We start from the raw sequence: 57,671 nt of genomic DNA, 5'->3' as shown, positions 1-57,671 counted from the left end.
ACTTCCAAGACGTGGACGGGAACCTAGTCGAGGAGAAGACCCTGGTCCGTGCCTACAGCGCAGGGTCCTCCCGACGATTCCTGAACCACCTGCAGGCCAAGGGCAAGCAGTTCTCTTGATTCCTACGCCCTGCCGGTAATTAACGAGCGGGACAGGTACGAACGCCGCAACGCATAGGTCCCCTGCCGCGCAGCCCCTTCAAGACGAAAGAACAAGCCGTTTTCGGCCAAATAGAATCCGACGCCCCGACCGGCGACACGGCCATCTCATCGTGTCCGAAAGACGCAAGAGCCTCCGATTCCGGGAAAACCACGGAAGCAATGGCCCTCCGGCAGCTTATGAAAAACCCAGCCTAGCGGGGCCCGGCGGCTTCCAACAGTGGATCGGGGTGGTGTTGGGCCGAATGTTCACCCAACGCCCACCGGGTGTTCAGTTGCCGTCGGGGGCCATCGCATCGGGTTCGGGGTCCTGCCCGGGCACCCGCACGGTTCGCTGGGCTTCCACGCCGCGGCGGTCCCCGGCGGCGTCCGGGTTTTCGTGTTGTGTGCCGCGGCGGCCCAGACGGACCAGGATCGCGTGCGAAAGCTTGTCGATCAGGTAGCCCATGACGATGGCCAGGGCCACGGAAAGGCCGATGCCCAGCAGCTGGTTGTCGTGGAACCAGGCCCCGGCCACCACGCCGATGGCCACCGAATAGCTGGCCCAGGTCAGGCAGCCGGCAACGTCCAGCAGGGTGAAGCGCCGGTGCGAGAAGCCGGTGGCGCCGGAGCTCAGGTTCACCACGACCCGGCCGATGGGGACGTAGCGGGCGGTGAAGATCAGCATGGCCCCGCGCACGTTCAGTTCGCGCCTGGCAAAGGCAAAGAGCTTCTGGGTGCGCGGCCTGCGCATCCAGCCGAAGCGTTCGGTGCCGATGCGCCGTCCGAGCAGGTAGGCCATCTGGTCCCCGGTGATCGCCCCGACCGCGCCGGCCAGGATCAGCAGGTAGACGTTGGGTATCCCGGTGCCGGCCGCCACGACGCCCAGTGCCACCAACAGCGTCTCGGACGGAAGGATGGGCAGGAAACCGTCGATGAAGCAAAAGAGGCAAACGACCGGCAGAATCCACCACGCGTTGGCCGCGTGCACGATGGCTTCATTGATCAGATCCACTAAGAAACCGGCTTTCGATTATTTGGTGCGGGCCACCCCAATTACCCCAAGGTGATACGTGTCTTGATTCCAAGCTCCGCGTGGTTCCCATTCTCCCGCATGTTGCGTGCCGTGCGCATCATTCCGCGGGCTGATTCGCGCTGCGTTGCACCTGGTCCTTTCGGACCGGGTGCAGCGCGGGTCCACGGATGGTGCCGCGGCGGGGTCCCGAAGAGGCCGTGGGGTCAGGAAGCGGTGATCCGCTCGTGGATCAGCACCATGTCCGGGCGGCTTCCGGCCGGGGCGATGGTGGCTGCCTGCTCGAGGATTTCCCGGGCCCGGTCGAAGCGTTCGGGGGTGTCGGTGAGCATGGTGGCCAGCGGGGCCCCGCGGCGCACCAGGTCCCCGGGCTTGGCGTGCAGGCGCACGCCGGCACCGGCCTGGACCGGGTCCTGGCGGCGGGCGCGTCCGGCACCCAGGCGCCAGGCGGCAACCCCCACGTCCATGGCATCCAGGGAGGTGAGCACCCCGTCGGCCTGCGCGTAGATGGTCTCCGATTCCTTGGCCACCGGCAGCGGGGCGTCGTTGTCCCCGCCCTGGGCGGCGATCATGGCCCGCCACTTGTCCATGGCCCGGCCGTCCTTCAGTGCGGCGGCAACATCCACGTCCCTGACCCCGGCGCCGGCGAGCATCTCGGTGGCCAGCGCGATGGTCAGCTCCACGACGTCGGCAGGTCCCCCGCCAGCAAGCACCTCGATGGATTCGGCCACCTCGATGGCGTTGCCGGCGGTGAAGCCCAGCGGGGTGTCCATGTTGGTCAGCAGCGCCACGGTGTGCACCGACGCGTCGGTGCCCAGGTTCACCATGGTGCGGGCGAGCTCGCGGGCGTCCTCCAGGGTCTTCATGAACGCCCCGGAGCCGACCTTCACGTCCAGGACCAGTGCGCCGGTGCCCTCGGCGATCTTCTTGCTCATGATCGAGGAGGCGATCAGCGGGATGGCCTCAACCGTGCCGGTGACATCGCGCAGCGCATAGAGCTTCTTGTCCGCCGGGGCCAGGGAGGCGCCGGCGGCGCAGATGACCGCGCCGACCTCGGAGAGCTGGCGCATCATCTGCGCATTGGTCAGATCGGCGCGCCAGCCGGCGATGGCCTCGAGCTTGTCCAGGGTGCCCCCGGTGTGCCCCAGCCCGCGGCCCGAGAGCTGCGGGACGGCCACGCCGAAGACGGCGACCAGCGGGGCCAGCGGCAAGGTGATCTTGTCCCCCACCCCGCCGGTGGAGTGCTTGTCGGTGGTGCGCATGGGCGTGCCGTCCGCGTTGCGCAGCGTGGAGAAGTCCATGCGCTCCCCCGAGTTGATCATGGCGGTGGTCCAGCGGGAGATCTCCGCACGGTCCATGCCGTTGAGCAGGATCGCCATGTTCAGCGCCGCCATCTGCTCCTCGGCAATCACCCCGCGGGTGTAGGCGTCGATGGTCCAGTCGATCTGCTCGCCGGACAGGGTGCCGCGGTCGCGCTTGGTGCGGATGATGTCAACGGCGTCAAAGTTCTCGGTGCTCATGAATGCTCCCTTGTCGGAAAACCTTGCCCCGCCCACCTCCAGGGGGGTGGGCGGGGCAAGTGGTTTAGAGGTTGTGCGGCCCGAACGCGTCGGGCAGCACCTGTTCCATGGTCTGGATCCCGTGCGGCGTCATCAGCACCATGTCGGAGCCGCTGTGCTCGGAGAGCAGCTGCCGGCAGCGCCCGCAGGGCATCAGCGCGGCCCCGGAGGAATCCACGCAGTAGAAGGCGTGCAGTTTCCCGCCGCCGGTGGCAAAGAGCTCGCCGACCATGTTGCATTCGGCGCACAACGTCACCCCGTAGGCGGCGTTCTCCACGTTGCAGCCCGAGACGATCCGTCCGTCCTCGGTCAGCGCCGCGGCGCCGACCTTGAACTTCGAGTACGGCGCGTAGGCCCGTTCCATGGCCGCGACCGCGGCCATGCGCAGGGTTTCCCACTCGGGCTCTCCCACCACCGGCAGGGCGCCGGAGGATTCATTCATGGCTGTTTCCTTCCCTAGCCCTTGACGTACGGTTCGCCGTCGGCGGCGGGCGCCCGGGACTTGCCAACCAACCCGGCCACGGCAAAGACCGTGACGACGTAGGGCAGCATGGCCATGAACTGGCTGGGCACCGGGGTGCCGATGATGGTGAGGATCGACTGCAGGTTGTCGGCGAAGCCGAAGAGCAGTGCGGCGAAGAAGGCACCGATCGGGTTCCAGCGTCCGAAGATCACCGCGGCCAGGGCGATGAATCCGCGGCCGCCGGAGATTTCCTTGGTGAAGGAGTCGATGGCGACCAGGGTGAAGAAGGATCCGCCGATGCCGGCGATGGCCCCGCCGAGGACCACGTTGACGAAGCGGGTGGTGTTGACCTTGATGCCCAGGGTGTCGGCGGCCTTGGGGTGCTCGCCCACGGCGCGCACGCGCAGGCCCCAGCGGGTCTTGAACAGCCCGATCCACACCGCGGCAACCGCGATATACATCAGGTAGCCCACGATGGACTGGCGGAACAGGATCGGGCCGATGATCGGGATGGCCGAGAGCCCCGGGATGTCGATGACCGGCAGGCGGCCCGGGGAGTTGTAGAGCTCCGGGTCTTCCTGCATCACGGTGGTGAAGAGGAATCCGGTGATGCCCGAGACCAGCACGTTGAGCACCACGCCGACGATGATCTGGTTGACCAGGTACTTGATGGAGAAGATCGCCAGCACCACCGAGACCAGGGCACCGGCCACGGCGGCGGCCAGCAGTCCCAGCATCGGGCTGCCGGTGACCGAGGCGATGATCGCGGCGCTGAACGCGCCGCCGAGCAGCTGCCCCTCGATGGCGATGTTGACCACGCCGGCGCGCTCGCACAGCACCCCGGACAGGGAACCGAAGACCAGCGGGACGGCCAGGGTGACCGAGCCGGCGATCAGGCCGGCCAGGGAGATCTGCGGGGTGCGGGCCCCTGAGACGACCCAGACCAGGAACGCGAAGATGAACAGCGCGGCAAAGACCATGGGCACCCATCCCGGGGTCGGGCGGTGCTCGCGGGCCAGGAAGATCGAGTACCCGGCCAGCACGCACATCCCCAGGCCCAGCACGATTCCGGTGGCGATGCCCGGGACCACCAGGTCCGGCAGGGTGAAGACGTCGCCGCCGGTGGAGATGCCGAAGGTCGCGGTCTGCTCGGATCCGGCGAAGCCGAAGAACACCAGTGAAAGCAGGCCGATGACCGAAAGCATGATCGGGGTCTTCCAGCTCACCGGGGCGAGCGGCCGGAGCTTGGCGGGCAGGGTTGGGGCCGGCGCGCTCATGCGCCACCTCCTTGGCTGGCAGGTGCAGCGGGCGCGGGTGCCGCGTGCTTGGGCGTCTTCGGGGGCTTGTTCTTCGACTTGCGGTTCAGCCCGAACATGGCGCGCACCAAGGGAGGCGCGGCAATGAACAGCACGATCAGCGACTGGACGACCAGCACGATGTCGATGGGGGTCCCGGTGGAGATCTGCATGGTCACCGCGCCGGCGCGGAAGGCGCCAAAGAGCAGGCCGGCAAAGAAGGTGCCCCACGGGGTGGAGCGGCCCAGCAGGGCCACGGTGATCGCGTCGAAGCCCAGCGAGGCGGCGATGCCCGCGGTGAGCACCTGTTCGGTGCCCGCCACCTGGGCAACGCCCGCGGCCCCGGCCAGCGCACCGGCGATGGCCATGACCAGGATCGTGGAGCGGGCCACGTTCACCCCCGCGGTGCGTGCGGCTGCCGGGTTGGCGCCCACGGCGCGGAACTCGAAGCCGATGGTGGAGCGGTTCAGGATCCAGGCCACCAGGATGGTCAAGCCGATCGCCATCACGAAGCCCAGGTGCAGGCGGGAGCCCGGCAACGCCGGGAAGACGGCACTGGGATCCAGGATCGGGGAGATCGGGTTGGTCTCCCCCGGGCGCTGGAACGCCTTGGTGTTCAGCAGGAAGTCAAGGAAATACAGGGCCACGTAGTTGAACATGATCGTGAGGATCACTTCGTGGGCGCCGGTGCGGGCCTTGAGCAGGCCGACCAGGCCGCCCCAGACGGCGCCGCCGAGCACACCCATGAAGATGACGACCAGCAGGTGGATGCCGAAGGGCAGGTGCCAGGCGAATCCGGCGTAGGCGGCCATGATGGAGCCGATGATGATCTGCCCCTGGGCACCGATGTTGAACAGCCCGGCGCGGAAGGCCAGGGCGACGCCCAGGCCGGCGCAGATCAGCGGGGTGGAGACCGTCAGGGTCTCCAGGAAGGGTGCGAAGCCCTGCCGGGAGTTGTAGATCGAGCCTTGGAAGAGCGAGACGTAGGAGTCGGTCCCGGCCGCCCACAGCGCGGAGAAGAAGTCCGAGGGGCGGGAGAAGAGGTAGCCGGCGGTCGTGGCGACCTTGGCGTCGGTGGCGGCGATCAGCAGTCCGCCGAGCACCAGGGCGACGAACACGGCCAGCACCGAGACGAGACCGGGGCCCTGGGTGATCCTCACCCAGATGCCGTGCTGCTGCTCGTTGATGGTGTTGGCGTGGGTCGGCGGCGGTGCGCCGGGGGAAAGTTCGCTCTGGCTCACGCGAAGTCTCCTTCCATGTCGTCGGGGTTGTCCTGGTGGGAGCTTTCGGCCTCGCTCGGCGAGACGCCGGCCATCATCAGGCCAAGCACGTCGCGCGGGGTGTCGGCACCCACGATGCCGATCAGCCGGCCCTTGTAGAGCACCGCGATGCGGTCCGCCAGCTGCATGACCTCGTCGAGTTCGGTGGACACGATCATCACCGGGGTGCCGCCGTCGCGTTCATCCACGATGCGCCGGTGCAGGAACTCGATGGAGCCCACGTCCACGCCGCGGGTGGGCTGCGAGGCGATGAACAGGCGCAGCGGGCGGGAAAGCTCGCGGGCCATCACGACCTTTTGCTGGTTGCCGCCCGAAAGGGAGGAGGCGAGGTTTTCGGCCGAAGGGGTGCGCACGTCGAATTCCGCGACCCGGGACTCGGCGTTCTTCCTGACCTCGGCCGGGCGCATGGAGATGCCCTTGGCGAACGGCGCCTTGTCGTAGAGGTCAAGGACGAGGTTTTCGGCGATGGTGAATTCCGGGACGAGCCCGTCGACGGTGCGGTCCTCGGGCACGAACCCGATCCCGGAGCCGAGGACCTGCTTGACGCTGCGGCCCAGCAGTTCCTTGCCCTCGAGGGTGATCGAGCCGGTGACCCGGTCCTGAATGCCCAGGATCGCCTCGGTGAGCTCGGTCTGCCCGTTGCCCTGGACCCCGGCGATGGCCAGGATCTCGCCGCGGTGGATCTCGAAGCTCAAGTCGTCCACCACGCGTTGGCCGGTGGAGGAGATGACAGAAAGGTTCTTGACCTTGAAGGTCGCCTCGCCGGGGTTCGCCGGTTCCTTGTCCATGGTGAGCTTGACCTCGCGGCCAACCATCATGGAGGCCAGCTCGGTGGTCTCCGCCTCGGGCGGGGCGTCCCCCACGACGCGTCCGCGGCGGATCACGGTGATGACGTCGGAGACGGCCTTGACCTCGCGCAGCTTGTGGGAGATGAAGACGATGGAGGTTCCGTTGGACTTGAGCTGGCGCATGATGTCCAGCAGTTCGTCGGTTTCCTGCGGGGTGAGCACGGCGGTGGGCTCGTCGAGGATCAGCACCTCGGCGTTGCGCACCAGGGCCTTGATGATTTCCACGCGCTGTTGCACGCCCACCGGAAGGTCCTCGACAATGGCGTCGGGGTCGACGTCGAAACCGTACTTGTCGGAAATTTCCCGGATCTTCTTCCGGGTGACCTCGAGGTCGAGGATGCCGCCGGCCTTGGTGGCTTCGGCGCCCAGGGCGACGTTTTCGGCCACGGTGAAGACCGGGACCAGCATGAAGTGCTGGTGCACCATGCCGATGCCTGCGGCCATGGCGTCGCCGGGACCGCGGAAGACCACGGGCTTGCCGTCGACGAGGATGCGTCCGGCCGTGGGTTCGTAGAGGCCGTAGAGCACGTTCATCAGCGTTGACTTGCCGGCTCCGTTTTCGCCGAGCAGGCAGTGGATCTGGCCTTCTTCGACGACGAGGTCGATGTCCTCATTGGCGTAGAACGATCCAAACGCCTTTGAGATTCCTTGGAGTTCGAGTTTCACGACACCACCATTCTTGGTTGTCAGATACCGGTTCGCCGCCCTGGCGGGCGTTGAACCGTTGTGCCCGAGCCGGCTGGTTCCCAGACTATGCAGGCCAAAGGCGCACCGCCAGCCCCGCGCCCCGGTCCCTTGGAAGGAGTCGGGGCGCCGGGCCGGCAGCGCGCCGGTTGGTGCCTGGTCCGCGGACCCGCCGAAGCGGGTGCTAGGACTTGGGGCTGGAGTCGGATTCGACCTTGATCGAGCCGTCGATGATCCCGGCCTTCAGGGCCTCGAGCTCGGCCTTGGTCTCGGCGGAGACCTTCGAGTCGAAGTCGTGGAACGGTGCCAGGGCGACACCGGTGTTTTCCAGCGTTCCCACGTAGGCGGTGGCGTCGAACTTGCCGTCCTTGTCCTCGGTGACAACCTTGTCGACAGCGGTGTCCATGGTCTTGATGACCGAGGTCAGCATGATGTCCTTGTAGTCCGGGGCGGTGAGGAAGCCGTCGGAGTCGACCCACACCAGTGCGGCGGACTTGCCTGCGGCGTTGGCTGCCTTGACGGCTGCGCCGGCACCCTTGCCGACCGGTCCGGCCACGGGCATGATGACGTCCGCGCCCTGGTCCAGGAAGTTCTTGGTGACCTGCTTGCCCTTGTCCTGCTTCTCGAAGTCGCCGGTGAAGGTGCCGTCCTGCTTGGCCTTGTCCCAGCCCAGCAGCTTGACGTCCTTGTTCTTGTCGGTGTTGTACTTGTCCACGCCGTCGGCGAAGCCGTCCATGAAGATGGTAACGGTCGGGATCTTGATGCCTCCGAAGGTGGCGACGGTGCCGGTCTTCGACTGGGCTGCCGCGGTGTAGCCGGCCAGGTAGGCTGCCTGGGCCGTGTCGTAGATGATCGGCTTGACGTTGGCGATCGGCTTGTCGTACGCGAAGTCGACGATCGCGAAGTGCTTGTCCGGGTTGGCGGCGGCGGCGGCCTTGGTGGCGTCGCCGAGCAGGAAGCCCACGGTGACGGTCAGGTTGCAGTCCGCTGCCATCATGCCGTTGAGGTTGGTGGCGAAGTCGGAGTTCGCCTTGGACTCGGCGCTCTTGGGGGTGAATCCAAGTTCCTTGCCGGCGTTGGTCAGGCCGCGGTAGGAGGATTCGTTGAAGGACTGGTCATCGAATCCGCCGGAGTCGGACACGATGCACGCCAGGTAGTCGGAGGCGCCGGCCGAGCCGCTCGGGCTGGCCTCGGGGGCCGCGCCGCAGCCGGAAAGAACGAGTGCAGAAATGCCGAGCATGGCTGCGGCCATGCCGGTCTTGCGCGAGATGGTGCGCATGAGGGTTTCCTCCATTGAGTTACGAGCTACAAGTACCGTGGCCTCGAAACCCCCAGGAAGTCCTGTCGATTCCGTGCCCGCGATTAAGGGGTGCACTGCCGCTAGCCACCTGTGGTGCCAGCATGAAACCGGGGACCCAAGCACCCGCTGGGCATCGCTTGCGCGGTGCCGCGGAGATTCGGAAGTGTCGGCTTCACATCCACATAGCCTAACTTGTAAAACGCTTGACGCGGGAAGGAAAATGTTACAACCAGATAACTCTGCGCGTGTCGGCTAGTCGTCCTCGCCGGCCCTGAGTTGGGCAATGGCCCGGATGGCAGCGGCGGCCATGACCGTCACGCCGACCTCGATGGCCGATTCGTCGGGGATGTAGTCCCCGCGGTGCAGGTCGTAGTCCTCGCCGCCGGGGGTGCGGGTGCCCAGGCGCATCATGGCCCCGGGGACCTTGTTGGTCATCCAGGCGAAATCCTCCCCGCCCATGGATTGCGGGGTCAGCACGATCGCGCCCGAGCCGATTTCGGCGCGGGCCGAGTCCTCGATGAGGTCGGTTTCCTCTTCGGTGTTGATCACCGGGGGCACTCCGCGGATGTGCTCGAGCTTGACCTCGACCCCGTAGGGGCTGGCGACCTGGCGGACGACCTCGTCGAGCAGGTCCCCGGCGCCCTTCCAGGCCTCGCCGTCCAGGCAGCGCATGGTGCCGGCCAGGTAGCCGGTGGCCGGGATCGCGTTCGGTGCGCTGCCGGCGTGGATCTGGCCCCAGACCACCGAGACCGCCGAGCGCACGTCGATGCGCCGTCCCAGCACGGCCGGGACGTTGGTGGCGATCTGGCTCATCGCGAAGACCAGGTCCTCGGTCAGGTGCGGGCGGGAGGTGTGCCCGCCGCGGCCGACCAGCTCGATCTTGATGGTGTCGCTCGCGCTGGTGATGGCCCCGATGCGGGTGCCGATCTTCCCGGCGTCGATGCGCGGTTCGCAGTGCAGGGCCAGGATGCGCGGGACCTCGTCCAGCACGCCCGCGGCAATCACGGCCAGGGCTCCCCCGGGCATTTTTTCCTCGGCGGGCTGGAAGATCACCCGGATGCGTGCGCCCAGCGGGGATTCGTCGTCGATGGCCTTGAGCACCTTGGCGACCCCGAGCATCACGGTGGTGTGGATGTCGTGTCCGCAGGAGTGCGCGACCCCGTCCACGACCGAGGCGTAGTCCAGGCCGGTCTCTTCCAGGATCGGCAGCGCGTCGATGTCGGCGCGCAGCCCCAGGGCGATCGGGCCCTGCCCGATATCGACATAGGCGCCGGTCTCTTCCAGGGCGACCGGCTCCAGGCCGGCGTCGCGCAGCCGGTTCAGGATGCGTTCGGTGGTCTGGTATTCCACGAACGAGAGCTCCGGGTTGGCATGGACCTCGCGGCGGAATGCCACCAGCTCGCCAACCAGGGGCTTGACCCATGGCTTGACGGAGGGCAATTTCAGGTCTTGATTCATACTCGTGCGCACCTGACCGACAATACGCGTTGGGACCTGCCCTTGGGCAGTCCGCTTCCATTTGTTGCCTTGGACATCTTGGGGATCCTCCTTTCTTGACAAAGGCCAAGGGGCCCGGTGCCGGCGGCGCGCCTTCAATGCGCACCGCCGGCACCGGGCCCCATCTCAAAGGATCTGGCTAGGCGTTTTCCTTGATCAGTTCGGCGCAGCGTTCGCCGATCATCATCACCGTGATGTTCGGGTTCACCGTCACCAGTGCCGGCATCACCGACGCATCGGCCACGCGCAGCCCACTCACGCCCTTGACCCGCAGCTGCGGATCCAGCGGGGACATCTGGTCGGTTTCCGCGCCCATGCGCACCGACCCGGCCGGGTGGTACACGGTGTTGTGGGTGCGGGTGATGTAGTCGGCGATCTGCTCGTCGGACTGCACCTCAGCCCCCGGATACAGCTCCACGCCTGCCCATGCGGCCATGGCCGGCTGGGCGATGATCTTGCGGGCCTTGCGGATCCCGGCGACCATCACCTTCATGTCGTGGCCCTGCGCATCAGTGAAGTAGCGCGGGTCGACCTTGGGCTTGTCGCGGAAGTCGCGGCTGCGCAGCCGCACCGTGCCGCGGGACTTGGCCCGGGTCACGTTGGGGGTCAGGCAGAAGGCGTTATCCGAGGTCGGGTAGCCCTGGCGCAGGGTGTGCATGTCGAAGGGCACCGAGCCGTAGTGCATCATCAAATCGGGGCGGTCCAGGCCCGCCACGGTGTGGGTGAAGATCCCAATCTCCCACCACTGGGTGGATTCGGTGACCATGGGCTTCTTGGCTTCCCACTGGATCACGCCCTCGGGGTGGTCCTGCAGGTTCGAGCCCACGCCCGGGGAGTCGGCCAGCACCTCGATGCCGTGCTCGGCCAGATGCTGCGCCGGACCGATGCCCGAGAGCATCAGCAGCTTGGGCGTGTCGATCGCACCGGCCGAGACGACGACCTCGCGGCGGGCGCTCAGCTGTGTGGTGCGCCCGAAGGCACCCTCGACCACATCGACGCCGATGCAAGCTTTGGCCTCGTTGAAGCGCAGCTTGCTGGCCTGCAGCCCGGTGAGCAGCGTGAAGTTCTTCCGCTGCGCGATCGGGTGGATGTAGGAGACCGAGGAGGAGGACCTGGTTCCGTCTTCCAACCTGTTGATCTGGAAGAAGTTCGCCCCGTTGAGCACCGTCTGATTGTTGTTGAACGTGGCCCGCGGGATCCCGGCCTGTTCGCAGGCATCGAGCACCGCGACGCCGCAGGGGTCGTTCGGGGGCACGTTCATCAGCCTCACCGGGCCGGCATCCCCGTGGTGCGGGGCCTCCGGGCCGGCGTTCTCGTTGGTTTCCAGCTGCTTGTAGAGCCGGAAGCCCATCTCGGCGTTCCAGCCGGTAGCCCCGTGCTCGTTCTCCCAGGCGTCCAGGTCCTGGGCCGGGGCCCAGAACGCGATGCAGGAATTGTGGCTCGAGCACCCGCCCATGACCTTGGCCCGCGAGTGGCGCATGAACGAGTTGCCGTTTTCCTGCTCCTCGATCGGGTAGTCCCAGTCGTAGCCGGATTCGAGCAGTTCCATCCAGCGGTCCAGCTGCAAGACCTCGTCGATGCCCCGGTCATCCGGTCCGGCCTCGATCAGCGCGACCGTGACGGACGGGTCCTCCGAGAGCCGGGCCGCGACCGCGGCCCCGGCGGAGCCGCCGCCGACGACGAGGTAGTCGAATGCGGTCTGGGGGGTTGGTGCGTTCTCGGTGCCCACGTTCAGGTTCTCCATCCCTAGCTGTCCTTGTCCTGTGCCTGTGCCTGGTCCTCGAACCAGCCGGTGACCTGCGGGTCGAGGTTCTGGTAGATGTGCTTGGCTTCCTGGTACTCGGCCAGGCCCGTAGGACCCAGCTCGCGGCCCACCCCGGATTGGCCGAAGCCGCCCCATTCGGCCTGCGGCAGGTAGGGGTGGAAGTCGTTGATCCACACGGTGCCGTGGCGCAGCGCCCCGGCCACGCGCTGGGCGCGCCCGGCGTCCCGGGTCCATACGGCCCCGGCCAGCCCGTAGTCGGTGTCGTTGCCGATGGCCACGGCCTGGGCCTCGGTGCGGAAGGTTTCCACCGTCAGCGTCGGGCCGAAGGCCTCCTCCCGGGCCACCGACATGCTCCCGGCGACCCGATCCAGGATCGTGGGCAGGTAGAAGTGCCCGGATTCCAGGTCCTTGCCGTCCTGGTTGGTGGCCTTCCGGCCGCCGCAGCGCAGGCGTGCGCCCTCGGCGATGCCGGCCTGCACGTAGGCGTCGACCTTGGCCAGGTGCTCGGCGGAGATCAGCGGACCGGTCTCCGCGTTCTGGTCAAACGGTCCGCCCAGGCGGATCAGCCGGGCGCGGCGGACCAGTTCGTCGACGAAGGCCTCGGCGATGGATTCCTCCACCACCAGCCGGGCACCGGCGGAACAGACCTGCCCGGAGTGCACGAAGGCGCCGTTCAGGGCATTGTCCACCGCGGCGTCGAAGTCGGCGTCGGCGAAGATCACGTTGGGGTTCTTGCCGCCCAGTTCCAGGGCGACCTTTTTCACGGTGCCGGCCGCCGCGGCGGCGATGACCCGCCCGGTGGCCAGTCCCCCGGTGAAGGAGACCATGTCCACGTCGCGGTGCGCGGACAGGGCCGGGCCGACCGCGGACCCGGCGCCGGTGACCAGGTTCGCCACCCCGTCGGGCAGGCCCAGTTCCTGCAGGACGTCCATCATCAAGATGGCCGTGGAGGGGGTCAGCTCGGCGGGCTTGAGGATGAAGGAGCAACCGGCGGCCAGGGCCGGGGCGATCTTCCAGGCGGCCTGCAGCAGCGGGTAGTTCCACGGGGTGATCATGGAGACCACGCCGACCGGTTCGTAGACGATCCGCGAGACCACGTTGGCGTCCCCGGCGTCGACGACCCGGCCCGGTTCCTGGCCGGAGAGCTTGCCGAAGTAGCTGAAGCTCGCGGCGATGTCCTGGATGTCTAGGCGTGCCTCGTACATGCGCTTGCCGGTGTCCAGGGCCTCGGCGCGGGCGAATTCCTCCTGGCGCTCCAGCAGCCGGGCGGCGACCCTCAGCAGGAAGTCCCCGCGCTGGGGGGCCGGGACCGAGGTCCACACCCCGGAGTCGAAGGAGGCCCGGGCCGCGGCGATGGCGCGTTCGGAGTCGGCGCCGGTTCCCTCGGAGACCGTGGCGACGTGCTCGCCGGTGCCCGGGCAGGTGATCTCCCGGGTGCCGCCGTCCGCGGCCGGGGCCCAGGCCCCGTTGATGTAGATGGTGGTGCCCGGGCCGAACCCGTTGGCGCCCGCTGTTGGATCGTTGATGGCCTGGCTCATGCGTTTTCCTCTTCCTTCTCCGCGCCCGCAACGGGCCCGGTCTTGATCATGGGAATCATCCCGGTGTCGAAGTCGCTGTCCCAGTCGGTCTTGGGCAGCGTGGTCTCGGCGATCTGGCTCAGACCGTCGGTGTTGGCCTGCGCACGCAGGAAGGACATGTGCACCTCGTACTGGTCCAGCACGTCGGAAATGATCTGCTCGCGGGTGCAGCCCATGAGGTCGTACCCGTGGGAGCCCTCCTGGGAGAAGACCTCCATGCGGTAGTACTTCTCCCCCGTGGAGGAGTCCCGTGCATAGGAGGGCACGTTGAGCGCGACCGGATACACCTGGTACTTGAAGGGACGCTCGGTCCCGTGCGGGACCACCAGGTCCACGGACTTGATGCCCAACTGGCCCACCGGGGCGACGTGCAGTTCCCCGACGACCCCGGAGCTGGCGAACTCGTTGTTCACTTCCTCCAGTGCCGGGGTCACGATCTCCTCCATGAAGCGCTGGGCCGCACGCTGGCCGGGGTAGGCCAGGGTGCGGGCCAGGCGTTGGCGCCAGCCGCGCCGGTGGTCGATCCCGGTCGATCCGGTGCGCGAACCCAGCACGGTGTGCAGGGTGTTCTTGTAGCTTCCGGCCAGCGCGCGCTCGACGCGCAGCGCCTTGTAGAGCCCCAGCATGATGAAGACCAGCACCACCGAGAATGGCAGGCCCATGATCACCGTGGCGTTCTGCAGCGTGGGCACCCCGCCGACCAGCAGCATCGCCAGGGTCAGCAGGCCGGTGGCCACCGACCAGAAGACACGCACCCACTTGGGGCCGTCGGATTCGGCGTCCTTGAGGTGCGAGGTGAAGTTGGCCATGACCAGGGCGCCGGAGTCGGCGCTGGTGACGTAGAAGAGCAGCCCGGTGAAGGTGGCGACGGCCGCGACCAGCGGGACCGCCGGGTATTGCTCGAGCAGCGAGTAGAAGGCACGCTCGGGCTGGTTCATGGCGACGTCCCCGAACGCATCGTTGCCGTTCATCACCAGGTCCAGGGCGCTGTTGCCGAAGATGGAGATCCACAGCAGGATGAACGCGAACGGGACCACCAGCACTCCGGTGACGAACTGGCGGATGGTGCGGCCGCGGGAGATGCGGGCCAGGAAGAGGCCGACGAACGGCGCCCAGGCGATCCACCAGGCCCAGAAGAACAGGGTCCAGCCGTTGAGCCATGCGTCGGGGCGGTCGTAGGCCATGGTGTCCAGGGCCATGCCTGGGAAGCGCGAGAGCGTGTCCCCGATGTTCAGGATGATCCCGTCAAGCAGGAAGCGGGTCTTGCCGGCGAAGAGCACGAAGAGCATCAGGGCGACGCACAGGATCACGTTGAGTTCCGAGAGCCGGCGGATGCCCTTTTCCACGCCGGTGAGCACCGAGACGGTGGCCATGACCACGGCGATGACGATCAGGGCGATCTGCACCGAGGTGCCCTCGGGGATGCCGAACATGAAGTTCAGGCCGAAGTTCAGTTGGGCCACCCCGATGCCCAGCGAGGTGGCGATGCCGAAGATGGTGCCGAGCACCGCGGCGATGTCCACGCCGTGGCCCAATGGGCCGTGGATGCGCTTGCCCAGGATCGGATAGAGCGCCGAGCGGATCGACAGCGGCAGGTTGTGGCGGTAGGCGAAGTAGCCCAGGGCCAGGCCGATCAGGGCGTAGAGCCCCCAGCCGAGGATGCCGTAGTGGAACAGGGTCCAGGCCAGTGCCTGCCGGGCGGCTTCCACGCTGGAGCCCTCGCCGGTGGGCGGCGCCAGGAACTGGGCGACGGGTTCGGAGACCGAGAAGAACATCAGGTCTATGCCGATCCCGGCGGCGAACAGCATGGCCGTCCAGGTGAAGAGGTTGAACGTGGGGCGGGAGTGGTCCGGGCCCAGCCGGGTCTTGCCGACCTTGGAGACCGCGATGGAGATGACGAATACCAGGACCATCACCACGACCATCGAATACCACCAGCCGAAGGTCGCCCCGACCCAGCCGACCACCGCGGTGATCACGGCGTGGGCGCCGGCCTGGTCAAGCATCGCCCAGAGGGTGAAGGCCAGGATCGCGGCGGCGGAACCGAAGAACACGACCTTGTTGATGCGGTTGGGCCCCGCGTCGGGCGGGATTGCACTTTCCGTGTTGTTTATGGGTATAGCCGGGTCATCTGAATACTTGACGGCACTCATGATTCGAGAGCCTAGCAATGACTTGTGCGCGTGCAGCCGCCCGGGCGCGTCTACCATACACCTGCGGGTGAGATTCCCCACAGCCGGTGATCATCGTTGGGCATCGTGGCAACACCCGGCATTCCGGGGAATTTCGGGCACAAAAATGCCCCGCCGGGACCTGCCGGAAACCGCTTCGCTTTCGCGTTCGGTTCCCGGCGTGTCCCTGTGGGCGGGGCATCGAAGTCCCGGCGGCTGCCGGGGCAAGAACTACAGGACGTCCACGACGCCCTCTTCCTTGAGCTTTTCCACGGTGGCCTTTACCGACTGCGCATGCTCCTTGGTGGTGACCAGCAGCGCGTCGGGGGTGTCGACAACAACCACGTCGTGGATTCCGATCAGGGCGATCACGCGCTTGGAGTCGGTGACCACCACGCCGGTGGCGTTGTCCGAGTACACGCGCGGGTTGCTACCCACCACGGTGACGCCGGTCTTTTCACTGGCGGGGTTCAGCCGACCAATGGCTGCGAAGTCCCCCACGTCGTCCCAGTTGAAGACGCCGGGGATCACTGCCACGTCGCCGGCGGCCGCGGCAGGCTCGGCCACGGCGTAGTCGATGGCGGTCTTGGGAAGGGTCGGCCAGATGCGGTTGATGGTATCCACCCGGTCCCCGGTTTCCCAGGCCTGGGCGATCTCCATCAGGCCCGCGTAGAGCACCGGTTCGCTGCGCTGCAGGTGCTTGAGCATCAGGGCCACCGGCGCGACGAACATGCCGGCGTTCCAGAGGTAGCCGCCGTCGGCCAGGTAGCGGCGGGCCGTGTCCTCGTTCGGCTTCTCCACGAACTCGACTACGTCGCGCGCCGTGGGTGCTCCGGAGACCTGGAGCTTTTCCCCGGCCCGGATGTACCCGAAGCCGGTGGAGGGCGTGGTGGGTCGGATGCCGATGGTGACGATCTTGCCGGTGGCAGCCGTGTGGATGGCCTCGCGGACCGATTCCTGGAAGACCTCGACCGGGACGATGACCTGGTCGGCGGCGAAGGAACCCATGATGGTCTCGGGATTGCGCAAGTAGAGGATGGCGGCGGCCAGGCCGATGGCGGCCGCCGAATCCTTCGGGTCCGGTTCCAGGACCAGGTTCAGGTCGCTGATTTCCGGGAGTTGGGCCAGCACCGCCGCGCGGTGGGCGCGCCCGGTGACCACCATGATGTTCTCACCGGCCAGCGGGATGAGCCGCTCATAGGTGGCGCGAATCAGGGTCGATCCGGAGCCGGTCAGGTCGTGGAGGAATTTCGGGGCCGCGGCACGCGAGAGCGGCCAGAGTCGGGTGCCGACACCACCGGCGGGGATGACCCCGTGGAATCGTGCCAAGAGTTCAGCGTTCATCCGACTAAGGCTAGTTGATGAACCCGAAGATTGCGGTGTTGGCCGATTATGAAATAGGGCATTGGAACCTATTGTATTTCGCGCATTTCCCGGATGTTTAGCCGATCCACCCTTTCATCCGGTGAGCCTACTCACACGGCACACGGAAAGAATGGGCACGCCCGTCCAAGGTGGTCTAAGATCGGGCAAGGAACGCTCGCACTAAGGCGTCAATTTATTGTGTGGAAGATACACATGCGCCCTTGTGAGTCATGGAGGTTAATTCAGTGTCGAAGGCTTCGTCAGGCACCCTCTACCGCGGCCATGAAGGCATGTGGTCTTGGGTAGGGCATCGCGTAACAGGTGTCGTTATTTTCTTATTCCTTTTGGTCCACGTGCTCGACACGTCGCTGGTCCGGGTTTCCCCCGGCGCCTATGACGCGGTCATGTCCACCTACAAGAACCCGCTGATGGCACTGGGCGAAACCGCTCTGGTCGCCGCCATCGTCTTCCACGCATTCAATGGCCTGCGCCTGATCCTGGTGGACTTCTGGAAGTCGGGAACCAAGTACCACCGCCAGATGCTTTGGGGCGTTTTGGCACTGTGGGTCATCACCATGGTGGCATTCTCGATTCGCCACCTGTCTATCGCCTTTGGAGGTCACTAACCCATGTCGGCAGATATCGCTGCACCCCGCAGCCAACGGCTCGACCCGAAGTATGTCCGCGCGCGCAAGTCCCGCGGCAGCTTTGAAATGATCGCATGGCTCTTCATGCGCCTGTCCGGCGTCGCGCTGATCGTGCTGATCTTCGGGCACCTCTTCGCCAACCTGATGCTCGGCGAAGGCATCACGGGCATCGACTTCGGCTTCGTCGCCGGCAAGTGGGCCGACCCGGTCTGGATGTTCTGGGACCTGGCAATGCTCTGGCTTGCCATGCTGCACGGCACCAACGGCGTGCGCACCATCATCAACGACTACGCCGAGAAGCCCGCCACCCGCGTGTGGCTCAAGGGCATCCTCTACGTCGCGACCATCGTCATTGTCGTCCTGGGCACCCTGGTGATCTTCACCTTCGATCCGTGCATCCCCGGCAGCACCCTTTCGGTCTGCCAGTAATCTTCGGTTCCCGTTCACCGAAGTAGAGAATTCAAGAAAAGAGAGCATCAGGTATGCAGGTACACAAGTACGACGTCGTGATCGTCGGAGCTGGCGGCGCAGGCATGCGCGCGGCCATCGAATCCGGCCAGCGCGCACGTACGGCCGTTCTCACCAAGCTTTACCCGACCCGTTCGCACACCGGTGCAGCGCAGGGTGGCATGTGTGCAGCACTGGCCAACGTAGAAGAAGACAACTGGGAATGGCACACCTTTGACACGGTCAAGGGCGGGGACTACCTCGTTGACCAGGATGCGGCGGAGGTCATGGCCAAGGAGGCCATCGACGCCGTGCTCGACCTGGAAAAGATGGGCCTGCCGTTCAACCGCACGCCCGAGGGCAAGATCGACCAGCGTCGCTTCGGCGGCCACACCCGCGACCACGGCAAGGCCGCCGTGCGCCGCGCCTGCTATGCAGCGGACCGCACCGGCCACATGATCCTGCAGACGCTGTACCAAAACTGCGTCAAGCACAACGTCGAGTTCTACAACGAGTACTACGTCCTGGACATGCTCATGGTTGAGGAGGATGCCTTCCGCGAGGACGGCACCGCCTACAAGCAGAAGCGCGTTGCAGGCGTGGTTTCCTACGACCTGGCCACCGGCGAACTCCACGTCTTCCAGGCCAAGTCCGTGATCTTCGCAACCGGCGGCGCCGGCAAGGTCTTCAAGACCACCTCCAACGCCCACACCCTGACCGGTGACGGCATGGGCATCGCGTTCCGCAAGGGCATCCCGCTGGAGGACATGGAATTCGTGCAGTTCCACCCGACCGGCCTGGCCGGCCTGGGCATCCTGCTCTCCGAAGCCGCCCGCGGCGAAGGCGCCATCCTGCGCAACTCCGAGGGCGAGCGCTTCATGGAGCGCTACGCCCCGACCATCAAGGACCTCGCACCGCGTGACATCGTCGCCCGGTCGATGGCCAACGAGGTGCGCGAGGGCCGCGGCTGCGGCCCGAACAAGGACTACGTGCTGCTCGACCTGACGCACCTGGAGCCGGCGCACATCGACGCCAAGCTCCCGGACATCACCGAGTTCGCCCGCACCTACCTGGGTGTGGAGCCGTACACCGATCCGGTGCCGGTCTTCCCGACCGCGCACTACGTCATGGGCGGCATCCCGACCAACATCGACGCCGAGGTCCTCCAGGACAACGACACCGTGATTCCGGGCCTCTTTGCCGCCGGCGAGGTTGCCTGCGTCTCGGTGCACGGCTCCAACCGCCTGGGCACCAACTCGCTGCTGGACATCAACGTGTTCGGCAAGCGCGCCGGCATCTCCGCAGCCAAGTACGCCCTGGGCGCCGAGTTCGTCGAGCTTCCCGAGGATCCGGAGAAGTTCACCACGGACCAGATCGATGCCATGATCAACTCCACCGGAACCGAGCGCGTCGCAGTGCTGCGCAAGGAACTGCAGGACATCATGGACGCCAACGTCCAGGTGTTCCGTGACAAGGACTCGCTGAACCGGGCACTCGAGGTCATCGAGGAACTGCGCGAGCGCTACAAGAACGTATCGGTCCAGGACAAGGGCAAGCGTTTCAACCTTGATCTGCTTGAGGCCATCGAGCTTGGCTTCCTGCTGGACATGGCCGAGGTCATGACCGCAGCCGCCATGCACCGCAAGGAATCCCGCGGCGGTCACTACCGCGAGGACTTCCCGAACCGCGACGACGAGAACTTCATGAAGCACTCGATGTCGTACCGCGATGCAACGGCCACCACCGAGGGCATTCCCGGCATCCGCATGGAAACCAAGCCCGTTATCTTCACCCGTTACCAGCCGATGGAGCGTAAGTACTAATGAGCACGGAACTTCCGGAACCAGCATCGAAGATTGAGCTGAAGCCAGGTGTTGGCGGCGGCGGAGAAATTCCGCAGTTCAACATCACCTTGCGCGTTCGCCGGTACCTGCCGGAGACCACCGCGGACGCCTACTGGGAAGACTTTGAGTTGACCATGTACGGCACCGACCGCGTGCTGGACGCCCTGCACAAGGTCAAGTGGGACCACGACGGTTCGCTTTCCTTCCGCCGTTCCTGCGCCCACGGCGTGTGCGGCTCCGATGCCATGCGCATCAACGGCCGCAACCGCCTGGCCTGCAAGACCCTGCTCAAGGACCTGGACCACTCCAAGCCGATCACCGTTGAAGCCATCAAGGGCCTGCCCCTTGAAAAGGACCTCATCGTCGACATGGAACCGTTCTTCCAGTCCTACCGCGAGATCATGCCGTTCCTCATCAACAAGGGCCACGAGCCCGCTGCGGAGCGCTACCAGTCGGCAGAGGACCACGCCAAGTTCGAGGACACCACCAAGTGCATCCTCTGCGCCGCGTGCACCTCTTCCTGCCCGGTCTTCTGGACCGATGGCCAGTACTTCGGCCCGGCGGCCATCGTGAACGCACACCGCTTCATCTTCGACTCGCGCGACGATGCAGGGGACATGCGCCTCGAGGTCCTGAACGACAAGGAAGGCGTGTGGCGCTGCCGCACCACCTTCAACTGCACCGAAGCATGCCCGCGTGGCATCCAAGTGACCAAGGCCATCGCCGAGGTCAAGCAGGCCATCCTGGCCCGCTCCATCTAGTTTCCAGCTAGACCTGTTGTGGTCCGGTTTCCCTTCGGGGAAGCCGGACCACAGTGCTTTAAGGGCCTCTTTGCGGCCTGGCAGCTTCCGGTGGCCCGCTTCCAAGAGGGTTGGGGATGGGGCCAAGGATCAAGGAAGCACGGGATGGGCTTGGTTGGGCTGGCCGAGGAAGCCATCCACGCGGTCCGCAGGGAACGCGGGCGCCTTTCGGCCCAGGTGGTGGAGCGTCGCGCGTCAGGCGGTTCTGGCCAGCATCCGCTGGATGTCCGCGGAGCGCACCGCGACGATGGACGCCGCCAGCAGGTACACGTTGCTGAGGAGGTTGAACCAGAGGAACAGTCCCAGGATCACCGCGAAGGGCGCCAGCAGCGCGTTGTTGGTCAGCGAGGCCAACAGCATGGCCGAGAGGAAGCGCAGGATCGTCGCTCCGGCCCCTGCCAGCAGCACGCCGGCCCGCAATCCCCCGTCAATGATCTTGGCCCGCGAGGCCACGCGCAGCAGCACCCAGGCCGTGGCGCAGTCCAGGGCGAACATGGCCACGACAAAGCCCACCCGGGTCAGCGCATTGGTCCACCAGCCATTGAGGTTCAGCACCCCGGCCACGGTCTCGATCATGGAGGATGAGGCAATGGCCAAGGCGCTGGAGGCGACCAGGGCTATGGCCAGCACGACCAGCAGCAGCGCGTCGCGCAGCTTGGAGAGCACCGGGTTGGACCGGTCCCGCTTCAGGCCCAGGATCGTGCGGATGCCCTCGCGCAGCCCGGCCAGCCAGCCCAGCGCGGTGAAGACCAGTGCTACCAAGGAGATGGCCAGGGTCAGTCCGTAGCTGTGGAAACCCAACAGCTGGTCCGGCGTGGCCAGTCCCCCGTGCCCGGTGTCGATAAGCCCCGGGGTGGTGGCGGCGACCATGTCGATCACCCCGTCGCGCAGCACCGGGTTGTCGGAGGCAAACAGGCTCAGCAGGGTGAAACCGGCCACGAGCATCGCGGCGATGGAGAAGAACATCCGGTAGGCGCCGCCGGCGGCCAGCAGCGGGCCGCGGCGCCGCACATACAGGTTCCACACCCGCATGGGGTAGTTGCTGTAGAACATGGCGGTGAGCAGGATGCAGAAGGCCTTGAAGCGCAGCCAGGGCGTGCCGGTGGCACGCGCCACGTAGAGTTCCTGGGCCTTCAGCCGGATATGGGCACGCAGCGCGCGCGGATCCAGCGGCGAGGGCGGGGCATTGACGGGTGCGCCGACAAAGCGGCGGGCCACCACTCCGGGCGCGCGGGTTCCGCGTTCCTCGGCCACGGGATCGTAGCCGGCGGGTCCGGGGTCGGCAGGCTCGACGTCGTCGGTGGCGTCCCAGGCCGGCACGCGACCGATCTCAGCCCGTCGGCCCGCCAAGTCCCAGCTCCTCGCGCAGCGACCAAGCCCCGGTGTCGTCAACGCCAAATAGGCCGATGCTGTGAACCATGAATTCCATGGACTCGCCCTTGAGTTCTTCCTGGGCCAGGTCCATGGCGTCGTCGTCGACCTCGTGCGCGATGGTCAGGTGCGGGTGGTAGCCGTAGCTCAGCTCGTGCAGCAGCGGACCGGCGACCAGTGCGTCGTGCAGTTGCCCGCAGGCCTCGGCCCCCTCGAGCACGTTCAGGAACACGACCGGGGAGATGGGCCGGAAGGTGCCGGTGCCGCGCAGGGAAACCTTGAAGGCGGGGCACCGGGCGGCGACCGTGCGCACGTGTTCCACGGCGGTTTTCCAGTTGGTGGTGGAGCCGGAGACCAGGGTGATGTGCGGGGCCACGGCCGCGGCCGCTTCCCCGCCGTAGCGCCGGCGCCATCCGCGCAGCGAGGCCTCAAGCGGGGAAGGGACCTGGATGACGACCCCCAGTGCCGTCGCTTGCGCGACGCCACTTTCGGCCCTCTCCCCCGCTTCGGCAGCCATTGCTAGCGGATCCCGCCCACGGGGGCCATGAAGCCGACGCGCTCGTAGACATCGGCCAGGGTCTTCGAGGCGACCTCGCGGGCCTTGTAGGCACCGGCGGCCAGGATCGAATCCAGTTCCGCCGGGTCCTCGAGCAGCTCAAGGGTCCGGGTGCGCACCGGGGTCAGCGCCTCGACCACGGCGTCGGCCACCGCCACCTTCAGGTGGCCGTACATCTTGCCCTCGAACTCGTTGACCAGGGCCGGGATCGGGGTCCCGGAGACGGCCGAGAGGATCTCCAGCAGGTTGGTCACCCCCGGCTTGTTGGCGCGGTCGTGGGCGATGACGGTGTCGGCATCGGTGACGGCGGACTTGATCCGCTTGGCCACCAGTTTGGGCTCGTCCAGGACGTTGATCAGGCCGTTGGGGCTGGAAGCCGACTTGGACATCTTGGAGGTCGGGTTCTGCAGGTCGTAGATCCGCGCCCCCTCCTTCTGGATGAAGGCCTCCGGCACCACGAAGGTCTCGCCGAAGCGGTGGTTGAAGCGGGTGGCCAGGTCGCGGGCCAGCTCCACGTGCTGGCGCTGGTCGTCACCGACCGGGACGCCCTGCGGCTGGTAGAGCAGGATGTCCGCGGCCATCAGCACGGGGTAGGTGAACAGGCCGACCGAGGAAACATCCGCGCCGCCCTTGGAGCTCTTGTCCTTGAACTGGGTCATCCGGCTGGCCTCGCCGAAGCCGGTGATGCAGTTGAACACCCAGGCCAGCTGCGCATGCTCGGGAACCTGGGACTGGACGAAGAGCGTTGACTTCGCCAGGTCGATGCCCCCGGCGATGTACTGCGCGGCGGTGACGCGGGTGCGTTTGCGCAGCTCGGCCGGGTCCTGCGGCACCGTGATGGCGTGCATGTCCGGGATGAAGAAGAACGCCTCGTAGTCGTCCTGGGCCTTGACCCAGTTGACCAGCGCGCCGAGGTAGTTGCCCAGGTGCAGGGAATCGGCCGAGGGCTGCATGCCCGACAGGACGCGCGGACGGGTGGAAGTGGCGAGTGCTTCGCTCATGGAATGAAGGAGTCCTTTAGAACTGGTAGTCGACGACCAGCGGTGCGTGGTCGGAGAAGCGCAAATCGTAGGCCGAGGCGCGGTCCACGTGGGACTTGACGGCCTTCGCCGTGAGGTCCGGGGTGGCCATGTGGTAGTCGATGCGCCACCCGGCGTCGTTGTCGAATGCCTGCCCGCGGAAGGACCACCAGGTGTAGGGGCCCTGTGCGTCGGGGCCGGCCAGCTCCCGGGCCACGTCCTTGTAGCCGATCTCGGCGCCAAAGAAGCCGTCGAAGTAGGCGATCTCCTCGTCCATGACACCGGCGCGCTTGTTGTGGTTAGGCTTCCAGTTCTTGATGTCCTTCTCGGTGTGCACGACGTTCAAGTCGCCCACCACCAGCACATGGTCCTTTTCGCTTTTCAGCTCGACCAGGCGCACATTCATGCGCTGAAGGAAACGGTATTTGTCTTCCTGCTTCTGGGTGTTCAGCTCGCCGGAATGCACGTAGGCGGAGACCACGCACAGCGTGCTGCCGTCCGCCATGGTGAAGTCCGCTTCCACCCAGCGCCCGGATTCGGCGAAGTATTCCTCGCCGATGTGCCCGCGCACGGCGGTCGGCTCGGCGCGCGAAAGCACCGCGACCCCGGCGCGGCCCTTGTCCTTGGCCTCGGCGTGCAGGATGTGCCAGCCCTCGCCGACCAGCTCGCGCACGATCGCATCCGGCGCGCGCACCTCCTGCAGGCAGAGGATGTCGGTGTCGCGGGCGTCGATCCAGTCGGCCATGTTGCGCTTGTAGGCGGCACGGATGCCGTTGACGTTCACCGAAGCGACGCGCAGCGCGTTCTCGGACTTGGCCAGGATCTCTTCTGAGGTAGGTATCACGCCATCCACCTTATCGATATTTGTTCAAGGGATCGCCCCGGCACCGCCGGGGGTGTCGCCCTGCCGCGGGCGCCAGGGAAAAGCTAGTCGATGACCTCGCCGGTCATGGGCTCCCCGCGGCCGGAGGGCTTCATCATGTCGCGGGCGTTGGAGGCCGTGATTTCGATGGTTTCCAGGGCGCGATCAACCATGCCCTTGGCGTCCTCGCCGGACTGGGGACGGTACTCGTTCACGACACCGACCTGCACCTGGATGATCTTGAAGGAATGGTCAAGCTTCAGGTCGCGGTTCCGGGTGGCCTCGTCCATGACCACGGCGCCGGCGGAGGGGCTCGGCTGGTTGCGTGCCGCCGCGGCCGCGGTGGCGGCCTTGAGCTGGCTGGTCATCTTGGCCGCGCCGCGCTTGAGCCCGAAGACCAGGAATGCCGACAGCAACAGCCAACCGAGCGAGATCACCACGACGATCCAGCCAATGACATCGTTCTGGTTGGCCGCAAAGACGACTGCCACCAGGAAGATCGTGACCATGACGGCCAACGAGAGGGTTGAGGCATTGATGGTGATTTTTTTGCCCTGTGCCGGGGCCGAGCTGCTACCAAGGGGTTCCATGCTCTTATTCTCTCAAACACGCAGGGGCAGGATCGAATCCGAGTATGAATTACGCTTGTTAGCTTAATCGGCAAACTCCTACACTCAAGCCAGATACGTGAGACTGGGGACGTAATGCGGCAAGACCGCATGCGCATAATTCTTGGGGTAAAGAAGATGGCATCGTCAATTGGATTTTTTCGGCCCATCCGTCGCATCTTTGCGGCTCCGAACCATCCACAGGGCAGTACACCGCCCCAAGCCCGAAAATCACGACGATACCTCGCCCTGGCCAGTGCACTGGCCATGGTCGCAGTCACTCTCACGGCTCCCAGCACGGTGGCGGCAGATCCCTGCGCGCCCGGGGCCAACAAGATTGTCTGCGAGAATTCGAAGCCGGGAACCGATCCGGCAATCTGGGACATCGATGGTGCCGGGGATGCCAACATCCAGGGATTCTCGACCGACATCAGCGTCAATGTGGGCTCGCGCATAAATTTCAAGATCGACACCAACGCCAGCGCCTACACCATCGATATCTATCGCACCGGCTGGTACCAGGGTCTGGGCGCACGCAAGATCGCTTCGGTGACCCCGAGCGCCTCGCTACCGCAGAACCAGCCAGCCTGCCGCAACGACGTGGCCACCGAACTGGTGGACTGCGGCAACTGGGCGGTTTCGGCCGGTTGGAATGTTCCGGCCGACGCCGTTTCCGGTGTCTATGTGGCCAAGCTCCACCGGGCCGATGTGGATGGTTCAAGCCACATCACCTTCATTGTCCGTGACGACTCGAGCCACTCGGACATCCTGTTCCAGACTTCGGACCCGACCTGGCAGGCATACAACACCTACGGCGGCTCCGACTTCTACCAGGGCGCGGCGAACGGTCGCGCCTACAAGATCAGCTACAACCGCCCGGTCACCACGCGGGACGGCGTCCAGGAGCGAGACTTCTACTTCGGCAACGAGTACCCCATGGTGCGTTTCCTGGAGCGTAACGGTTACGACGTGAGCTACTTCAGCGGGGTCGACACCGACCGCCGCGGCAACCTGCTGACCAACCACAAGGTCGCACTCTCCGTGGGCCATGACGAGTATTGGTCCGGCAAGCAGTGGGAGAATTTCCAAAAAGCACGCGACGCCGGCGTGAACCTGCAATTCCTCTCGGGCAACGAAGCCTACTGGCGCACCCGTTATGAGGCCTCGGCCACCGATGGCACCGCCTACCGCACCTTGGTCAGCTACAAGGAGACCTGGTCCAACGCCAAGATCGACCCGAGCGCCGAATGGACCGGAACGTTCCGCGATCCGCGCTTCGCTTCCCCGGCCAACGGCGCCGGCGTTCCCGAGAACGCTTTGACCGGAACCATGTACTACGTGAACTTCAGCGACCTGGCCGTGACGGTCAACAGCCAGGAAGGCAAATCGCGTCTCTGGCGAAACACCGCCCTAACGTCCCTGGCCTCCGGCACCAAACGGGTATTGGCCCCGCACACAGTGGGCTATGAATCGGATGAGTCCCCGGACAACGGATTCAGGCCGGCCGGACAGATCTTCCTATCCACCACGACCGGGGACGTGCCGCAATACCTGCAGGACTTCGGCAGCGTGGTCGAGGCCGGGACCACAACACACCACCTGAGCCTGTACAAGGCGGCCAGCGGCGCCCTGGTCTTCTCCGCAGGATCCATCCAATGGACCTGGGGCCTGGACCAGACCCACGACGGGGACGGCGCACCGGCCGACCCGATCATGCAACAGGCCCAGGTCAACCTGCTGGCCGACATGGGAGCCCAGCCCACCACATTGATGGGCACCTTGGCCGCGGCCGCGAAGTCCACCGACACCACCGCCCCGTCGGTGAACATCACTTCGGGTCCGCCCGCGTCCCCGGTCAACGGAAAGAAGTACACGGTGACCGGTACGGCCGCGGATGCAGGCGGCGGGGTCGTTGCCGGCGTGGAGTTCTCCACCGACGGCGGGGCCCATTGGCACCTGGCCCAGGGCACCACCAACTGGACGTTCAGCTATGTCCAGCAAGGCATCAAGGACGAGCAGTTGCTCGTGCGCGGCATTGACGACAGCGCCAACTACCCGCAAACCGCCACGGTCGTGCCGTTGAATGTCACCGGCCCCTACAGCGTCTTTGGCGAGACCCTGCCCAAGACCCCGGATGCCGGGGACGGGGCGGCACTCGAACTGGGCCTGCGTTTCACACCGTCCGCGGACGGTTTTGTCACCGGCGTCCGTTTCTACAAGAGCTCAGCCAACACGGGCACCCACACCGGAACCCTCTGGTCGCTCTCCGGCCAAAAGCTCGCCACGGTCACGTTCACCGGTGAGACGGCCACCGGCTGGCAAACGGCCAAGTTCTCCTCGCCGGTCGAGGCCAACGCGGGCACCGAGTACATCGTTTCGTACTCCACCGCGGCCGGCCACTACGCGGCCGAGAACTACGCGTGGGCCTACACGGGCATCAACGCCGACCCGCTGCGCGTGGCCGGCGGATTCGGGGCCAACCCGGCCGGTGTCTATGACACCAACGGATCGATGCCCACCAGCAGCTACCAGCAGGGCAACTACTACGTGGACGCCCTCTTCGAGTCCCAGGACACCACGGCGTTGCGCGCCTACGACCAGACCCCGACCGACACCGCCAAGAGCGTGGCCCTCGGCACCCCGATCGCCGCGACCTTGTCCAAGGCCGTCACCTCCGGCTCCGTGGCCATCACGTTGAAGAACGCCGCGGGAACCGCGGTCCCGGGCTCCACCAGCTACGTAGCCGCCACGCGGCGGGCCACCTTCACACCCTCGGCTGCCCTGGCCAACGGCACCACCTACACCGCGACGATCTCGGCACAGGACGCCGGCGGCAATCCGGTCACCGGAGGGTCCAGCTGGACCTTCACCAGCGTCAAGGCCGATGCGGTGGCCGGGGACTGCCCATGCAGCCTCTACCAGGATTCGGTCACTCCCAGCACGGGCCTGATCAACGATGCGCAAACATTGACCCTGGGCATGCGCTTCTTCCCGACCGAGGCCGGGAAAATCACCGGGGTGAAGTACTACAAGGCCGCGGGCAACAACGGCCCGCACACCGGCAAGCTCTTCTCGCTCAACGGCTCGCTGCTGGCCAGCGTGCAGTTCGCCGAGGACAGCGCCTCCGGATGGCAGGTAGCGCAATTCTCCACCCCCGTCTCGGTGGCTGCCAACACCGAATACATGGTGGCCTACACGTCCACCGGAACCTACTCGGCAACCCCGGCCGGGCTTCAGGAGGCCAAGAGCTTCGGCCCGCTGCGAACCAATCCCGCGGCCGGCGCCTATGCCTATTCCTCCGGTTACCCGGACGTGTCGACCACCACCGATTACTTGGTGGATGTCGTGTACACCCAGGATGCGGCCCAGAACATCACGCTGCTCTCGCGATCCCCGATGCCCGGTGCCGCAGACGTCGATCCCGCAACCGCGGTGATCAGCTCGCTCAGCCAGGCCCCTGCCTCCGGCTACGTCTACACGCTGAGCAGCTCGGCAGGCAACGTGGCCGGTGCAGTGACGACGTCCAATGCCGGCAAGACCCTCACGTTCACACCCACGCAGCCGCTGGCTGCCGGGACGACGTATACGGTCGTGCTGCGCAACGTGGCCGCGGCAAACGGCGCAACCATGCCGGATGCCACCTGGTCGTTCAGCACGGCCCAGGCCAACGGCGCTGCCACCACCTTCCTCGGTTCGCTGTACCCCGCGGAACTCGATCCGCATGACGGCGGATCGGTCGAGCTGGGGCTGAAGCTGCGCGCATCCAAGGCCATCGACGTCAGTGCCATACGTTTCTTCAAGGGCCCGCAGAACACCGGCACCCACACCGGTTCGGTGTGGAACGAGAACGGGACGCGACTGGCCTCGGCGACCTTCACCAACGAGACAAGTTCCGGATGGCAGACCGTGCAATTCAGCAGCCCGGTGCGCATCGAGGCATCCCAGGCCTTCTACATCTCCTACTTTGCCCCCAATGGCGGCTATGCCTATACCTCCGGGGCGTTTGCCCAGCCACGCACGGTTGGACCACTCACCACCGAAGGCACCAACGGGCTGTACGGCTATGGCGTGGGAAATGTCGTCCCATCCAACACCTTCGGGGACACGAACTACTTCGTGGACCTGGTGTTCAGCGAGGTCGGGGCCGCAGTTCCAAGCCCAACTCCGACCCCGACGCCGACGGTGACTCCCACTCCGACACCGACGCCTACCCCAACTCCGACTCCAACCCCAACGCAGACTGTGACACCGACTCCAACTCCGACGCCGACTCCGACTCCGACTCCGACACCTTCTCCGTCACCGACAGCGACCCAGGTGAACCTGTTTGGTTCCACGCTTCCGTTGCTCTCGGACTCGCTGGACACCCGGTCGGTTGAGGTCGGGCTGCGGTTCAGCACCACGGTCCCGATCACGGCCCGCGGGGTGCGGTTCTTCAAGGAGCTCACCAACACCGGTACCCACACCGGGAGCATCTGGAGCAACAACGGGCAACGGCTCGGCACGGTGACATTCACGGGTGAAAGCAGCCGCGGATGGCAAAGCGCCACCTTCGCCACGCCGCTGGCCCTGCCCGCCGGAACCTACACGGTCTCCTACCTGGCACCCCGGGGGCATGTTTCCACCACGGCGCTGTTCTTCTCCAAGACGTTTACCGACGGGACCGTCACGGCCAACACCAGCAACGGCAGGTACCGCTACGGTTCGGGAGGCGTCATGCCCGCCTCCACCACGACGATGCGCAACAACTACTTCGTGGACCTGATCTACTCGCGGCCGTAGGAGCTTGGGGCCCTTACGGCGGCATCCGATAAGTGGTCGCCCTTCTTCCAGCTCCTCAGCGCTGGATGGAGGGCGACCACGCATGTTCAATGAACACCTTCGGGGTGGCTCCGGGAACCAGATCCAGGGAAAAGATGTCGGCATCCCCGGGCGTCTCTTCCCGCGGCTGGCCAAAGAGCAGCGTGTCGGCATCCAGCCATTCAAGCTGGTCGTCAAAACCCGACTCGAGCGGGTAGAGCGTCTCGGTCCTCTTGGCGATGTCCAGCACCGCGATGTCCCAATGCGCCGGGTCGGAATCCGCCCGGCGCTTCTTGTAGGCAATGCGCTTGCCATCCGGTGAGATCGAGGGGCATTCGGCGTTCTCTCCGATCGCGGTCAGGGTCTTGTCCCGTAGCGAGCCCTGCACCAACCAGGTCTGCTTGCCCGAGGCCGCCGTCGCATAGAAGGTCTGGGCGTCCTTGGCAAAGGTCACGCCCCAGACGTTCCGGTCCTCGGCGGTGAGCTTGGTCCCGCCAACGAGGATGTCGAAGTCCTGGAGGTTTCCGTAGTTGGTTCCCCCGGGCACGGCAATGACGGTCTCGGTGGAGAAGCCGACGAAGTCATAGGATTCGCCGGTGATGAAGGCGGTCACCCCGACCATGCCGGTGGGCGAGACCCGGGTGCGGCTGGGCTCCCCGGGCAGGGCTCTCTCGGCCAGCAGGTGTCCGCCGATGCTGTAGACGGTCGAATCGTAGCTGGTGCTCATGCCGCGCAAGGCGCTGAGGCACGAGAGCATCCCTCCGGTGCGGTACACCCGGTCGCAGGACAGCCCCGTGTCGGTTCGCGTCCCGTTGGGGCTGTCCAGCGGCGCCCAGGCGACCTTGCCATAGTCGTCGGTGGCTCGGGTGTCGCGGAAGACCACGGCACCCTCCAGCGGGATCTCGGCGATGCCCTCCGGGTTCTGCTGCACCGCGACCGCGGGGGCCTGGATTCGTTCCTGGAACCCCAGAAAAGAGTTCACCGCGAAGCCCGCTGCCACCAGGACGGCCACCAAGACCACGGCAGCAAGGAGGTACTGTCGTTTGGGTTTCACGTCGGCTACTTCCCGACCACGTAGGAACCGAATGCGGCGACCGTGGTGGCACCCGTGGGAGCGGTGCGGACGGTGGCAACCATGGTGTCGTCCCCGAAGCCCAGGGTGATGCTCTTGGCTCCGTCTGCGGCCGTGCCCCGGGTGGCGACCCAGCCCCGCTTGGCGGCTTGGGACTCATAGTACTTCAGGACCGCTTCGACGCTCAGCGAGGTGCGGTAGTTGACCGCGACCTGGATTTTTCGCCCCTGCGTGCTGACGGAAGAATCAACGATGTGGGCGCCTTCCGGGATCGGCATTGCCTTGGTCGGGAATCCCGAGGTGAGTTTCCCCTTGGCCGTCCCTTCCTTGGGCACCGTGCCGGAAAGCACCGGGGCCTTTTTCACGGATTTCGGCAACGTGGTCGCACTGGGCTTGGCACTGGCCGGAACTTCGAGCTTCGGTGATTCGATCGCCGAGCCGGATGCCGAGGTTCTCGGCGGGTTTGATGCCGCAGGTTTGTTGGTCGATGTCGCAGGTGGCTCCGAGGACGGGTCCTTGGCGGTCGCGGAAGCCGCGGAGCTTTCACCGCCGGAGACCGTCACGCTTGGACTTTCCGAACTTGTGGGCACTGCCGCGCTATTGGACACGCCGGGACCGGGGTCGATAACGGTTTGCGTTGCTGCGGGCGTGCGTGCGGCGACGCTGAAGGCGATCGAAGCCCCCACGAGTACGACGATGACGGCGAGCGCCCAAGCCAGCCATTTCTTGTGTTGCATTTTCCCCACCAATGCGAATGGCCGCATCCGTGATGCCACGGCCCCAAGCCCAATATTCCCTGTGGTTAGCGTACAACCCGGTGCCCGTATACGCCATGGGCCCGGCATTCCCGCTCCGTCGCGCTTGGCAAGCTTTCAATATCAGATTCGGCCGAGTCCTCCAGAAACGCACATCGCTCGTGGGGCACTCGGCCAGATACCGGAAATCATCTTGGCAAAGACCTCCGGAAACTACAGCCTGACGGGGTAGCGCTTCGTGCCGATGACGAGAGCATCGATAGGCGAGTCGTCGGCTTCGTGAGCCAATTTAGCTAGGCCAATGCGTGCCGCTTCTTGTGCCGAACGGGCAACCACCGTCGATGTCCAGGTGACTAAATGTGCCTCATCCACGCCCGTGATTTCCACGGACGGTATGGAATAGGAGTCTTTCTCACGTGCGGGAGTTTGCTCCGTAGTGGCGCTCAAGCCGAACCAGTCGAAGTTTCTTTCCTTCAAAAATCCACGGAAACACTCGAGAGGATCTTCAATGTCGTCCATCTGGAAGTCGCATTCCACCCGAACGGTGTACACCTTCTGCTGATGGTCTACGGCAGCCCACTTCGGAATGCGCTCCAAGATTGCGTCCCAATGGTTCTGCGTAAGAGTCCACGGGTTCTTGCCTACGGCACCAAAGCGCTTGAACATGACAAATCCGCCGAAGCGTGAATCCTCCTTCAACTCCGCTCTCGTCACACGGTCCTCGCGGAACCAGTGAGTGAAGTGCATGCGAACTGAAAGGCGGGGCGTATCCTTCTCCAAGTTCAGGTGAGAATCACACTTCCGGTGATAATCACGTTCGTGAAAACGCAGATCGATTTCTTCGACGGTTCCAAGTGCGACAGCACCAGCTATGTCGCCGGCCCCCATTTGCCAGAGAAGCAATCGGTCACCAACTCGAGGCACCGCACTGGTTCGATCTGCTGGCGGCCAAAACGGCTCGGAATCTTCCCAAAGCACGACTTGTTCCGCCAAGTCATAAACCAATCCATATACGGTTTCGACGTCGACCTGAATCAGCCAAATGCCTGTTTCTTCCATGTTGAAACTCCCCCAAGTTTATTGATTCGCAAGACCGGACCCTAAAGCAATAATGGCATTTCTTTCGCAATTTGAATAGGTCCCGGAGGTAATTTTTAAACATCCTTGGCAAATCTCCGGCGCAAGAAGCGTGAAGGGCATGCGGGCGGTTGGAGCTTCCCAGCCCATGGCCTTCTATGCGTAGGAGGCATGCACCACGGCCGCGCTGCCGGCTTCGAAACGGACACGGTAGTCTGAGCTAGTCAGTGCGTGGTCCAGGACTTGGTGAAGAAACGAGAAGCCGGCACTTAGCGGCGTGAACCCCTCGATGGCGGTCCGCAATTGAATTCCTACCACGCTGAGATTCAATCCATCGGCACCGCGCACCTCGACTTCGTGCCCCAACGACCCAGCGATGAATTCCCTGCGAACCGCCTCCACAACGATTTTTTGCGCCCGGGTTGTTTTGGTGTCGGACGCTACCAACATACTCTCGGGATTGGGCACGGTGATATTGGCTGTCGCCGGGAGCGGCTGTGCAGAACCGTTCATGGTTCCCAGCGCACAGTATGTAAACAAGAAATCGGTCAGGGTCTTGGACCCGCAAGCTTTGTATCCGAGTTGCGGGTACTCGTTGCGCAAACGGCTTCCCAACTCTGCGGCGTTGACCTTGTAGTCGAGCACAAGCTCAGGGCTCTGCTCGATGATCTTGTAAATCGCGCGCCGGAACTCAGCGATAGCCGAGAATTTGCTCCGGTCCGGAAACTGCCCCGTTCGGACGACCGCGACCTTGGGTTGCGGGCTGGACTTGTTCTGGGCGGTCGTGGCGGCAGCCACGGAAACTGACTTCACGGTTGTGGCAGCCAGTGATGCGGGTGCTCTCGGCGGCTGCTCCGAAACCGGCACGTCCACCGTTGACATCGGAATTTGGTGGTATTCATCGGCAACAGACTTCAAGAGCGAATTGACTATGCCGGATTCCGGATCATTGGTAGACACTGCAATCACGAATTTGTTGAGGGCATGAAGCCTGCGAACCAGGGGAATGAACCCTCCATCCCCGGTGGCAATCACAAACACGTCAATCCACGGCGACTCGTGCGCAACCGAAAGGACATCCACGCACAACTCGATGTCGGCAGCGTTCTTGACCTGCTTGTCAAAGGAAAAAATCTGAACCGGCTCGATGCCCAGCTCAAGGATCTCTCGCTGGAAGCCGGCCATCACAGGGCTTCCCCAATGTGCATAGGCGCGGGCCAAGGCGATGAGTGAGCCGACACCCGTTTTCCGCACAATGCTTTCGATTCCGCTCATCAGCTCACCAAGCCGCAGCCAGGTGCTCCCCACTGTTTTGCCGCCAACAAGGTTTTCCATGTCGATGAACATGGCGACATTGCGATGCACCGATTTGGCATCCCCCATGCCCATAATTCCCTTCCCCCGATCGTTCGCACATTGGAAACCTTCCCCAAGGTCCAAGTTGCGCGATTCTTTGTTCCATTCATCTTGGCAGAGAATCCGGAAAAACACTGCACACACTGCTTGGATTTTGACGAGGGGTTGCCTCGTGGGGTCGGGACGGTGCGTGCACCAACCCTTCTCCGGCACCTGATGGCGCTCCATGTGTCGACAAACTGCCGTGGCGCCACGGCACTACAGCGTTGGTCGGGCAGGCACCACCGCATCCGCCCGACCAACGGCTTTCGCTCAGTCGTCGCGGGACTCCGTCATCCGTGCCACCAGCTGGGTCGGGTTCACGAACCGCAGCGCCACCACCAAGATGACGAGCATCGTCGCGGTGTAGAGCACACCCATGCTGGAGACCATTTGCCGGGCCTCGCCGCCGCCGGAGGATGTCATGGCCCGGAAGATCGAGATGGCCTGAGTGTCCGACGTTGGATCGGAGATCAGATAGGTCAGCTCGGACATGCCGACGGTCCTTACCATCGCCAAGATGGCAGCAGCCAGAACACTTTGCACCAGCGTGGGCGCGAAAATACAGGTGAACACTCGAGACACATATTGCTGACGACTGAACAGGCACGGATCGCCAGTGAGATTCTCGGTGAATTACGCACCAGCCTGTCCGCAGTGGCCCAGCAACACGAGCATGCTCTCCGCACACCGTGAATATTGAACTCATAAATCAGGCCATGAAAGTGAACCGAACCCAAAGTTTCAACGGAGTCTAGGAACTCAACTGGCTGGCCCGGGTGTTCCAGCGAAAGTCACCGCTTGTTGCAGCAAGATCGACAGCCGATGTTTCGGCTCTGCTCCAAGCTTTCGAGAAAGCTCAGGATTGAAAGATTTCGGATCTCGCCACGGTAGCAATCCCCGGTGTGGATCCAGAGGCACTTCTAATCGCGTGAGAAACTCAGATACTCCGAACACACGAGCCTCGGCACTGATAGACCATGGCATTGGTCAAAATCCGGGCGTCACCCAAACAACAGTGAATCAACAGGTCCCGCCAGATCATGAAGAGGTCCTCTGCGCATTAACGACGCGGAGCCGGTTCAGCAAATACGCGACTTCGGTACGCCATTCGATGGCTTCGCTTGAGAAAGAATTTGCACGATATCAATGAATTATGATCACCAGCTCACCAAGCAAAACGGATGCTTCTGCGGGTCAAGGTATACGCGGTAGCTTTTGGACCCTGTGCTCATGGACGTTGCACCCATTGAAAGCACCTCAATTTCGGCGATGTCAAGATCCTTGACCCTGACATCGATGTGGGCTTGTTGCGGATGCACGTGCCCTGGCCATTCAGGTGCGATGTAGGGGTCCACCCGCTGGAAGGCGATCGCGGGCCTATCCGGCGCGTCTCCGATACCCACCCAGTCATCATCGTTTTCCACTCGAACCATGCCGAGCAGCTCCTCATAGAAACTCGCCAACCTGTCTGGGTTCTCACAGTCGATAACCAGCGCTTGCCAAGAGCCAACCATGACCGCACGCCCTTCCGGATTCTGGTGTGTGTACGTTTTCTTGCCCCAATCATTATGCGCCGGCTGATCGTCAGCCACCAGAGAAAAAAGTGAAAGTCATTGTTTGTTGTCGCACCAATGCCAGGGCCGCCGATCTTCGCTTCCTTGCCATGCCGCGGGTTCGAGAACCGGCGCTTGATTGCAGTTACCTGCAATGCCGCACTCGGGTTACAGAACAACCGGAGGCCTTCTACAGAACCCATGAACCGCTTCGCATCAAAACCACTCGAGTAATGAATCCGGCTAAAAGACGTTTCAGAAAACTATTCACACGAGTCCCCGTAGTGCCTCATGTCAAGATGCTCGCCAAATGACCACCGCGTGCCTCACGAGGAATGCTCGCGAAACCGGTCAGGCGATCCTGGTTTGTGGCCGGGTCTTCAGGGCGGCCAACCGGATGAGTTCGCGTTGGATGTCGTTGACCTCCTTGGTGATCCTTGCCAGGTCCGCGCCGGCGTAGGTTTCCGCCATGGTGTGTCGTTCGGGCGGCAGCATGATCCCGGTGTCCTTTACAGACTAAAAATTCTCTCCTAGACTCCAAGCTAGATGCCAACGGTTGGGGAACCGCTTGGGGGGCTGCCAGAGGCAGTAGGCATCGGATGGGGTCTAGATACTTGGGGACCACTTCATTCCTTCATAATTTCTCATCAAGAATGATTCGCTGGGGGGCGATAAATGTCGCACCTTCTTGACGCAGAAAATGGAGTAACAACATGAACACCATGCTCGCAAACATCTACTTTGCCATGCAGACCGTCGGCAACAAGCTTCGCCGCGATGAAAAGGGAGCAACCGCCGTGGAGTACGGCATCATGGTCGCCGGCATTGCCGTCGTCGTCATGGTCGCAGTCTTCCTGATCGGAACGAACCTGAACCTCATGTTCGAAAAGGTTGCGGACAAAATCAAGCCGTAGTACCAACCGCCAGCGATCCCACCGGGATCCACTCGTACAGTTCGAGATGGGCGGGTCGGAAACGACCCGCCCATCTCATTCCAAACCACATCCGCTTCACGGCCCACTTGGGGAGGGTAGGAGCATGTTTAAGCCCAGATCAACGAGGCGCTTCAGCAGTTGAATACCAATTTCAGCGGTTCGCGGCTCGGATTTCTAGACACCACGATCTAGTGGGCGTCTTTCGGAGTATCTGGCCTGCCGACGCCCCAGATAGACATCAGGGCGCTCCTAGATGGTTCGACTAAGACCATCGCAAGAACGACCCTGACAACGAATCTTTCCGTTTGTGCCAGAGTGCCGCTCACAGCACCTAGTACCGCGGCTGGCAAGGATTGCTTGCCTGGGGTGAATCGGCCGATCCCGTTCCCGTTGCGTGCGTGATGCATTCGGCGCACGCTGGTGTTGCAGGAGTCCGCTTCCCCGGGAGGCAGAAATGTCACGGCGCGTGGTGGTACTAGAACTCGACAACGACGAGGAAACGCGGTTGCTGCAGATCGTGCGCCGCGGCGGGTCCGGCCCCGTGGTGAACTGGCGCCGGGCACAGATGGTGCTGCTCTCGGCCCGGGGCATGCACGTGGCGGCGATCGCGGAGGTCGCCTTCACCAGCCCGGACCAGGTCCGCGACGTCCTGCACAACTTCAACACCGACGGATTCGACTCGCTGCACCCCCACTACGCCGGCGGGCGACCACCGAAATTCGGCCCGGAGCAACGCGAGCAGATCAAGAAGATCGCCCTGGACCGCCCCGCCAACCACGGCTTGCCTTTCTCCACCTGGAGCCTGTCGAAACTGGCCGACCACCTGGTGGACAAGGCGGTGGTGGAGGACATTTCCCACGAGGGACTGCGCATGCTCATGCGCGAACAAGATGTCTCCTTTCCAGCCCATCAAATCCTGGAAGTCCAGCAACGACCCGGACTACGAGGCCAAGGCCAAGCGCGTCCAGGAACCCTATGACATCGTCGACGGCAAGGCAGAACCCGGGGACGGGGACCCGGAGGTCGTCATCTGCGTCGACGAATTCGGGCCCTTGAATTTGCAACCGCATCCCGGGCACCAATGGGCCCCGGCCGCCACCGGGCCCGAGGACCAGGACGCCCCGCGCCGGCGCCGACGGCGGGCCACCTACAAGCGCCCCCACGGGGTCAGGCACCTGATGGCCGCCTACGACCTGTCCAACGACAATCTCTACGGACACGTCAAGGCCCACAAACGGCGGACCGATTTCCTGGCCTTCATGCGGTACGTGCGTTCGCTGCACCCGATGAACCAACGGATCGCCATCGTCATGGACAACGACGCCCCGCACCTGTCCACCAAGGTCGATTCCCGGGTCGGGGACTGGGCCGCGGCGAACAACGTCGAACTCGCCTACGTGCCCTTTTACAGCTCCTGGCTCAACCGGATCGAGCCGCAGTTCACCGCCCTGCGCTACTTCGCGCTCAACGGCACCGACCACCCCAGCCACAAGGATCCGGGAAGCATGATCCGCAAGTTCATCATCTGGCGCAACAACCACACCACCGATCCCAAGCTGCGCAAGGTCATCCGCCGCGCCTCACTCATCAAACTGGCAAAGGTTGCCTGACGCGGTACTAGGAAGCTCGATGAACCACTCCACTTCGAAGATGCCACAAATACGGTAACCAGCTTTTGCGGCGTAGCGTGCCGATCCACGATATTCCCGGCTAGGGCGTGTCTCCCAGTCCCGAATGGTGTGGTTTGGCAGGATTGAGGGGTGAAATCCCATTACGTCGTCCTCACCGACGTCCAATGGGAACTGATCTCCCCGTTGATGTCTGATTCCTCAGGCAGGGCGGGGCATCAGTTCAAGGATCACCGGCTGGTCGTCGGGGGCATCATCCACCGCTACCGCGCCAGCATCCCCTGGAGCGACCTGCCGGAGCACTTCGGGTCCTGGAAGACCGTGTGGAAGAGCCACCGCCGCTACGCCGCCGACGGCACCTGGGACGGTCCTTGCGGTCCTGCTGGGCCACGCCGAGAGCCGCGGCCTGATCAACTGGGAGGTGTCGGTGGACTCCATGATCAACCGTGCCCACCAGCACGGCACCAACGTCCCGAGCCACACGGGGGACCTGTCGAATTACAAGAATCTTCGCCAAGAGCCTCCTGACCACGCCATCGGCAAGTCCCGCGGCGGGCCGAGCACCAAGATCCATTCCCTGGTCGACGGAAAGCAGCGCCCGTTGGTACTGATGATCGGGCCCGAGCAGGGGCGGGGACTCCCCGATGTTCGAGAACCTCCTGGACACCGTCAACGTCAAGAACCCCTCACCGGGCCACCCGCAGACGCCCGGTCCGGGCCATGGCCGACAAGGCATACTCCTCCCGAGGCAACCGGAAATACCTGCGGGACTGCGGAATCCAGTGTGTGATCCCCGAAAAGGAAGTCCAGAAAGCCAACCGGAAACGCATGGGGTCCGCAGGCGGAAGGCCGGGCGCCTAAAACAGGGACGCCTGCAAGCGACGCAACGTTGTCGAGCGCAGCTTCAACGCCCCGAAGCAGTGGCGCGGGATGGCCACGCCGTGTATATCTGGAGCGCCGTCCTCGAGACATTTCCATTGGGAGACACGCACTAGGACTCAACCGTGGCCGTGAACTGAAGCAAACAGGCAATTCGCTGCCACGGAACCTGCTGACGCTCACCCAAGAACACCACCGCATTGGAGCACGGAAGAAACCTACCGTGAGGGCCTCCCACTGGGCGCAAGAACAGCAGAAGGAACAAGATAGAGCGCGGTATCGTCGATCGCACGGAGTGCACGGACACACCATCGGGGACATCGCCAAAGGTTCGGCGCCCAGCTGTGAACCAGTCGCCCCTCCTGCGCGGCGTCACCACCATCGGCGTAGACGAGCGCATCCGGAAGCACACAAAATCCTCAGCGACCGGGGGCTTGACCGGGTGATTCGACCACACCTGGGATGCGTAGGGCAGAATTGCACCCGATTGTTAGACCCGGCGCTCTGATGCAGGAGCAAGGCCTACGCCGGCTGGTGCAAGGCCGGGAATCCAGTCGCGACTCTCGGCAACTTCCTCGACTACGCCAACACCCCTGATGAGCGACGGGCCAGAGCTGTCATGCTCTTGGACACGTTTCACATAGTCAAGTCTGGAAGTTCCATGGTCAAAGACATGCGGCGCCGGGTCCAGAAGGATACCGTCGGGCAGCAATGCCTGAAGCAAGACCTTGCCTGTGAGGTGCCGTCGACACTCGTTGCAGGGGACGACCACCTCAGAGTGATACAACGCTTCCTACCCACCGAACTGATTGGGGCCGTCGACAAGGTCGAAGAGGTGACCTTTGAACACCCATCAGAAACTGCAGTTGGCCTACTATGCCCCGCCACCGACGGACCCGAACAGGCCTATGCCCTGCTCGAGAAATTTGGTGATTGGCCGCTCCTCGACACGTCACCAGACCCTGAAGGAATGGGAGAAAAGATCTGCGCATATTTCGCCCCCAAGGGCGCCCCGGAAGTCCCACAGACGCCATCAGCCGCGCAACCGACTCCACCCCGAAGATCGTTCGAGGGCTCCGGAAATTCGAGAACGACAGCATCCGCTCACTCCTCTCAGCCCACGGCCACAACACTACCGGGCTTGGGATGTCAGCACCGCTCCAGAATCTGACGAGCCGCACTCCATCCCTCCTAAAGTTAAGCGCTCACGAGATTCCCAAGCAAACAAGAGATCCTCAGGAATACCTCTTTACAGCTTCAACAATCTCTCCTAGACTCCAAGCTAGATGCCAGCGGTTGGGGAACCGATTGGGGGGCTGCCAGAGGCAGTAGGCATCGGATGGGGTCTAGATACTTGGGGACCACTTCATTCCTTCATAATTTCTCATCAAGAATGATTCGCTGGGGGGCGATAAATGTCGCACCTTCTTGACGCAGAAAATGGAGTAACAACATGAACACCATGCTCGCAAACATCTACTTTGCCATGCAGACCGTCGGCAACAAGCTTCGCCGCGATGAAAAGGGAGCAACCGCCGTGGAGTACGGCATCATGGTCGCCGGCATTGCCGTCGTCGTCATGGTCGCAGTCTTCCTGATCGGCACGAACCTGGACACGATGTTCGACAAGGTTGGGGTACAGCTCACCCCTAAGGCCACGTAACGACCAACGATCCAACCGGGATCCACTCGCGCAATACGAGGTGGGCGGGTCGGAAACGACCCGCCCATCGCATTTCACACCACATCCGCTTCACGGCCCATTTGGGGAGGGTAGGAGCATGTTTAAGCATGACCAACGAGGCGCTTCAGCAGTTGAATTTGCAATTATTCTACCAATTTTAATGACTCTTCTTCTCGGAATTGTAGAATTTGGATACCTCTTTAATCAGCAAATATCTTTGACTCAGGCGGCTCGGGAAGGCGCCCGAGAATATGCGATACATCATGGCCAAACAGGCTTCAATCTCTCGACTGCCGTTCAAAAGGCGGCGCCCGCTTTGGGCCCCGTCACGGCCACCGCGCTGCCTGCATCAAGTTGTCCGAGCGGCACCACGGCAATCATTACGGTAACTCGGTCTTACTCTTCACTCACCGGATGGTTCGATTTCCTTAGCTCCACTACCTTGACAGGGAAAGGAGCCATGCGATGTGGCGGTTGATCCCGAAATCCTGGCGGACAATGCGATCTGCTCAAGACGGGGCCTCAAGCATCATGGTCGCCGTCCTGATGGTGGCTTTACTGGGTTTTGCCGCCATCTCTATCGATGTTGGAAAACTTTATTGGGAAAAGGCACAATTACAAAATGGTGCTGATGCCGGGGCGCTGGCACTTGCGTCGATATGCGGGGCCAACGAATTAGATACCAAGTGCTCATCCGTATCTACCATTCCGCGTCAGCTAGCTGACGCCAATGCCAACGATTCGAGCTCCCTGGTTCCTTCTGTCGTACTGGATACGGCAAATAAAAAAGTAACCGTTAAGACTGCTGCCGCTGAGACGGGTTCGCCGACGAACACGGTATCGACCTGGTTTGCGCGAATCTTGGATCCAACATTCTCAAGTGTGCAAGTCGGCGCCACGGCAACGGCGATTTGGGGGCCACCCGGTGGACTGAGCACCAAGTTCCCGTTGGCGTTTTCTCAATGCGAAATAGATTCATCACCGACCTTTGACGGATCACTTCAATTTCTGCAAAGTCATGGAGTCGGGGATACGACCGCCCCTGGGGCGTGCCATAGCACTTCGTCCGGACACGAGATCCCCGGTGGATTCGGATGGCTGCACCAGGAACCAGCAGGAAGCTGCTCTGTCGACACCATCATTGGCGGTTGGGAGCTGACTGATACCGGAAACGATTTCAAGACCGGCTGTGAAAAGATCTTGACCAAGTGGAAAGCCGACCTATCGGCCACCCCACAGGTACCTGTCATCGTCCTCTTGCCTGTTTTCGACGACGTCAAAGGGACCGGTACCGGTGGCCAATTCAAGATCTATGCGTACGCGGCCATAGACATCCGCGGCTGGCACTTCAAGAACAATGACGAGCTATTGGACTTCCAGTTGCCCGAGGCGAAGAAGGTAATCGCTGACGGAAAATATCAGAACTCCGACCTGGGGTTCGTGGGCAAGTTCATTAGATACGTCTTTGATGACGAAGACGTTGAATATGGTGGCGGCGGCAAGAACTACGGCGCCACAATTACGCAGCTAATCAATTAAGGAATAGTCACAATCGCGAAGATCCCTCTTCGCAGTGAAAACAAAAAACATGTCTGGGGGCATTTCATGAAAACACGGCTGCTGGGGGGCATCGCCGCACTCGTTCTGGCGATTGTCGGTGCCGTACTTCTCTATACATATGTCAATGCGGCGGATGCGCGAGCGCAGGCTTCATTGAATCCGGTTCAGGTACTCGTTGCAACAAAGGATGTACCCGCCGGCACACCTGTCAAGGAATTGGGGCAATTCTTGACAACCAAGCAGCTACCAGCTGCGGCCGTCACCAGGGAGGCCGTTTCCTCACTAAAGGACATGAACGGAAAGGTGCTCTCCCAAGCCATGGTGACCGGCGAGCAGTTGCTGGCCGCCAAGCTCGTGTCGGAAGAATCCTTGCTCACGCCCGGAACCGTTGCCGTTCCGAAGGAAATGCAAGAAGTCACCGTCCTGCTGGAACCGGCACGGGTCGTAGGGTCCATGCTGAGGGCCGGAGACGTCGTTGGCATTTACGGCAACTACACGGTCAAGGAAAAAGCCAATAAGGACGCCGAAGACGAAAAGGTCACCAAGCTTCTCTATGACAAGGTTCTGATCACTGCCATCCAAATAGCAAGCCAGGAAGAGACACCGTCAAGCAAGGACGTAGCCGCCTTGCCGTCAGGTTCGGCCTACGTGACATTTGCCGTTGATACTCGTCAGGCTGAAAAGATTATTCACAGCCAGGAATTTGGAAGCATCTGGCTCACTAAGCAGAGCGAAGACACACCCTCCGGAGACAAGACTCCAATCACTATTAACGAGGTGCTCAAATGAGCCGCTTTCTTTTACTCACAGACCAGCCGGACTTTGAAAAGGTTGTTCAGCTAGCCATTCGCGGTTCACTACCCGGAAATCTTCAGCGAATTTCGGCGGCCGCTGTACAGCTTGCTCCGCAGGAGTTGCTCGCGCGCAGCCTCGGCGAGCCGACCGATGTGTTGATGTTCGGACCCGATGTCAGCAGAACAGCTGCATTGGATCTGGCCACGGCCATGGATCTGCTGCACCCTGATATCTCGGTGGTTCTAACTGCCCCGGCAGATTCTGAACTCATCATGAGCGCCATGCGGGCGGGCATCCGCGACATCGCCGAACCAGGCTCCGAACCCGAACAACTGCGCCTGCTTTTGGAACGAAACTGCCTGACCACCGAAAGCCGGCGCCGGCAATCGGGTGATGGCACTTCCGAACGGCGACGTGGGCGCGTCATCGCTGTGATGTCGCCCAAGGGCGGGGTCGGCAAGACCACTGTTGCAACCAATTTGGCTGTTGGGCTATCCAAGTTTGCACCCATGGGTGTGGTGATTCTGGACCTCGACCTACAATTCGGAGATGTGGCAAGTGCGCTCAACCTGGAACCGGAGCACACGATTACAGATGCCGTATTCGGGGCGGCGGCACAGGATTCCATGGTGCTCAAGGCCTACCTAAGCGTGGGAGAGTCCGGTGTCTATGCACTGTGCGGGCCAAAGAACCCGGCGGATGCCGACCTGATCTCCGCAGAACAAGTTGCCATTTTGGTGAGTCAGCTTGCTGCCGAGTTCCAGTACGTGGTGCTGGATACAGCGCCTGGCTTAGGCGAGCACCTTTTGGCGGCTCTTGAAATGGCAACGGATGCAGTCTGGGTCTGTGGCATGGACGTTCCAAGCATCCGCGGCTTGAACAACGGGCTCGTTGTGCTGCGTGAGTTGCAGCTGGTCCCAGAGGGACGTCACGTTGTGCTGAACTTTGCTGACAGGCGCGCTGGGTTAACCGTTCAGGACGTTGAGCTGTCGATCGGATTGCCGATTGATGCCGTCATTCCGGTCTCTCGCTCAGTCTCGCTCAGTACCAACAAGGGCGTTCCGCTTCTCGCGGAGAAATCTAGGGGGCCGGCATGGCGCAATCTGGACAAATTTGCGCGTCGGTTCGATCCTTCGTCGAAGGATGCCCTGCGTAAGAGCGCTCACAGGAGAGAGGTGCTGCAATGAATCTGTCAGAACGGCTCAATGCCTTACGCAAAGACGACAATCCTACTGATCACTTCTCGGTTCCCGTCCAGGAAGATTCCATTCTTGACAATGAACCATCAGTAGACGACGCTGCGCCAGAATACACGGATCCCTTCACTATCCCCGTAATCGAACCCGCACGGGCAGACTCGACAAAACCCAACGGAATGCTGGCTCGTATGGGGGGAACCACAACCACCCAGGCCCAACAGCGCAACAACGTTGACGGTCTGGCTGCGCTGAAGGCCCGAGCTGGGGAAGAACTGTTCAAGCGGCTCGGATCACGCATTACCGATCCGTCCATGACAGAAGAAGCCCTTCGCAAGATGGCCCGAGAGGAACTCAGCCAGGTCATAGATGCGGAGAGCGTTCCGCTTTCCCCGGAAGAACGACGCCGCTTGATTCGGGACATCGGTGACGAGGTATTAGGCATGGGCCCCTTGCAGCGGCTCTTGGATGACCCGGAAATCACCGAAATCATGGTAAATCATTTCCAACAAATCTATGTCGAACGCGGCGGTCGGCTGGAATTGGAGGACGCGAGGTTCAGTTCCGAAGAGCAACTGAGACGGGTAATTGAGCGTATTGTTTCCCGCGTGGGGCGCCGCATTGATGAATCGTCACCACTTGTCGATGCACGGTTGGAGGACGGTAGTCGTGTCAATGCCATCATTCCGCCGTTGGCAGTCAACGGCCCAAGTCTGACTATTCGCAAGTTCGGTCAAGTGCCGTTGACCGTTCGCAATTTGATTGACTATGGGACGCTAAGCACCGACATGGCTCACCTGCTTGATGCTTGCGTCAAGGCCCGTCTGAACATCATAGTTTCTGGTGGTACTGGAACCGGAAAGACCACCTTGCTGAACGTGATCTCTGGGTTCATTCCCAACAACGAACGCATTGTCACCATCGAGGATGCAGTCGAGCTTCAGCTCCAGCAAGAACACGTGGTCCGATTGGAAAGCCGCCCCGCTAATATCGAGGGGAAGGGCGCGGTAACCATTCGCGATCTTGTGAGAAACTCCCTCCGCATGCGGCCTGATCGCATCGTGGTTGGTGAGGTTCGTGGCGGGGAGGCCCTAGATATGCTCCAAGCAATGAATACCGGCCACGACGGCTCGATTTCCACTGTTCACGCGAACACCCCTCGGGACGCTATCGCGCGTTTGGAAACGCTAGTGCTTATGGCGGGTCTTGACCTTCCGTTGCGCGCAATCCGCGAACAAGTCGCGTCCGCTGTGGATCTCATCGTGCACTTGACTCGCTTGCGAGATGGAAGTCGACGCGTCACCCACGTTACCGAGGTCCAGGGGATGGAAGGCGACGTGGTCACGCTGCAGGACGCGTTCTTGTTCGATTACAGCGCGGGCGTTGATGCCCATGGCAGGTTCCTCGGAAAGCCAATCCCCACGGGTGTACGCCCACGGTTTATCGAGCATTTCCAGAACGTGGGCATTTCAGTTCCTCCGGGAATCTTCGGAAACATGGCCACCGGGGGCACAGTCGCCGGCGTCGGGAGGCGGTAATCATGAATATGTTGCTCGCGATGGGAGGGATCGCAGCAGCGTTGGGGGCAATCTTGCTGCTCCTGTTGGTGGTTCTCCGTCCGGCAAGCGCCGACGTAGGTTTGGATCGCCGACGCCAGGGAAACGTTACCGACACCCGACATTCACTGCTCACGCGCTTCAGCGGAGCTGCCGTGGGGGCGGTCGAACGCGGCGTTGGTTATCAAGGCGGACGGCTCTTCAATCGAGCTGCCCTTGAAGGTGCAGGTCTGAAAATTGCACCGTCAGAGTTCCTGGTGCTTCTGTCCGCGGGTTCGATCGTGGCAGGATTACTTGGATTTGCGGCAATGGGCCCCTTGGGAGCCCTTCTGCTCGCACTGTTGGTACCGGTTATAGGATGGGCCGTGTTGAGTTTGCGCCAATCCAAGCGCCGCAGCGCCTTCGATCTGCAACTGCCTGACCTCATAATGACACTTTCCGGCAGCTTGCGCGCCGGGCACTCCGTCATGCGAGCATTCGACTCCGCGGTGCAAGAATTTGAGGCACCGATGTCCGAGGAGCTAAGTCGCATTGTCAACGAAGCCCGCGTGGGACGAGACCCTGAGTCAACAATGATGGAAATAGCAAAACGCATGGATTCCGAGGATTTCTCTTGGATTGCGGAAGCCATTCTCATCAACCGTGAGGTTGGCGGCGATTTGGCTCAGGTGCTGGACCAAGTTGGAGAAACTATTCGCGAGCGGGCACAGATCAAGGGTCAAGTCAGGGCATTGTCAGCGGAAGGAAAGATCTCCGGCTACATTTTGGTTGCATTGCCAGTCGGTGTGGGGCTGATGCTCGCGTTCATTAATCCCACGTACATCGGCATGCTCGTTACTCATCCAATAGGCATATTCATGTCCATAGTCGCAGTGATCATGCTGGGCATTGGGTCGTTTTGGATGAGCCGCACAATTCAAATCAAGTTCTAGGAGGGTGGACAACATGGGGATCGAATTCATAGGTTGGGCGGCTATTGCTTTGCTGACAATTCCGCTAGCGTTCCTAACCTGGAGCTTTGTGTCGGTAGACCGCAACCAGCTGGTACTCATCAAGCAAAATCTGAGCAGAACACAGCTTAATCCTGGCGAAGATGCAGCTAGGGTATCCGAGTTCACTGCATTAGCTCGTCATCTTGTTTCTGGAACCTACGCAGCAAAACTGGATCGATTACTGGCCATGGCTGGTCGTCCTTCAGCATGGCCCCTAGATCGGTTAATCGTTTCGAAACCCATCTCAGCCTTGGTTTTGGGTGGATTAGGCTCCCTAGCATTCCTGATGAGCCCTGTCCTTCAGTTGTTCATCTTGGCAATAGCGTTGCTCGTACTGGGCTTTTTCCTGCCGGATTTGTTGGTATACAACGCTGGGATCAAACGCCAGGAAGCCATTCAACTAGAGCTACCCAACGTGCTTGACCAACTGCTAATTTCCGTCGAGGCCGGGCTTGGCTTCGAATCTGCCATGGCAAGGGTAGCGTCAAACAGCCCCGGCCCGATGGCCCAGGAAATGAGTAGGGCGTTGCAGGAAATGCAGCTAGGACGCTCCAGAGCCGAGACCTACATGGCACTGGCAGAGCGGTCGTCCGTAGCTGACCTGAAATCCTTCGTCCGTGCAGTGATTCAAGCCGACCGCTATGGGATCGGCATCGTTAGGGTGCTAAAAGTGCAGGCTTCACAAATGCGTGTCAAGCGCCGGCAACGGGCCGAAGAAAAAGCCATGAAGCTGCCAGTAAAAGTCCTCTTTCCACTGCTATTGTGTATTTTTCCAGTGTTGTTCATCGTCATTCTCGGACCCGCCGTCATCAACATTCTCCAAAGCGGCCTCTTCGGTTAGGCAGCTCAGAGGTGACATTAGTTGGGCCCGACAGGAGATATCGATCTCGCCTTGATCATGGTCATTTCGCCATATTGGAATCGTGCGCTCTGGTAACAGCCACGGTCTGATGAGGTTGCTGCTTGTGCAGCTCGACAGCAAGATCCAGCATGGCCTCGGCGCTCCTGGAAAGCCGGACCCCTTCGCTCCAAACCATGGAGATCGGAACGTGGCGCATGGCAGGGTGGATCGGGCGCACCGCAACCGGGCGCCCTTCGTAGGACACGTCGGCGACCGGTCGCTGGACCAAGATGGCATATCCCATGCCGCGGGCAACCATCGAGCGGGTCACCTCGAAGTCGGTCGTGCGGAAGCGGATCCACGGGACCAGCCCCTCAGCGGAGAACATCATTTCGGTGTTCTCCCGGCTCGGGTTCACATCAAGAAGGATCATCGGCTCGTCCACAAGTTCGGCGAGCGCCACCTTCTCCTGTGCCGCCAATCGGTGGTCCGCCGGCAGCACGACGGCTGGCACCGCATCGCGCAGCCGCTTCCTGGCCAGGCCGGGCGGAACGGTGAGCTCATAGGCAATGGCCACATCGAGTTCTCCGGAAAGCAGCCGCTCGTGGATTTCCTGCTGAGTGCCCGCGTAGAAGTCCAGTTCCACATCCGGATGGCGGCTCCCGTACTCGGCCATGAGCTCGGTCAGCACCGTGGGGGCCAGGGACAAGTAGCAGCCAACGGCCACCTTGCCCCGCAGAGTGGTTCCGGAGTCCACCGCCATGACCTGCAGATCAGCCGCCGCGTGCAGCAATCCGCGCGCCTGGTACAGAACATACTGGCCCGACGGTGTTAAGCTGACCCCGTGCGCCTTCCGCCTGATCGTCAGCTGCGAATTGAAGGCACGTTCGAGTTCGTTCAGGGCCCCCGTGATTGCCGAGGGGGAAAGCATCATGGCTGCGGCCGCCGCGGCAATCGAGCCATGCTCGCCCACGGCGACAAAACATTCCAATTGCCGCAATGTATACCGCAACGCAACACCTCGCTAAAACCGTGGATACTTCACTGAAACTCGTACTTTACCTGATGTTATGCGCCGGGTCACACTTGAGGTCACGTAGCCGATACCCAGCGCAGGAGTTCCACCGCCATGAGCACCCCCAACGCACCGACCGCCATCTGTCCCTTCTCCGGAGCAGCGGTGCCCGCTGCGGAGGCGGCCGAAGCACCGCAGGTAGCGCCGGCGGCAACCAACGGAGCCGGAGTCGCGGCACCGGTGGCCGACTGGGTGACCATCCCGGACTTGTATACGAACCCGTTTCCGATCTACCAACGCATGCGCTCCGAGTCCCCGGTGCACTGGGTGCCGGCGGTCAACCGCTACATGGTCACCTCCTACGCGGCCTGCCACGAAATCGAACAGGACGAGGCCCGCTTCTCCGCCGATGAGAAGAACTCGCTGATGAAACGCTCCATGGGCCATTCCATGCTGCGCAAGGACAACCCCGAGCACCAGGTGGACCGCGATTCCTACGGAGCCACGCTGCGCCCTGGCACCATCAAGAAGCACTGGAACGAGATCTTCGCGGCCAACCATGAGAAGTACCTCGGCGAACTGCTTGCCAAGGGCCCGGGTGCCGACTTCGTCTGGGACTACGCCGCCCCCTACACCGCGGAAAACCTTCGCCTGATTTGCGGCTTCCACAATTCCACGCAGGAAGACCTGCAGCGCTGGAGCCAGACGCTGATCGACGGCACCGGCAACTACGCCGACGACCCGGAGATCTGGGCCAAGGCCGCCGTGTCCTCCGCCGAGGTCGATGCCGCCATTGACGAGATGCTGCCGGTCCTGGCCAAGAAACCCGACCATTCCCTGCTCTCGGGACTCGCCTCCATGCCCATCCCGCTCGAGGCCATCCGAGCCAACCTGAAAATGACCATCGGCGGCGGGCTGAACGAACCGCGCGACGTCCTGGCCACCACCGTCTGGGCCTTGCTGAAGAACCCGGAGCAGCTGGAAGCCGTGCGCAACGACCCCAAACTGCACGCGGTGGCGTTCGAGGAATCCGTGCGCTGGGTTGCTCCCATTGGCATGTACCCGCGCGAAACCACCCAGGACGGGGTGCTCGAAGGCGTGCACCTGGCCGCCGGCTCCCGGCTCGGCGTGGTGCTGGGCGCGGCCAACCGCGATCCAAAGGTCTTCGAGGACCCGGAAGCCTTCAACATCTTCCGCCCCAAGAAGCCGCACCTGGGCTTCGGCGGCGGCGTCCACTTCTGCGCCGGCACCTGGATCGCCCGTGCGCAGGTCGCCCAGATCGCCATGCCGGCGCTCTTCGACCGGATCCCGGACCTGCGCCTGGACCCGTCGGCCGCCAGCGTCGATGCCGGTTGGGTCTTCCGCGGCATGACCAAGATGCCCGTCACCTGGGGATAATCCCCTCCCCCGTAACTTCCTTCACCCCCACCCTCAGTTCTTCCAGGAGCCTTTCTTCCATGCCCACCATTACCTTTACCCAGTCCACCGGCGAGGCCGCCGAGATCACCGTCGAGGAAGGCACCTCGCTGATGCGTGCCGCCGTCACCAACGGCATCGAGGGAATCGTCGGCGAATGCGGCGGACAGGCCATGTGCGCCACCTGCCACATCTACGTCCGCCCCGAATTTGCCGGACAGCTCCCGGAGGTCAGTGACGACGAGGACGAGATGCTCGACTGCACCACCGCCGAGCGCACCCATGCCTCGCGCCTGGGCTGCCAGATCAAGATGTCCGGACCGCTGGCGAACATCGTTGTCGATGTTCCCTCGGACCAGGTGTAACCGCCATGGCAACGAACATGGTTGAACGCACCTTCATCATCGGTGCGGGGCAGGCCGGCGTCCAGGTCGCAGACTCCCTGCGAGCCGAGGGCTACGCCGGGGAAATCACCATCCTCAACGACGAGGCGGCATTCCCCTACCAGCGCCCGCCGCTGTCCAAGGACTACCTGGCTGCCGATTCAGCGGGCACAGCCCTGCCCCTGCGCGGCCCGGACTTCTTCGCTTCCAAGGACATCACGCTGCGGCCCGGCGCCGCGGTCGCCGTGGACACGGCAGCACGCCGCGTCACCCTGGCCGACGGTTCGACCCTGGGCTACACCCACCTGGTTTTTGCCACCGGAGCGGCCAACCGGCAGCTGCCCTGCCCGGGCGCTTCGCTCCCGGGTGTCCATGCGCTGCGCACGCTCGACGATGCCCAGAACCTGCAGGCGGCGCTGGCCAACGCCCAAAGGGTTGTGGTGATCGGGGCCGGGTTCATTGGCCTGGAATTCGCGGCTGCCGCACGGTCTCGCGAGCTGGAAGTCACGGTGCTGGAATTCGCCCCGCGTCCCATGGGACGTGCGCTCTCGGCAACGTCATCCGAGTGGTTCGCCACCCGGCATCGGGACGAGGGCATCGACCTGCGCCTGAACGAGGGCGTTGCTTCCATCGAACGGGCCGGGAACGGATTGGTCGTCGAATCCACCACCGGCGATCGGTACCCGGCGGACCTGGTGCTCTACGGGGTGGGCGTGGCGCCGCGCACCGAACTGGCTGAGGCAGCGGGCCTGGCCACCGACAACGGGATCCTGGTGGACTCGGGCCTGCGCACCGCGGCCGACGGGGTCCTGGCGGTCGGAGACTGCGCCTCCTTCCCCAACGCCCACACGGGATCGCGCACCCGGCTCGAATCCGTGCAGAACGCCACCGACCACGGGCGGCATGCCGCTCGCAGCATCATGGGCCACCACACGGACTACGCGGAAACCCCGTGGTTCTGGAGCACCCAGGGCAACCTCCGGCTGCAGATCGCCGGGATCTCCCACCCGGATGACCTTCCGGTGCTGCTCGGGGATCCGGCCAGCGGAAAGTTCTCCATCGCGCTGTTGCGCGACGGGGTGCTGGTGGCCGTGGAATCGGTGAACTCCGCGGCCGACCACATTGCGGCCCGCAAGCTGGTGGGCCGGGGAATCGCGCTGGACCCCGCGACGCTCACCGACCCGGGGTTCAGCCTAAAGGCGCTGGCCAAGACGTCCCTTGCCGTCTCGATACCGGCATAACGCACCGTGGCTCAGTCCCTGGCCCAGGCACCGTCCATGGCCGTGATGCAGTGTTCCAGCAGTGCCTCCGCCCGGGGTCCGAGCGTCGAAGCGCGCGGCCAGATCGCCACGACCGCGCTCGGGCTGTTGGGCGGCTCCAGCTTCCTGATGGCCACGGGCAATCCGTCCAGGGCGTGTGGCGGGTTGTTGGGCCGCGCATACAACAGCGCGTAGCCCAGGCCGCGGCCCACCATGGCGTTGACCAGCACCACCTGTGGCAGCGAATAGGCGACGTTGGGATGAAGTCCCGCCTCGGCAAAGAGCCTGCGGGTGTTCTCGGTGCTCGGGGTGGATTCGTAGTTGATCAACGGCTCGTTTTCCAACTCCGCCAGCGTGATCGATTCCTTGGCAGCCAGCGGGTGCCCGGGGTGCAGCACCACCTCGAGCCGTGTTTCGTAGATCTTCCGTTTGGCGAACCCGAGGGGCAGCAGAAGGTCATAGACCAGCGCCATATCCAGCTCCCCGTTTTCCAACGCCGGAAGCAGGTCGTCGTGGGTGCCGACCCGCACCGTCACATCGATGCCCGGATGCAGGGCGCGGAAGCCCTCGAGCGTCGAGGGCACCACGTGGCTGGCAAAGGACGCAAAGCACCCGATCGACACCGGACCGCGCAGGGAGCCATCGGATCGGGGAAAGGAATCCGACAATTCCTCGGTATCGGCCACGATGCGTGCGGCCCTGGCCGCGAAGTATTGGCCGGCCGGGGTCATCCTCACCCCGTGCGACTTGCGGCGGATACAGAGCTGTTCCCCGGCGATCTTCTCGACCGCGGTGATCGCCTGGGAGAGCGCCGACTCCGAGATGTGCAGTTCCGACGCCGCCGAGCCCAGGGTCGAGTGTCGCGGGAGTTCGGCCAGCAGTTCAAGCTGGCGCAGGGAGAATCGAGCCATTCTTCAGTCCAATCAATAATCTTGTACACCTATTTGAAGTTTACTCAATCATTGTGGCCTGCAACACTTGAAGGTGACTTTGGTTACCAAACCGGTATTACCACGGGGCAACACCGGCACACCGCAGACCAAATCGATCCATGACGAGCAGCCCGCTCAAAGAGGAGCACCATGAGCAATGCCCAGAGCCAGACACCGGCCCAGCGCGCCAATTCGCGCCGGGTGGCGTTTGCCACGATCATCGGGACCACCATCGAGTGGTACGACTTCTTCATCTACGCCACGGCGGCCGGCCTGATCTTCGCCGACCTCTTCTTCAAGCCGGCGGGTGCCCAGATCGGGCTGCTGCTCGCCTTTGCCTCCGTGGGCATCTCCTTCCTCTTCCGCCCGCTGGGCGCTTTCCTGGCCGGCCACTACGGCGACAAGATCGGCCGCCGTGCCATGCTGGTGATCACCCTGATCCTCATGGGCGCGGCAACGACCTTGATCGGCCTGCTGCCGACCTACGCCACCGCCGGGGTCCTGGCCCCGATCCTGCTCCTGCTGCTGCGCATCCTGCAGGGCATCTCCGCCGGCGGCGAATGGGGCGGCGCGGTACTCATGGCAGTCGAGCACGCCCCCAAGGACCGCCGCGGCCGTGCCGGTGCCTTCCCGCAGCTCGGGGTTCCGCTGGGCATGCTCCTAGCCTCGGGTGTCATGGCGCTGATGACCGGAGTCATCTCCCCCGGCGAGCAGTTCCTGGCCTGGGGCTGGCGTGTGCCCTTCCTGCTGAGCATCGTGCTGATCGCCGTTGGCTACATCGTGCGCCGCGCCGTGGACGAATCCCCGATCTTCGAGGAAATTGCCGCCAAGAAGCAACAGACCAAGGTCCCGGTCGTCGAACTCTTCCGCAAGCACTGGCTCCTGGTCATCCTGGCCGCCCTGGTCTTCGCCGGCAACAACGCCGCCGGCTACATGACCACCGGCGGGTTCCTGCAGGCCTACACCACCAACCCCAACGGGCCGATCGGCTTCGAGCGCACCGACGTGCTGGTTGCCGTCGCCTTCGCAGCGGCCATGTGGTTCCTCTTCACGCTGCTCTCGGGCTACCTTTCCGACACGATCGGGCGCAAGCGCACCTACCAGATCGGCTTCACCTGCCAGGCGCTGGTGGTCTTCCCGCTTTTCTGGATGGTCAACACCGCCTCGCTGCCCATGCTCTACCTGGCCTTCGCGCTCTTCGCCGTCGGACTGGGCCTGGGCTATGGCCCGCAGGCGGCCCTGTACTCCGAACTGTTCCCGGCCTCGGTCCGCTTCTCCGGCGTTTCGATCTCCTACGCCCTGGGTGCCATCATCGGCGGCGCGTTCGCCCCGATGATCGCCACCTGGCTGGTCCAGGCCACCGGCACCACCACCGCGGTGTCGATCTACCTCCTGGTGATGACCCTGATCTCGCTCACCGCGGTGTCACTGCTGCGCGACCGCAGCGGGATCGACCTCTCGATCACCAACCAGGCCGAGCAGGAAGTCGGGGCCACCGTCTTCGACAAGCGCAAGCCCGTCGCAGACACCGCGGACGTCACCGTCTAACGCTTCGAACACGCAACGGTAAATGGCCGTGGCCCGCCCCTGAAGGGGAACGGGCCACGGCCATTTCCGTGACTCCTTGATCCCTACTCGGCGGCGAAGGCAACGCCCTCGCCGATCACCCGCAGGTTCAATTCCATGCCGGGCCGCGCCATCGACGCGTTCCAATGGCGGATGGTGATGACCTCCCCGCCGCCGGCCAGCCCGGGAACCGGGGAGAGCCTGATCCGCACCGTCGTCTCCGGACCGAAAAACACCGTGTCCACCACGGTCCCCTTGATCGGTCCGTCCGCGGTGATCCGGATTTGCTCCGGGCGCAGCATCAGGCGCACCCGGCCTTGGACGGTCGCGTGCCGCACGGGAATGCCGCCCAGCGAGCAGGTGGCCAACGAGCCCTGCAGCAACGCATCGAGCATGACCGCATCCCCGAGGAACTCTGCGGTGTCGAGGTCCGCCGGGCGGGTGTAGACGGAGAACGGTGTGCCTGTCTGGGCCAGCCTTCCCCCGCGCATGACCGCCACCTGGTCGGCGAAGGACAGCGCCTCGCCCTGGTCGTGGGTGACCAGGATCGTGGTGATCTCCGCGGCATGCAGGACATCGGCCACGGCCTTGCGCGTGGCCACCCGCAACCCGGCATCCAGGGCCGAGAACGGCTCGTCCAGCAGCATCAGCTTGGGCTTGCGGGCCAGGGCGCGGGCCAATGCCACGCGCTGCTGCTGCCCACCGGAGATCTCGTGCGGGCGCCGCTCCCCCATGGATGCCTCCAGGGAGACCATATCCAGCAGCTCGGCCACGCGCCGGGCATTCGCCCGGCGACCGGCAAGGTTCCAGGATCGGTCCAGACCGAAGGCAATGTTCTGGGCCACGCTCAGGTGCGGGAAAAGCGCCCCGTCCTGGGCCACGTATCCGATCTCCCGCTTGTGCGCCGGCACCCATGCGTCCCCGGCCACCGTGCGGTTGTTCAACTCGATCGTTCCGGCATCCGGGTTCTCGAAGCCCGCGATCAGCCGCAGCAGGGTGGTCTTGCCGGATCCAGAAGGCCCGACAATTGCGGTGGTTCCGCCCTCGTTCAGGGCGAGGTCAACCCCCTTGAGGACTTCCTTGTTGCCAAAGCTCTTGACCAGGTTGCTGGTGCGCAGGAACTTGACGGCTGGCATGAGCCCGTAGAACTTGTGGGCCTGGGGAATCTGGGTGGTCACTGTCCGGCCGCTTTCTTTGACTGTTGGAACAGCAGGTAGGTCATGGGCAAGGAAATAAGGATCATCAACAAGGCATAGGGGGCGGCGCCTGCGTAGTCGATCTCGCTGCTCTTGGCCCAAAACGCGGTTGCCAGGGTGCGGGTGCCGTTGGGTGCCAGCAGCAAGGTCGCCGTCAATTCATTGACAATGGCCAAGAACACCAGTGCCGCTCCCCCGGCCGCCGCCGGGGCCGTCAGGCGAAGGGTCACCCGGAAGAAAGCCAATGCCGGAGACCTGCCCAGCGATCGGGCAGCCTCCTCGAGTTCGCGCGGTGCCTGGGAGAGCCCGGCGCGCAAGTTCACCAGCGCGCGCGGGAGGAACAGCAGCACGTAGGCGGCCAGCAACACGTACGCGCTTTGGTAAATCCCGGGGACAAGCCTGATGGCAACGGTGACAAAGGCCAGGCCCACCACGATCCCGGGCATCGAGCTGGTGATGTAGTTGGACAGCTCCAAAAGCTTGCTGAACCAGTTGGGATGGCGCACGGCCAGGAACGCCATGGGGAAAGCCACCACGCAGGTGACCAGCGCGCCGGTGAGCGCGTAGCCCATGGTCTGGGCCAATGCCGGGAAGAACTCGGTGGGGTCCCAGATTGGCGCTCCCCCGGCGACCAGCCAGCGGACCACCGAATACAGCGGCACGCCCAGGGAGAGCACGAACAGCGCGAGCAATGCCAGTTGGGCGGCGATCTCGTGGCGTCCCAGCCGCAAGCGTGTGGCCAGTCCCTGCGCCCCGAACCCGACGCGCGAATACCTTGCGTTGCCGCGGGTCTTGGCCTCGGCCAGCAGGAGCAACATGCACAGGAGGACCAACACGCTGGCAAGCATGTTGCCCGCGGCCCCGTTGAAGGTGGACTGGAACTGGATCATGATCGCCGTGGTGAAGGTGTCAAAACGGATCATGGCAAAGGCGCCGTATTCCGAAAGCAGGTGCAGGGCCACCAGCAGCGAGCCGCCGGCCATGGCAATGCGAAGCTGCGGGAGCACCACCCGGAAGAACACGGCCCAGGGTCCCAGGCCCAGCGAGGCCGCGGATTGCTCGATGGCTGGGTCCAGCCGTCCCAGGGTCGCCGCGACGGGGATGTACACCAGCGGGAAGTAGGACAGCGTGGCAATCACGGTGCCAGCGCCAAGGCCGGCCAGCGAAGGAATGGTCGATGCCCAGGCATAGCTGTTGACGAAAGCGGGAATCGCCAGCGGGGCGGCCAGCGCCAGCGCCCACCAGCGGTGGCCCTGCAGGTTGGTGCGTTCCACCAGCCAGGCACCGCCCACGCCCAGCACGAGGCACAGCGGCAGCGTGACGAGCACCAGCAAAATGGTGTTGAGCAGCAGCTCACCCACGCGCGGGCGGACGATGAGTTCGACTACGGTGTCCCAGCCGGTGGCCACCGTCATGTAGATGACGTAGCCCAGGGGAACCAGGGAGAACAAGGCAATCAATGTTGCCAAAATGACGAGCGTTGAAACGCCCAATGGCGGGCGGGGCTTGGTGCCCCCGCCCGCCATCTTCGGTTCCCGATATTTCGCGGGAACCAATTGAGTCTTGCTCATCCGGGTTACAGCAGTCCTGCCTTGGTCATGAGGTCGGTGACCTTGGCCGAGTCGAGCTTGGCCGGATCAACGGTCGGAGCCTGGAGCTCCTTCAGTGGTACCAGTTTCTCATTGGAAGCAACCTCGGAACCAACGGCGTATTCAAACGAGGTGCCGTCCTTGAGGATTTCCTGGCCCTTCTTGCCGGTGACGAACTTCAGGAATTCCTGGGCCTGCTCCGCGTGCTTCGAGGAGGCGAGGACGCCGCCGCCGGAAACCGAGACGAATGCTCCAGGATCCTGGTTCTTGAAGTAGTACGGAGTGACGTTCTTCGAGTTCTCGCCGGTCTTGGCCTGGTCGCCATAGTAGTAGTAGTGGTAGATCAGCGCGGCGTCGATTTCGCCGGCGTTGACTGCCTTCATGGCCGTGGAGTTACCCTTGTAGGCGGTGAAGTTTTCCTTCATGCCCGCAAGCCACTGCGTGGTGGCTTCTTCGCCCTTGAGTT

At 63.4% G+C, this 57,671-nt stretch carries 52 protein-coding genes (2 of these 52 only partly in view); 23 read left to right on the top strand and 29 right to left on the bottom strand.

What is annotated here, in order from left to right:
• Nucleotides 1-119 carry the final stretch of a hypothetical protein gene (locus FPY90_RS18540; protein ID WP_498682682.1) on the top strand. The gene continues 712 nt to the left of window position 1, outside the view, so only the last 119 of its 831 coding nucleotides appear in the window; the start codon falls outside the window, past its left edge; it ends in the stop codon at nucleotides 117-119.
• Between the two features lie 310 nt (nucleotides 120-429).
• Here FPY90_RS18540 and FPY90_RS18535 read toward each other — a convergent pair whose 3' ends face one another.
• The 12 genes from FPY90_RS18535 to FPY90_RS18480 all read right to left on the bottom strand — a co-directional run bounded on the left by FPY90_RS18535 (nucleotide 430) and on the right by FPY90_RS18480 (nucleotide 16,953).
• Nucleotides 430-1,152: a DedA family protein gene (locus FPY90_RS18535; RefSeq protein ID WP_498682681.1), complete on the bottom strand. Its 723-nt coding sequence runs from the start codon at nucleotides 1,150-1,152 to the stop codon at nucleotides 430-432.
• Nucleotides 1,153-1,376: 224 nt separating this feature from the next.
• Nucleotides 1,377-2,690, bottom strand: a complete 1,314-nt coding sequence (locus FPY90_RS18530; RefSeq protein WP_498682679.1) for a thymidine phosphorylase — start codon at nucleotides 2,688-2,690, stop codon at nucleotides 1,377-1,379.
• 64 nt (nucleotides 2,691-2,754) lie between these two features.
• A complete protein-coding gene (locus tag FPY90_RS18525; RefSeq protein ID WP_498682678.1) occupies nucleotides 2,755-3,171 on the bottom strand; it encodes a cytidine deaminase in 417 nt (138 codons plus the stop codon).
• 14 nt (nucleotides 3,172-3,185) lie between these two features.
• Complete coding sequence (locus tag FPY90_RS18520) at nucleotides 3,186-4,469, bottom strand: ABC transporter permease (protein WP_498682677.1); 1,284 nt, start codon at nucleotides 4,467-4,469, stop codon at nucleotides 3,186-3,188.
• Entirely contained in the window at nucleotides 4,466-5,674 is a 1,209-nt protein-coding gene (locus FPY90_RS18515) for an ABC transporter permease (RefSeq protein ID WP_498685615.1), read from the bottom strand. The genes FPY90_RS18520 and FPY90_RS18515 overlap by 4 nt, the downstream gene beginning before the upstream one ends.
• 50 nt (nucleotides 5,675-5,724) lie before the next feature.
• Nucleotides 5,725-7,281 carry an ABC transporter ATP-binding protein gene (locus FPY90_RS18510; protein WP_498682676.1) on the bottom strand — a complete coding sequence of 519 codons (1,557 nt, stop codon included), beginning with the start codon at nucleotides 7,279-7,281 and terminating at the stop codon, nucleotides 5,725-5,727.
• Nucleotides 7,282-7,483: 202 nt separating this feature from the next.
• Nucleotides 7,484-8,578, bottom strand: coding sequence for a BMP family lipoprotein (locus FPY90_RS18505; RefSeq protein WP_498682674.1), 1,095 nt, complete (start codon nucleotides 8,576-8,578; stop codon nucleotides 7,484-7,486).
• Between the two features lie 273 nt (nucleotides 8,579-8,851).
• Complete coding sequence (locus tag FPY90_RS18500) at nucleotides 8,852-10,057, bottom strand: amidohydrolase (RefSeq protein ID WP_498682672.1); 1,206 nt, start codon at nucleotides 10,055-10,057, stop codon at nucleotides 8,852-8,854.
• A 178-nt stretch (nucleotides 10,058-10,235) separates the two neighbouring features.
• Entirely contained in the window at nucleotides 10,236-11,840 is a 1,605-nt protein-coding gene (locus tag FPY90_RS18495) for a GMC family oxidoreductase (RefSeq protein ID WP_498682671.1), read from the bottom strand.
• A gap of 2 nt (nucleotides 11,841-11,842) precedes the next feature.
• The gene (locus FPY90_RS18490) at nucleotides 11,843-13,399 is read right to left on the bottom strand and encodes an aldehyde dehydrogenase family protein (protein ID WP_498682670.1); all 1,557 of its coding nucleotides are present in this window, start codon (nucleotides 13,397-13,399) and stop codon (nucleotides 11,843-11,845) included.
• Nucleotides 13,396-15,591 carry a choline BCCT transporter BetT gene (betT, locus tag FPY90_RS18485; RefSeq protein WP_498682669.1) on the bottom strand — a complete coding sequence of 732 codons (2,196 nt, stop codon included), beginning with the start codon at nucleotides 15,589-15,591 and terminating at the stop codon, nucleotides 13,396-13,398. The genes FPY90_RS18490 and betT overlap by 4 nt, the downstream gene beginning before the upstream one ends.
• 249 nt (nucleotides 15,592-15,840) lie before the next feature.
• On the bottom strand, nucleotides 15,841-16,953 hold the full coding sequence (locus FPY90_RS18480; protein ID WP_498682667.1) for a mannose-1-phosphate guanylyltransferase: 1,113 nt from the start codon (nucleotides 16,951-16,953) through the stop codon (nucleotides 15,841-15,843).
• A 311-nt stretch (nucleotides 16,954-17,264) separates the two neighbouring features.
• Here FPY90_RS18480 and sdhC point away from each other — a divergent pair, with 311 nt between their 5' ends.
• Genes sdhC through FPY90_RS18460 form a run of 4 tightly spaced genes read left to right on the top strand, consistent with a single transcriptional unit; the run spans nucleotide 17,265 to nucleotide 20,673 of the window.
• On the top strand, nucleotides 17,265-17,600 hold the full coding sequence (gene sdhC / locus FPY90_RS18475) for a succinate dehydrogenase, cytochrome b556 subunit (protein WP_071215905.1): 336 nt from the start codon (nucleotides 17,265-17,267) through the stop codon (nucleotides 17,598-17,600).
• A 3-nt stretch (nucleotides 17,601-17,603) separates the two neighbouring features.
• Entirely contained in the window at nucleotides 17,604-18,050 is a 447-nt protein-coding gene (locus FPY90_RS18470) for a succinate dehydrogenase hydrophobic membrane anchor subunit (protein WP_071215906.1), read from the top strand.
• Nucleotides 18,051-18,103: 53 nt separating this feature from the next.
• Nucleotides 18,104-19,891, top strand: a complete 1,788-nt coding sequence (gene sdhA, locus FPY90_RS18465) for a succinate dehydrogenase flavoprotein subunit (protein WP_071215907.1) — start codon at nucleotides 18,104-18,106, stop codon at nucleotides 19,889-19,891.
• On the top strand, nucleotides 19,891-20,673 hold the full coding sequence (locus FPY90_RS18460; protein WP_071215908.1) for a succinate dehydrogenase iron-sulfur subunit: 783 nt from the start codon (nucleotides 19,891-19,893) through the stop codon (nucleotides 20,671-20,673). The genes sdhA and FPY90_RS18460 overlap by 1 nt, the downstream gene beginning before the upstream one ends.
• Before the next feature lie 234 nt (nucleotides 20,674-20,907).
• Here the strand turns inward: FPY90_RS18460 and FPY90_RS18455 are convergent, their stop codons facing one another.
• From FPY90_RS18455 to FPY90_RS18435, 5 genes are all read right to left on the bottom strand, one after another.
• The gene (locus tag FPY90_RS18455) at nucleotides 20,908-22,032 is read right to left on the bottom strand and encodes a YihY/virulence factor BrkB family protein (RefSeq protein WP_498682665.1); all 1,125 of its coding nucleotides are present in this window, start codon (nucleotides 22,030-22,032) and stop codon (nucleotides 20,908-20,910) included.
• A 10-nt stretch (nucleotides 22,033-22,042) separates the two neighbouring features.
• The gene (locus FPY90_RS18450; RefSeq protein WP_498682663.1) at nucleotides 22,043-22,600 is read right to left on the bottom strand and encodes a 2'-5' RNA ligase family protein; all 558 of its coding nucleotides are present in this window, start codon (nucleotides 22,598-22,600) and stop codon (nucleotides 22,043-22,045) included.
• Nucleotides 22,601-22,602: 2 nt separating this feature from the next.
• A complete protein-coding gene (trpS, locus tag FPY90_RS18445) occupies nucleotides 22,603-23,640 on the bottom strand; it encodes a tryptophan--tRNA ligase (protein ID WP_498682661.1) in 1,038 nt (345 codons plus the stop codon).
• A gap of 16 nt (nucleotides 23,641-23,656) precedes the next feature.
• Nucleotides 23,657-24,502, bottom strand: coding sequence for an exodeoxyribonuclease III (locus FPY90_RS18440; protein WP_175475513.1), 846 nt, complete (start codon nucleotides 24,500-24,502; stop codon nucleotides 23,657-23,659).
• Nucleotides 24,503-24,585: 83 nt separating this feature from the next.
• A complete protein-coding gene (locus FPY90_RS18435; protein ID WP_071215910.1) occupies nucleotides 24,586-25,110 on the bottom strand; it encodes a hypothetical protein in 525 nt (174 codons plus the stop codon).
• A gap of 285 nt (nucleotides 25,111-25,395) precedes the next feature.
• On the opposite strand from FPY90_RS18435, the gene FPY90_RS18430 reads away from it, so the two are divergent.
• Complete coding sequence (locus tag FPY90_RS18430) at nucleotides 25,396-29,910, top strand: DUF4082 domain-containing protein (RefSeq protein ID WP_498682660.1); 4,515 nt, start codon at nucleotides 25,396-25,398, stop codon at nucleotides 29,908-29,910.
• A 55-nt stretch (nucleotides 29,911-29,965) separates the two neighbouring features.
• Here the strand turns inward: FPY90_RS18430 and FPY90_RS18425 are convergent, their stop codons facing one another.
• A complete protein-coding gene (locus tag FPY90_RS18425) occupies nucleotides 29,966-30,982 on the bottom strand; it encodes a TolB-like translocation protein (protein WP_498682658.1) in 1,017 nt (338 codons plus the stop codon).
• Between the two features lie 5 nt (nucleotides 30,983-30,987).
• A complete protein-coding gene (locus FPY90_RS18420) occupies nucleotides 30,988-31,365 on the bottom strand; it encodes a hypothetical protein (RefSeq protein WP_498682656.1) in 378 nt (125 codons plus the stop codon).
• On the opposite strand from FPY90_RS18420, the gene FPY90_RS18415 reads away from it, so the two are divergent.
• Nucleotides 31,337-31,987, top strand: a complete 651-nt coding sequence (locus FPY90_RS18415) for a hypothetical protein (RefSeq protein ID WP_498682655.1) — start codon at nucleotides 31,337-31,339, stop codon at nucleotides 31,985-31,987. The genes FPY90_RS18420 and FPY90_RS18415 overlap by 29 nt on opposite strands.
• On the opposite strand, the gene FPY90_RS18410 is transcribed toward FPY90_RS18415, so the two are convergent.
• From FPY90_RS18410 to FPY90_RS18390, 5 genes are all read right to left on the bottom strand, one after another.
• A complete protein-coding gene (locus FPY90_RS18410) occupies nucleotides 31,969-32,814 on the bottom strand; it encodes a hypothetical protein (RefSeq protein ID WP_498682654.1) in 846 nt (281 codons plus the stop codon). The genes FPY90_RS18415 and FPY90_RS18410 overlap by 19 nt on opposite strands.
• Before the next feature lie 174 nt (nucleotides 32,815-32,988).
• Nucleotides 32,989-34,332: an NYN domain-containing protein gene (locus FPY90_RS18405; RefSeq protein ID WP_498682653.1), complete on the bottom strand. Its 1,344-nt coding sequence runs from the start codon at nucleotides 34,330-34,332 to the stop codon at nucleotides 32,989-32,991.
• A 168-nt stretch (nucleotides 34,333-34,500) separates the two neighbouring features.
• Nucleotides 34,501-34,722 (bottom strand): hypothetical protein, encoded by a 222-nt coding sequence (locus FPY90_RS18400; protein ID WP_498682652.1) that lies wholly within the window; start codon nucleotides 34,720-34,722, stop codon nucleotides 34,501-34,503.
• Nucleotides 34,723-35,387: 665 nt separating this feature from the next.
• Nucleotides 35,388-35,822 carry a VOC family protein gene (locus FPY90_RS18395; RefSeq protein ID WP_498682650.1) on the bottom strand — a complete coding sequence of 145 codons (435 nt, stop codon included), beginning with the start codon at nucleotides 35,820-35,822 and terminating at the stop codon, nucleotides 35,388-35,390.
• Nucleotides 35,823-36,134: 312 nt separating this feature from the next.
• Nucleotides 36,135-36,278 (bottom strand): hypothetical protein, encoded by a 144-nt coding sequence (locus FPY90_RS18390; protein ID WP_498682649.1) that lies wholly within the window; start codon nucleotides 36,276-36,278, stop codon nucleotides 36,135-36,137.
• Between the two features lie 218 nt (nucleotides 36,279-36,496).
• On the opposite strand from FPY90_RS18390, the gene FPY90_RS18385 reads away from it, so the two are divergent.
• From FPY90_RS18385 to FPY90_RS18330, 12 genes are all read left to right on the top strand, one after another.
• Nucleotides 36,497-36,697: a Flp family type IVb pilin gene (locus FPY90_RS18385; protein WP_498682647.1), complete on the top strand. Its 201-nt coding sequence runs from the start codon at nucleotides 36,497-36,499 to the stop codon at nucleotides 36,695-36,697.
• Between the two features lie 487 nt (nucleotides 36,698-37,184).
• Nucleotides 37,185-37,697: a helix-turn-helix domain-containing protein gene (locus FPY90_RS18380; RefSeq protein ID WP_498682646.1), complete on the top strand. Its 513-nt coding sequence runs from the start codon at nucleotides 37,185-37,187 to the stop codon at nucleotides 37,695-37,697.
• Nucleotides 37,609-38,328 carry a transposase gene (locus FPY90_RS18375; RefSeq protein ID WP_498682644.1) on the top strand — a complete coding sequence of 240 codons (720 nt, stop codon included), beginning with the start codon at nucleotides 37,609-37,611 and terminating at the stop codon, nucleotides 38,326-38,328. Before FPY90_RS18380 ends, FPY90_RS18375 begins: the two co-directional genes overlap by 89 nt.
• 207 nt (nucleotides 38,329-38,535) lie before the next feature.
• Nucleotides 38,536-38,874, top strand: coding sequence for a transposase (locus tag FPY90_RS18370; RefSeq protein ID WP_498685614.1), 339 nt, complete (start codon nucleotides 38,536-38,538; stop codon nucleotides 38,872-38,874).
• A gap of 1,804 nt (nucleotides 38,875-40,678) precedes the next feature.
• Nucleotides 40,679-40,888, top strand: a complete 210-nt coding sequence (locus FPY90_RS18365; RefSeq protein WP_498682643.1) for a Flp family type IVb pilin — start codon at nucleotides 40,679-40,681, stop codon at nucleotides 40,886-40,888.
• A gap of 118 nt (nucleotides 40,889-41,006) precedes the next feature.
• Nucleotides 41,007-41,387 (top strand): TadE/TadG family type IV pilus assembly protein, encoded by a 381-nt coding sequence (locus FPY90_RS18360; RefSeq protein ID WP_498682641.1) that lies wholly within the window; start codon nucleotides 41,007-41,009, stop codon nucleotides 41,385-41,387.
• The gene (locus FPY90_RS18355) at nucleotides 41,375-42,448 is read left to right on the top strand and encodes a pilus assembly protein TadG-related protein (RefSeq protein ID WP_498682640.1); all 1,074 of its coding nucleotides are present in this window, start codon (nucleotides 41,375-41,377) and stop codon (nucleotides 42,446-42,448) included. Before FPY90_RS18360 ends, FPY90_RS18355 begins: the two co-directional genes overlap by 13 nt.
• A 66-nt stretch (nucleotides 42,449-42,514) precedes the next feature.
• Nucleotides 42,515-43,258: a Flp pilus assembly protein CpaB gene (cpaB, locus tag FPY90_RS18350; RefSeq protein ID WP_498682638.1), complete on the top strand. Its 744-nt coding sequence runs from the start codon at nucleotides 42,515-42,517 to the stop codon at nucleotides 43,256-43,258.
• Nucleotides 43,255-44,451, top strand: coding sequence for a CpaE/TadZ family protein (locus FPY90_RS18345; protein ID WP_498682637.1), 1,197 nt, complete (start codon nucleotides 43,255-43,257; stop codon nucleotides 44,449-44,451). The genes cpaB and FPY90_RS18345 overlap by 4 nt, the downstream gene beginning before the upstream one ends.
• A gap of 188 nt (nucleotides 44,452-44,639) precedes the next feature.
• Nucleotides 44,640-45,998, top strand: a complete 1,359-nt coding sequence (locus tag FPY90_RS18340; RefSeq protein ID WP_498685613.1) for a TadA family conjugal transfer-associated ATPase — start codon at nucleotides 44,640-44,642, stop codon at nucleotides 45,996-45,998.
• A 2-nt stretch (nucleotides 45,999-46,000) separates the two neighbouring features.
• On the top strand, nucleotides 46,001-46,948 hold the full coding sequence (locus FPY90_RS18335) for a type II secretion system F family protein (protein WP_498682635.1): 948 nt from the start codon (nucleotides 46,001-46,003) through the stop codon (nucleotides 46,946-46,948).
• 13 nt (nucleotides 46,949-46,961) lie between these two features.
• Nucleotides 46,962-47,849, top strand: coding sequence for a type II secretion system F family protein (locus FPY90_RS18330; RefSeq protein WP_498682634.1), 888 nt, complete (start codon nucleotides 46,962-46,964; stop codon nucleotides 47,847-47,849).
• A gap of 61 nt (nucleotides 47,850-47,910) precedes the next feature.
• On the opposite strand, the gene FPY90_RS18325 is transcribed toward FPY90_RS18330, so the two are convergent.
• On the bottom strand, nucleotides 47,911-48,822 hold the full coding sequence (locus FPY90_RS18325; protein WP_498682633.1) for a LysR substrate-binding domain-containing protein: 912 nt from the start codon (nucleotides 48,820-48,822) through the stop codon (nucleotides 47,911-47,913).
• A gap of 156 nt (nucleotides 48,823-48,978) precedes the next feature.
• Here FPY90_RS18325 and FPY90_RS18320 point away from each other — a divergent pair, with 156 nt between their 5' ends.
• From FPY90_RS18320 to FPY90_RS18310, 3 genes are read left to right on the top strand one after another with little or no spacing between them, the layout of a single operon-like run.
• The gene (locus FPY90_RS18320; RefSeq protein ID WP_498682630.1) at nucleotides 48,979-50,262 is read left to right on the top strand and encodes a cytochrome P450; all 1,284 of its coding nucleotides are present in this window, start codon (nucleotides 48,979-48,981) and stop codon (nucleotides 50,260-50,262) included.
• 59 nt (nucleotides 50,263-50,321) lie between these two features.
• Complete coding sequence (locus FPY90_RS18315) at nucleotides 50,322-50,645, top strand: 2Fe-2S iron-sulfur cluster-binding protein (RefSeq protein ID WP_498682629.1); 324 nt, start codon at nucleotides 50,322-50,324, stop codon at nucleotides 50,643-50,645.
• Between the two features lie 5 nt (nucleotides 50,646-50,650).
• Nucleotides 50,651-51,904: an NAD(P)/FAD-dependent oxidoreductase gene (locus tag FPY90_RS18310; protein ID WP_498682628.1), complete on the top strand. Its 1,254-nt coding sequence runs from the start codon at nucleotides 50,651-50,653 to the stop codon at nucleotides 51,902-51,904.
• An 11-nt stretch (nucleotides 51,905-51,915) separates the two neighbouring features.
• Here the strand turns inward: FPY90_RS18310 and FPY90_RS18305 are convergent, their stop codons facing one another.
• Entirely contained in the window at nucleotides 51,916-52,833 is a 918-nt protein-coding gene (locus FPY90_RS18305) for a LysR substrate-binding domain-containing protein (protein WP_498682626.1), read from the bottom strand.
• 171 nt (nucleotides 52,834-53,004) lie between these two features.
• Here FPY90_RS18305 and FPY90_RS18300 point away from each other — a divergent pair, with 171 nt between their 5' ends.
• Nucleotides 53,005-54,402, top strand: a complete 1,398-nt coding sequence (locus FPY90_RS18300; protein WP_498682624.1) for an MFS transporter — start codon at nucleotides 53,005-53,007, stop codon at nucleotides 54,400-54,402.
• 83 nt (nucleotides 54,403-54,485) lie between these two features.
• Here FPY90_RS18300 and FPY90_RS18295 read toward each other — a convergent pair whose 3' ends face one another.
• The 3 genes in view from FPY90_RS18295 to FPY90_RS18285 are tightly spaced (at most 50 nt apart) and all read right to left on the bottom strand, a layout consistent with a single transcriptional unit that may run on beyond the window.
• Nucleotides 54,486-55,556, bottom strand: coding sequence for an ABC transporter ATP-binding protein (locus FPY90_RS18295; protein WP_498685611.1), 1,071 nt, complete (start codon nucleotides 55,554-55,556; stop codon nucleotides 54,486-54,488).
• 38 nt (nucleotides 55,557-55,594) lie between these two features.
• Nucleotides 55,595-57,142: an ABC transporter permease gene (locus FPY90_RS18290; RefSeq protein WP_498685610.1), complete on the bottom strand. Its 1,548-nt coding sequence runs from the start codon at nucleotides 57,140-57,142 to the stop codon at nucleotides 55,595-55,597.
• Between the two features lie 50 nt (nucleotides 57,143-57,192).
• Nucleotides 57,193-57,671: the end of an iron ABC transporter substrate-binding protein gene (locus FPY90_RS18285; RefSeq protein ID WP_498682623.1), read on the bottom strand. Its footprint extends 556 nt past the window's final position; the window shows 479 of its 1,035 coding nt (coding positions 557-1,035); its start codon lies off the right edge, out of view — the gene reads right to left on this strand; the stop codon is at nucleotides 57,193-57,195.

Origin of the sequence: Arthrobacter sp. C2, assembly GCA_024207135.1 — a bacterium.
In the GTDB taxonomy this organism is placed as follows: domain Bacteria; phylum Actinomycetota; class Actinomycetes; order Actinomycetales; family Micrococcaceae; genus Paeniglutamicibacter.
The sequence above is the reverse complement of the archived record's forward strand: the minus strand, read 5'-3'. Positions and strand labels throughout refer to the sequence as shown.

Bases quoted from the DNA above. Each gene is read 5' to 3' on its own strand.
- FPY90_RS18430 (WP_498682660.1), top strand. From the start codon at position 25,396: ATGGTCGCAGTCACTCTCACGGCTCCCAGCACGGTGGCGGCAGATCCC.
- betT (WP_498682669.1), bottom strand. From the start codon at position 15,591: ATGAGTGCCGTCAAGTATTCAGATGACCCGGCTATACCCATAAACAAC.
- FPY90_RS18385 (WP_498682647.1), top strand. From the start codon at position 36,497: ATGAACACCATGCTCGCAAACATCTACTTTGCCATGCAGACCGTCGGC.
- FPY90_RS18530 (WP_498682679.1), bottom strand. From the start codon at position 2,690: ATGAGCACCGAGAACTTTGACGCCGTTGACATCATCCGCACCAAGCGC.
- FPY90_RS18315 (WP_498682629.1), top strand. From the start codon at position 50,322: ATGCCCACCATTACCTTTACCCAGTCCACCGGCGAGGCCGCCGAGATC.
- FPY90_RS18290 (WP_498685610.1), bottom strand. From the start codon at position 57,142: ATGGCGGGCGGGGGCACCAAGCCCCGCCCGCCATTGGGCGTTTCAACG.
- FPY90_RS18525 (WP_498682678.1), bottom strand. From the start codon at position 3,171: ATGAATGAATCCTCCGGCGCCCTGCCGGTGGTGGGAGAGCCCGAGTGG.
- FPY90_RS18320 (WP_498682630.1), top strand. From the start codon at position 48,979: ATGAGCACCCCCAACGCACCGACCGCCATCTGTCCCTTCTCCGGAGCA.
- FPY90_RS18480 (WP_498682667.1), bottom strand. From the start codon at position 16,953: ATGAACGCTGAACTCTTGGCACGATTCCACGGGGTCATCCCCGCCGGT.
- FPY90_RS18295 (WP_498685611.1), bottom strand. From the start codon at position 55,556: ATGCCAGCCGTCAAGTTCCTGCGCACCAGCAACCTGGTCAAGAGCTTT.
- FPY90_RS18330 (WP_498682634.1), top strand. From the start codon at position 46,962: ATGGGGATCGAATTCATAGGTTGGGCGGCTATTGCTTTGCTGACAATT.
- trpS (WP_498682661.1), bottom strand. From the start codon at position 23,640: ATGAGCGAAGCACTCGCCACTTCCACCCGTCCGCGCGTCCTGTCGGGC.
- FPY90_RS18450 (WP_498682663.1), bottom strand. From the start codon at position 22,600: ATGGCTGCCGAAGCGGGGGAGAGGGCCGAAAGTGGCGTCGCGCAAGCG.
- FPY90_RS18490 (WP_498682670.1), bottom strand. From the start codon at position 13,399: ATGAGCCAGGCCATCAACGATCCAACAGCGGGCGCCAACGGGTTCGGC.
- FPY90_RS18460 (WP_071215908.1), top strand. From the start codon at position 19,891: ATGAGCACGGAACTTCCGGAACCAGCATCGAAGATTGAGCTGAAGCCA.
- FPY90_RS18375 (WP_498682644.1), top strand. From the start codon at position 37,609: ATGTCTCCTTTCCAGCCCATCAAATCCTGGAAGTCCAGCAACGACCCG.
- FPY90_RS18335 (WP_498682635.1), top strand. From the start codon at position 46,001: ATGAATATGTTGCTCGCGATGGGAGGGATCGCAGCAGCGTTGGGGGCA.
- FPY90_RS18345 (WP_498682637.1), top strand. From the start codon at position 43,255: ATGAGCCGCTTTCTTTTACTCACAGACCAGCCGGACTTTGAAAAGGTT.
- FPY90_RS18310 (WP_498682628.1), top strand. From the start codon at position 50,651: ATGGCAACGAACATGGTTGAACGCACCTTCATCATCGGTGCGGGGCAG.
- FPY90_RS18400 (WP_498682652.1), bottom strand. From the start codon at position 34,722: ATGTCCGAGCTGACCTATCTGATCTCCGATCCAACGTCGGACACTCAG.
- FPY90_RS18355 (WP_498682640.1), top strand. From the start codon at position 41,375: ATGTGGCGGTTGATCCCGAAATCCTGGCGGACAATGCGATCTGCTCAA.
- FPY90_RS18495 (WP_498682671.1), bottom strand. From the start codon at position 11,840: ATGGAGAACCTGAACGTGGGCACCGAGAACGCACCAACCCCCCAGACC.
- FPY90_RS18505 (WP_498682674.1), bottom strand. From the start codon at position 8,578: ATGCGCACCATCTCGCGCAAGACCGGCATGGCCGCAGCCATGCTCGGC.
- FPY90_RS18300 (WP_498682624.1), top strand. From the start codon at position 53,005: ATGAGCAATGCCCAGAGCCAGACACCGGCCCAGCGCGCCAATTCGCGC.
- FPY90_RS18500 (WP_498682672.1), bottom strand. From the start codon at position 10,057: ATGAATCAAGACCTGAAATTGCCCTCCGTCAAGCCATGGGTCAAGCCC.
- FPY90_RS18340 (WP_498685613.1), top strand. From the start codon at position 44,640: ATGCTGGCTCGTATGGGGGGAACCACAACCACCCAGGCCCAACAGCGC.
- FPY90_RS18470 (WP_071215906.1), top strand. From the start codon at position 17,604: ATGTCGGCAGATATCGCTGCACCCCGCAGCCAACGGCTCGACCCGAAG.
- FPY90_RS18435 (WP_071215910.1), bottom strand. From the start codon at position 25,110: ATGGAACCCCTTGGTAGCAGCTCGGCCCCGGCACAGGGCAAAAAAATC.
- FPY90_RS18305 (WP_498682626.1), bottom strand. From the start codon at position 52,833: ATGGCTCGATTCTCCCTGCGCCAGCTTGAACTGCTGGCCGAACTCCCG.
- FPY90_RS18370 (WP_498685614.1), top strand. From the start codon at position 38,536: ATGTCTGATTCCTCAGGCAGGGCGGGGCATCAGTTCAAGGATCACCGG.
- sdhC (WP_071215905.1), top strand. From the start codon at position 17,265: ATGTGGTCTTGGGTAGGGCATCGCGTAACAGGTGTCGTTATTTTCTTA.
- FPY90_RS18410 (WP_498682654.1), bottom strand. From the start codon at position 32,814: ATGGAAGAAACAGGCATTTGGCTGATTCAGGTCGACGTCGAAACCGTA.
- FPY90_RS18360 (WP_498682641.1), top strand. From the start codon at position 41,007: ATGTTTAAGCATGACCAACGAGGCGCTTCAGCAGTTGAATTTGCAATT.
- FPY90_RS18365 (WP_498682643.1), top strand. From the start codon at position 40,679: ATGAACACCATGCTCGCAAACATCTACTTTGCCATGCAGACCGTCGGC.
- FPY90_RS18390 (WP_498682649.1), bottom strand. From the start codon at position 36,278: ATGCTGCCGCCCGAACGACACACCATGGCGGAAACCTACGCCGGCGCG.
- cpaB (WP_498682638.1), top strand. From the start codon at position 42,515: ATGAAAACACGGCTGCTGGGGGGCATCGCCGCACTCGTTCTGGCGATT.
- sdhA (WP_071215907.1), top strand. From the start codon at position 18,104: ATGCAGGTACACAAGTACGACGTCGTGATCGTCGGAGCTGGCGGCGCA.
- FPY90_RS18520 (WP_498682677.1), bottom strand. From the start codon at position 4,469: ATGAGCGCGCCGGCCCCAACCCTGCCCGCCAAGCTCCGGCCGCTCGCC.